Here is a 57,174-nt window from a genome sequence, read left to right as displayed (position 1 = left end):
ATGGTGTGGTCACCGCCAATGCCGATCGGGATCATGTTATGCCTTAAGTGTGCGTCGTAATCCTTTGTAATAATGTCAATTGTTGCCTTCAAATCAAAGGTATTAATCGCCACATCGCCAAGGTCTGCACAGTGCAGGCTATCGAACGGCGCAGCCCCCGTCTGAATGTTATAGGGGCGGATCATCGCGCTTTGTTCGCGCACCTGTTTGGGGCCGAACCGCGTGCCGGACCGCCAGCTTGTGCCGATATCCATCGGCACGCCGATGAACCCCACATCAAGCCCTTCGGCCGTATCCGCAGACGGCAGCCGCATGAAGGTCTGCGGCCCCGAAAACCGCGCCAGATCATTGCCCGATATCGGTTGGTTTGGCATCACGCCCCCCGCTTGTTCCATAGGTAAAGACAGCACAGTTCCATCGCCACATGCGCGCCCGCAACGGCGGTGATATCGCCATGATCAAAGGGCGGTGACACCTCGACCACGTCTCCGCCGACCATATTGATCCCGGCCAGATCGCGCATCATCGCCGCCGCCTGCCAACTGGCCAGCCCGCCCCAGACGGGCGTGCCGGTGCCGGGCGCAAAGGCCGGATCAAGCGCGTCGATATCAAAGGTCACATAGGTGGGCGCATCGCCGACCAGATCGCGTGCCCGCGCCACCGTCGCCGCGATGCCTTTCTCGTGGACCTCGCGCGCCTCGATGTAGTGCATCCCGCAATAATCATCACATTCCGTGCGAATCCCGATCTGGACAGATCGCGCGGGGTCAACCAGCCCCAGTTTCACCGCCTTATACATCATCGTGCCGTGATCGATCCGGTCCATGTCATCGTCGGCCCAGAGATCCGAATGCGCATCGAACTGAATCACCGACAGGGGCCCAAATTTTTCGGCATAGGCCCGCAGGATCGGCAGGGTGATGAAATGGTCACCGCCCAGGGTCACGCTGCCCACATCAGCCGCCAGAATCCCCGCAATATGCGCCTGCACGAGAGCCGGAAAGCCCGCCACATCGGCATAATCAAACGCCATATCGCCATAATCGACGATGCGGAAATCCGAAAGCGGATCAAACCCGCCCCAGCCGGTTGGCGGGTCATAGGGTTGCAGGGTTGATGCCGCACGGATCGCGCGCGGCCCGAACCGTGTGCCGGGGCGGTTGGTGACGGCCTGATCAAACGGCACACCCGTCACGGCCAGATCAACGCCCGCCAGATCCTTGGTGTATTGACGGCGCAGGAAGGATGTCGCCCCGCCGAACGCGTTTTCATAGGCAAGCCCGCGCCGGTCCTTGCGGGTAAATGCCACGTCAACTTGTTTCTTGGCGTCTTCGAGTCCCATGATACGATCCTTCAGGTCAGTGGCAGCGCGCGCTCGACCAGGCGCGCGAAATAGGAGGCGCCAAAGGGCGCGGCGGCATCGTCAAAATCGTAATCGGGCTGGTGCAGGCCCGCGGTGTCGCCATTGCCGATAAAAAGATAGGCTCCGGGGCGCTTTTCCTGAAAGAAGGCAAAATCCTCGGCCCCCATCTCGGGGGTGGCGGCGGCATCGACACCACCCGCACCCGCGATGTCCTGCGCCACCGAGACCGCGAAATCTGTCGCGACGGGATCGTTGACCGTGGGCGGGTAGCCGACCTCGTAGCGCAGGGTGCCCTGCACACCAAAGGACGCCGCCTGCCCCGCCACGATGTCTTCCATCCGGCTCATGACCATCGCCTGCACGGCTTTGTCGAATGTGCGCACGGTGCCGCCCAGATAGGCCGTTTCCGGCACCACGTTATCGGCGGTGCCCGCGTGGATCATCGTGACGGACACCACCAGATCATCAAGCGGGTTGTGATTGCGGCTGACAATCGTCGCCAGGCCTTGGGCAATCGACAGGGAGGCGGGAATTGGATCAATCGTTTCATGCGGATAGGCGGCGTGCCCCCCGACGCCCTTGATGTCGATATGAAAGGTATCAACAGCCGCCATCAACGGCCCCGGTGTCGTGTAAAACTGCCCCAGGGCTGTGCCCGGTGCGGAATGGAGCGCGTAAACTTCGCGGATATCAAAGCGGTCCAGCACCCCTTCCTCTACCATCAGTTCGGCCCCGCCGCCGACTTCTTCGGCAGGCTGAAAGATCAGCGCCACGCGCCCCCTGAAATTGCGCGTTTCCGACAGATAGCGGGCCGCGCCCAGCAGCATCGCCGTATGTCCGTCATGGCCGCAGGCGTGCATTTTTCCTTCGTTGACGCTGGCCCAGTCCGCGCCCGTTGTTTCGCTGATCGGCAAGGCGTCCATATCGGCGCGCAGACCAATCGTCGGGCCGTCGCCCTGCCCGTTGATCACTGCGATCACACCCGACACGGCGACCCCCTCGTGGATTTCATCGACCCCGAATTCGCGCAGACGGCCTACGACAAACGCTGCCGTTTCATGGCATTGCTGGCCCAGTTCGGGATTTTGGTGCAAATGCCGCCGCCACGCGGTCATATCCTCGGCAAAGGCGGCGATACGATTGATGACGGGCATGGGTTGGACTCGCGGCGTTGTGGCAATACCCTAGTCTTGCAGCAAAGGAGCGCCCCCTCAATGGCCGAAAATCCCCTGATCCACGACAGAACCGACGATGGGCCCGTGCAGATGGCGCGCCTGGTGGAAATCATGGCGGCCCTGCGCGACCCAGCGACCGGTTGCCCCTGGGATATCGCGCAGGATTTTGCATCCATCGCGCCCTACACGATCGAGGAGGCCTATGAGGTGGCCGATGCGATTGAACGGGCCGATATGGGCGAACTTGAGGGGGAACTGGGCGATTTACTGCTGCAAACCGTCTATCACACCCAGATGGGCGAGGAAGCCGGACATTTCACCTTTGCATCGGTCGCGCGCAACATCAGTGACAAGATGGTCGCGCGCCATCCGCATGTATTTGGCGATGAATCGCGCGACAAATCCGCCGATCAGCAAACCGCCGACTGGGAAAAGATCAAGGCGGCGGAACGGGCGGGCAAGGATCAGGGGCGCACGTTGGATGCCGTGGCCGTGGGCCTGCCTGCCCTGCTGCGCGCGATGAAGCTGCAAAAACGTGCCGCCCGGGTCGGGTTTGACTGGCCCGATGTGGTGCATGTGATCGACAAGATCGCCGAGGAGGCCCGCGAGGTGGTCGAGGCGCGCGACACCCTGAGCCAGGCAGAAATCACCGAAGAAATCGGCGATCTGCTGTTTGTCATGGCCAATCTTGCACGGCATCTGAATGTCGACCCCGAAGCGGCCCTGCGTGCGGCCAACGCAAAGTTCATCCGCCGGTTCGAGATGGTCGAGGATGCCCTGGCGGCGATGGGCAAGACACCCGCGCAATCCGATCTGGCGGAAATGGACGGGCTGTGGGATGCGGCGAAGCGTCAAGAAAAGGCTGACTAAATAAATCAGGTATTGACCTGACTAAAAGAGTCGGATTTAGAGAGTGCAGTCAAAAAACCGGAGCACCCCATGACACGACGCACCCTTCTGATGGCCACCTGCATCGCGGCAATCGCCGCCCCCGCGCTGGCTGATGTCAACATCTACACCACCCGCCAGCCGGAGCTGATCCAACCGGTGATGGATGCCTTTACCGAACAGACCGGCATCGCTGTGAACATGGCCTTTGTTGACGGCGGCATCGTCGAGCGGCTTCAGGCCGAGGGCAGCCGCTCTCCGGCTGATCTGGTGATGACCGTGGATATCGCCAACCTGCAACAGATCGTCGATGCGGGCGTGGTGCAAGCGGTGGACAGTGACATATTGCAGGCCGCGATCCCTGCCGATCTGCGCAGCCCCGACAATCTGTGGTTTGGCCTCACGACCCGTGCGCGGATCGTTTACGCCAGCCGTGATCGCGTCGCCGACGGCGAAGTGACCACCTATGAAGACCTGGCCGACCCAAGGTGGCAGGGCCGTATTTGCACCCGGTCGGGCACGCACGACTATAATCTTGCGCTGATGTCGGCGGTGATTGCCCATCTGGGTGAGGACGGCGCGCGCGACTGGGCTGCCGGTGTGCGCGACAATCTTGCGCGCAAGCCCCAAGGCAATGATCGCGCGCAGGTCAAGGCGATCTGGGCCGGTGAATGCGATATTTCGTTGGGCAACACCTATTACATGGGCCAGATGCTGGCCGACCCCGAACAGGTGGAATGGGCCAATTCCGTGCGCATCGTTTTCCCTGAATTCGAAGGTGGCGGCACCCATGTCAACGTATCGGGCGTTGCCCTGACCCAAGCCGCGCCAAATCGCGACGAGGCCGTGCAACTGATGGAATTCCTTGTCTCACCGACCGCGCAGGCGATCTATGCCGAGACCAACAGCGAATACCCGGTGCTGGCGGGCGCAGAGCTGTCGGATCTGGTCGCAAGCTGGGGCACGTTCACCGCCGACAATGTCGCGCTCAGCGATCTGGCGGAGCAACGATCAACGGCCTTGCGGATCATGGAAGAAGTTGATTTCGACGGCGAATAACAACCTACGAACATCATTAATGCGGGCCGGCGATTGCTGGCCCGCTTGCATTTTTTGCCGCCCACAACGCCCGCATCGTCTGGTATACACTTGCAATCGCTGTGCTTTTGCTGATCGCGGCTGTTGCAACATGGGGTTTGCCTGCGCGGGTCATCACGGCCGTGGCCCTCGTGCCGCGTTGCATGGTTGCGGTCGTCGTCATGGCTTGGGGTTAGCCCGCCTTTTCTTCCAGCATCAGCCATTCGTCTTCGGCCGCAGCCAGTGCGGCTTGGCGTTCGGCCAAGGCCGCGCTCGCCTTGGCGAATTTGGCCGGCGCGCTAGTGTAGAGGGCCGGATCGGCCAGCAAGGCTTCGAGTTTGCCGATCTCGGCGGTGATCTTGGCCATCACATCGGGCAGCGTTTCAAGGCGGTGCTTTTGCGTAAAGCTCAGGCCCGACTTTTTCGCCGCCGGTTTGGGCTTGTCCTTGGGGGCTTGCACCCTGTCGGTCGGATTGGTTTTTTCGACAAAGTCACCGCCGCGCTGGTCGCGATAATCCGACCAGCCACCGGCGTAGACCACGGCCTGCCCGTCGCCTTCCATTGCGATGGTCGTGGTGGCGACACGGTCCAGAAAGTCGCGGTCGTGGCTGACCAGCAGCACGGTGCCGTCGTAGTCGCCCAGGATATCCTGCAACAGATCAAGCGTTTCGATGTCCAGATCGTTGGTCGGTTCGTCCAGCACCAAAAGGTTGCTTTGACGCGCCATCAAGCGGGCCAGCAACAGTCGCGCCTTCTCCCCACCTGACAGGGATCGCACCGGCGCGCGCGCCTGGGCCTCATCAAACAGGAACTCCTTGAGGTAGCCAACAACATGCTTGGGCTGGCCACGCACCATGATCTGATCGGCCTTGCCACTGACCCCCATCAGCGGATCGCCTGTCAGGTTGTCCCAAAGGGTCTGATCGGGATCAAGCTGGGCGCGGGCCTGATCGAACACCGCGATGTCCAGATTTGTGCCATGTTTCACGCTGCCCGCATCTGGCTGAACCTGACCCAGCAACATCTTGATAAGTGTCGTTTTTCCCACACCGTTGGGGCCAACAAACGCGACCCGGTCACCACGCTGCACGGTCAGGTCAAACCCTTTGACGATGGATTTCCCGTCATAGGTTTTCGCAAGGCCCACGGCCTCGATCACCTTTTTGCCGGATGCGCTGCCGCCCTGAAACGTCATCGCCGCCGTGCCCTGGCGCATGATCTGGCTGGCGCGTTCGGCCCGCAAATCCTGCAAGGCGCGCACCCGGCCCTGATTGCGTTTGCGGCGTGCGGATATACCCTCGACGGCCCAGCGCGCCTCGGCCTTGATCTTGCGGTTCAGCTTGTGGCGCTGGGTGTCTTCGTCTTCCCAGATCTTGTCGCGCCATGCTTCAAACCCGTCGAACCCTTCTTCGGCGCGCCGCACCGCGCCGCGATCAATCCACAGGGTTGCCCGGGTCAGGGCGCGCAAAAAGGCACGGTCGTGGCTGATCAGCACGAAACCGGCGCGGGTCTGTTTGAGCTCGGCCTCGAGCCATGCAATCGCTTCGATATCCAAATGGTTGGTCGGTTCGTCCAGCAGCATCAGCGCAGGCGCTTCGGCCATCAATTTCGCCAGCGCCGCGCGGCGGCGTTCCCCGCCCGAGGCCGTGGCGACATCGCCGGAGGGGTCAAACTTCAGCCCTTCGGCGACCATATCGACCTTATAGGCCTCGCTTGGGTCCAGCCCGCTGGCGGCATAATCGCCCAATGTGGCAAAGCCCGCCATATCGGGGTCTTGCTCCATATAGCCGACGGTCACGCCCGGCGACACGGTAACAGCGCCCTTGTCCGCCTCGACCAGTCCCGCCATGACCTTCATAAGGGTGGATTTGCCCGACCCGTTACGCCCCACAAGGGCCACACGATCACCGGGTTGCACCACCAGCGACAGGTCGTCAAACACCGGATGACCCCCAAAGGTAAGGGATATGTCGGAAAACTGAAGAAGGGGTGCACGTGCCATGCCCGCCAGCTAGAACCTCTGCCACCAAAGCGCAAGATGGCGCGTGCAACAATCCACCACTGTCCACCCAAGAGTCGCGCCCGCCCCCTTGAGAGAATGCCCCATCCGGCCTATCTGTTGTGCAAAGGAGACCGCAAATGTTCGGCATTCCCGGCAAACAGGCCGTCACGATCACCCCGCGCGCAGCGGTGCAGATTGCCAAGCTCATGGGCCGCGATGGCCAGCAGGGGTTGCGCATCGGCGTCAAAAAGGGCGGCTGCGCCGGCATGGAATACACGATGGAATTCGTGGCCGAAGTCGATCCGCTGGACGAGGTCGTGGAACAGGACGGCGCGCGCGTGATGATCGCGCCGATGGCGCAGATGTTCCTGTTTGGCACGGAAATCGACTATGAAATCTCGCTGCTGGAATCCGGTTTCAAGTTCCGCAATCCCAACGTGACCGAGGCTTGCGGCTGCGGTGAATCCATCAAGTTCGACGAAAAACTCACCCAGTGAGCGTCTCGGACGACCAGATCGCTCATGCTCTGGAGCTGTTCGACGGTGTCGCCCCGCTGACCACCCGCAAAATGATGGGCGGCTTGTGCATCTACAGTGACGGCGTGATTTTCGCGATCATCCACGGCGACCACGGCATCATGATCAAGGGCAAGGGTGATTTCGTGACCGAGCTTGAGGGCATGGGCTGCACCCGCTGGACCTATACCCGCGATCGCGGGGCCAAGGCGGGCGGCCCGACCGGCATGCCCTATTGGACCCTTCCCGACAGTGCGCAGGACGACCCCACCGCGGCATCCGCATTGGCCCGCCGCGCCCTGACGTTTCTTTAGTTCGCGCCCTTTTGCAGGTGCACATAGGTTTCGTCGAACCGCCTTTGCAGATGATCCCCCGCCAGAATGACCTTGCCTGATCCGATCGGCGCGACATTGGCATCATGGTTGGGGTTGAAAAACAGCGGCACGGACATGCGCGCGGCATCGGTGCCGACAACGCGGTGTGGCGTGGCGATAACGCGGCGGTCGGTCCACATCTCAAGCATCTCGCCGAAATTGATCACAAATTCACCGACGGGGGCCGTGACCGGACTCCAGCCGCCACCACGCTTGCGCACCTCAAGCCCCGGCGTGCCATCTGTGGCCAGCAGCGTCAGGCAGCCGTAATCGGTATGGGTCGCAATGCCGAAATCGCGCGCGCCGGCCCATGCGGGGCGTTGTGGATAATAATTGCCCCGCAGCAGGGCCATCGGGCGGGTGAACTTGTCAGCGAAATACCCCGCATCCTCGCCAATTGCGCCCGCCAGCCCGGCCAGCAGCTCCAGCGAAAACGCCGTTGCGGCGCGGTAGTAGGCCTGTACAGTTGTGCGAAATCCCGTCGGCTGATCAGGCCAGAGATTGGGGGCATAACAGGCCAGCCCCGCCAGGGGATCATCGCTGGCCAGTTCAAAGCCGCAATCAAACACCTGCTTGTAATCGGGGTTGGCCTCCGGGTCGACCTGTTCCGATCCCGGCGCGCCCCAGCCCCGGTTCGCGCCGGTCTGGGCCATGTCAATCGCGCGCTTGTCCGCCTCGGGCAGGGCAAAGAACGCGGCATAGGCGGCCAACACATCCTGCACCGGCCCGTCCGACAGCGGCGTGTTGTAGATGGTCATGAACCCCACATCAGCCGCCGCCGCACGCACGGCAGCGACTTCGGCCATCTCACCCGCCAAAAACCGCGCCGCATCAATTCTTGGTATCATCACATCCTCCGACTTTGCGCCGACATGGCCGATCATGGCCCCGTGGGCAAGCCCTTCCAGATTGCCCGCCCGCTTGCTAGGGTGACGCGACAGCCATCAGGAGGACACCCATGCGCCGCAAACTCGCCGCCGGAAACTGGAAGATGAATGGCACGCTGACCAGTGTGACCGAAGTGATGACACTTTGCGCCGCACACAAGGACCCGGGCGTTGATCTGCTGATCTGCCCGCCAGCGACAATGATCCGCACGCTTGGCACAGCGACCACCGACCACCCGATGCAGATCGGTGGGCAGGATTGCCACGCCCAGGCCAGCGGCGCACATACCGGCGATATCGCGGCAGGCATGCTGGCGGATGCGGGCGCGACCCATGTGATCCTTGGCCATAGCGAACGGCGCGCCGATCACGGGGAAACCAGCGGCGATGTCCATGCCAAGGCGCTGGCGGCCTATGGTGCCAACCTCACGGCGGTGATCTGTATCGGTGAAACACTGGCCCAGCGCGAGGCGGGTGAAACCCTTGACGTGGTCTCGGCGCAACTGCGCGACAGCACGCCCGACAGCGCCAGCGGTGACACCACGGTAATTGCCTATGAACCGGTCTGGGCGATCGGCACCGGCAAAGTCCCCACCCTCAAACAAATCGGAGAGGTCCACGCCGCCCTGCGGATCGCGCTGACCAACCGCTTTGGCCAGAACGGGAATGCCTTTCGCATCCTTTACGGCGGCTCGGTCAAGGGGGCGAACGCGGCGGAAATCTTCGCGGTGCCCGACGTGGACGGGGCATTGGTGGGTGGTGCCTCTCTCAAGGCCGAAGACTTCTCGCCGATCATCACGGCGCTGGAAAACGCCTGACTTCATCTTGGCAAATACAACTCGATCCAGCGACCACAGCAAAAGGCGACGCCCGTTTCCAAGCGTCGCCTTTCCACATTCCTAATAACAATGCGCGGTAGCGCACCGTTTAGTTCGTGATGATCTCCGGTCCCATGAATGTCGTGGGCAGGTAGGTCGATATGATCGGGATATAGGTGATCATGATCAGGAACACGAACAGCACCAGCAGGAATGGCAGCGCCGCGCGCACGACGGCCATCATCGGCATGCCCGCCACGCCCGAGGTCACAAAGAGGTTCAAACCGACCGGCGGGGTAATCATGCCGATCTCCATGTTCACGACCATGATGATGCCCAGGTGGATCGGGTCCACGCCCAGTTCAATCGCGATCGGGAACACGAGTGGCGCAACGATCACGATCAGGCCCGATGGCTCCATGAACTGACCACCGATCAGCAGGATCACGTTGACGATCACAAGAAACATGATCTTGCCAAATCCGGCTTCCAGCATCGCACCCGCGATCTGCTGCGGGATCTGTTCTTCGGTCAGCACATGCTTGAGGATCAGCGCGTTGGCAATGATGAACATCAGCGTGATCGTCAGCTTGCCTGCGTCAAACAGCGTATCGCGGGTATCGCGATGCACCAGCGACGGCACGAACCAGATCACCGCATTGCCGACCCCCTTGCCGAACGACACCGCCGCACCGCCAAGGGATGCGCGATAGGTTGTCCCTGCCCCGCGCGCCTGCACCGAGGACACGTTGAGCGAGAAAACAAAGATCACCGCAGGCAGTGCCACGAACAGCCCCACCAGCGCGGCGACGATCAGGGCGATCAGCGCGCCCATGAACCCGGCGAAAACCGCGATCCCCGTGGCCTCCATCGCGCTGGCATAGACCCCGCCATAGACGTTTGGCGCGATCATGAAAATGGCGATCACGGCGGGCAGCACGCCCAGCACCGCGATCAGCACCAGGCCGATCTTGCCGCGGGCCTCCTGGAACTGGAACATCGCCCAGCCCGCAAGCGCGCACAGAACGACCCAGCCCAGCGCCACCGGCATACCGATGCTGCGCGGATAGGGCGCGCCCTCGGCCGAACTGGATGCCATGACATGCAGGCTAAAGCCGATCAGCGCAAAGATGATGACGCGGAACCCAAGGCTCAGCATCGGGCGTTCGGCGTCATTCAGCCAGGGCCGCGATTTCAGCGGACCAATGTCGCGATAGACAAAGATCGCCACAAAGAAGGCATAGATCGAGGCAACAGCCGCCGCTTCGGTCGGCGTAAAGATCGCGCCCGTGACACCGGGAATGCCATAGATCCCGACCATGATGATCGCGATCAGCATCAGCCCCCAGAAGGCATCAATCAAGGCACTCGACATTTCACCCCAGCCCAGCCATTCGCCCTTGGGCATGTTGCGGATACGGGCAAAGACATAGATCGTCACCATCAGCATCAGACCGGCCAAAAGGCCCGGAAAAACACCCGCAAGGAACATCCGCCCCACCGACACATCCGTGGCCGAGGCATAGACCACCATCACGATGGAGGGCGGGATCAGAATACCCAGCGTGCCTGCGTTACAGATCACGCCCGCCGCGAATTCCTTGGTGTAGCCCACTTGGGTCATGGCCGCGATCACGATCGACCCGATCGCGACCACCGTGGCGGGCGACGATCCCGACAGCGCCGCAAACATCATGCAGGCCAGGACACCGGCGATGGCCAAACCACCCTGCAAATGCCCGACGCAAGCGATGGCAAAGCGGATGATCCGTTTCGCCACCCCGCCCGTGGACATGAACGACGAAGCCAGCACAAAGAACGGAATGGCCAGCAGCGTGTAATGCCCCGCCATCGACTGATAAAGCGACTGCGCCACCGAGGCGAGCGAGGTATCGGAATACATCAGTAGGAAGATAATTGACGACAGACCAAGCGACACCGCAATCGGCACACCGATCAGCAGCAGACCGATGATCATGCTGAACAGGAAAAGGACTTCCATGATCTAGTTTCCTCCCTTGGCCACAACGGCGGCGGCATCTTCGATGGCGTCTTCGGCCTCGTGGCTGGCAATCAGGCTGTCGGCGCGTCCACGCAGGACCGCGACGCTGGCTTGCAGGATGCGGAACAGCATCAGCGCCACGCCAAAGGGAAGAATGAAATAGGGGATGAAACGCGGCAGTTTTTCGTATTCCTCGCCCATGTTGAAGCGCTCTTCGAGGAAGGTTCGTCCGAACGGGATTGGCACCTGTTCAGTTTCGTACCACCCCTGATCGCGGGTGTCTGCGTCAAATCCGGTCGGGATCACACGGCCCGTGGTCTGCGGATAGCCCGCGAATGGTGCCCAGTAATCCCAGGCGCCCTTCATGACCAGACCGCCATAGGCGATGCAGGCCAGTGCGGACAGGATCACCATCGTGCGGCGCACCGGGGCCGAAACGATGTTGATCACCGCATCCACACCCAGATGGGCGCGCACCTTGAACCCGTAGGACAGGCCAAACAGCACCAGCCATGCAAAAAGGATCAGCACCGTTTCCAGACCCCACAGCAGGGTCGAGGGCAGATCGCCTCCGGTGATCCGTTCGATCCAAAGAATAAAGGATGAATCGCTGCCATAGCGCAGCACCACGTTCACGAAGGTAATCACCGTCATCAGACCCAACAGGATCGCGATGAATGTTTCTTCGAGTGAATTGATAAAGCGGCCAAATGGCCCGCGGGTGTCGCTGTGTGACGTGCTCATCCCCTGCCCCTCCCAAGGTTGTGATTTGGGCACCCCGATCCTCCATCGGGATGCCCAGTTCTTGCTTTAGGTCAAATCACTTACAGCGCGGCGTTGATCGCCTGGGCTGCGTCGATGTTTTCCTGACCGACATCGTCGGTGAACTGCTCCCAGACGGGCTTCATGGCTTCGACCCATGCAGCACGCTGTTCGGCCGTCAGTTCGCGCACAACGCCACCGGCGTCGATGATCGCCTGGCGGGCATCGGCATCAACCTGACCCACGGCGGCGTTCCGCTCGACGGTGACTTCGCTCAGGATCGTCAAAAGCTGATCCCGCACGGCAGGATCAAGACTGTCGAGGAAATCGACCGAGGTGACGACAAGGTAGTCAAGCACACCGTGGTTGGTTTCGGTGGTGCCGTCCTGCACTTCAAAGAACTTCTGGCCATAGACGTTGGACCATGTATTTTCCTGCCCGTCCACAACGCCTGTCTGCAAGGCGCCGTAAACTTCAGAGAACGCCATCGGCTGTGGCGATGCACCCAGCGCTTCCATCTGGGCCACCAGCACGTCGGACGGCTGCACGCGGAACTTGAGGCCCGCGGCGTCGGTTGGCATGATCAGCGGCACGTTGGCCGAAAACTGCTTCATGCCGTTGTGCCAGAATTCCAGACCCTGCAACCCGCGGCGGGTCATGGAATCTTTCATGGCCTCGCCTGCCTCGGATGTCTGGAATGCATCAACGGCTTCGATGTTGGTGAACATGAAGGGCAGATCGAAAATGCGGAACTGCTTGGTGAAGGCTTCGAATTTCGACAGCGACGGCGCGGCCATCTGAACGTCGCCCTGCAGCATCGCCTCGAGAACCTGATCATCGTTGTAAAGCGTCGAGTTGGGGAACACTTCCATGCACATGATGCCTTCCATCTCGGCGTTCACGCGCTCTTGCAGAAGGGTCGCGGCGATGCCTTTGGGGTGGCGGTCGGTGTTGGTGACGTGGCTGAACTTGACGACGATTTCGCCCTCGTCGCAGCCGGTTGGGTCGGCCATAGCAGATCCGGCGGCAAGGCTGAGTGCGGCAACGGATGCGGCAGCTTTGAAGAATGACATAGGTTTCCTCCCTTGGAATCAGTGAGTCAATTCACCCCGGGACGGGGATGAATGAAAATTTGCGCCCTGCCCGACATTTCGGCAAGCAGGATCAGCGCATAGCGCGCCTTACTGAATTTTCGTTTCTACGCCAGATGGTTACGGCAAACGCAGACGCCGCCCAATAATGCGGCGGTGCAGCAACTGGCGGATTCTCACACATCTGTGATCGCTAACTGTGCGAAAATCCGCACAGTTAGCGCTGTGGCACTTGCAGACCCCCGTCGTCAGAGGATCGTCAAATCCGCGGCAAGCGTTGCCGCATTGATGCCGCCAGCGTTTTGCAGTTCAATCACATCGCTGCCAAACGTCAGGGTATAAATTGTCCCCGTACCGTTCAGCGCGCCAAAGGCGTTCAGCACGTCTTGGGTATCAGTGATACCGCTCGTCCCGCTCCAAAGGGATGCGTCAAGCAGCAGCGTGTCGATCCCTTGCTCAAATCCGTTGACACGGTCCTGATCATAGCCCGCCCCAAAGACAAAGCTGTCGGCATGTAGCCCGCCGTTCATCAGGTCGTTGCCCGCGCCGCCGTCCAGGGTATCAAGCCCGATTCCGCCTGTCAGAACATCATCACCGGCACCGCCATACAGCTCGTCCGAGCCGGCGGCACCGCCAAGCGTGTCATTGCCATTGCCACCGTTCAGAGTGTCATTGTTGCCTTGACCAAAAAGTGAATCATCGTCGTCGCCACCATTGATTTCATCGGCACCCGATCCGCCGTAAATGGTGTCGTTGCCCGCATCGCCGTTCAAAATGTCATTCTGACCCTGCCCGCGAATGGTGTCCGCGCCAGCGCCACCAAAGACCAGGTCTTCGCCCGTCCCTGCCGAAATGTCATCGTCGCCGCCATTGCCAAACAGATTGTCGATGTCGGCCTCGCCACGATTGGTATCGCCGTCATCGCCGCCATAGACGGTGTCGGCGCCATTGCCCCCCGACAGAATGTCGGACCCACCACCGCCTGTGAGTATATCATCACCCCCGCGCCCCTGCAGGTTATTGTTCGCGATGGTTCCCTGGATCGTGTTGTCGTCGTTTGATCCGGCCACGTTTTCAAACCCGATGGCGTTGATATTCAGATCAACCTCGTCGGCGATACCGTCCGATTTCAGAATCAACTGATCGATCCCGTCACCGCCGTTCCAGACGTAATCGACCGCTGCACCGTTATTAAAGGTATCGACCGTCACGATGTCGTTGCCGCTGCCAAAGAGGGCTTGCTCTACGCCGGTGAAGGTTTCGCTGATCGCGCCGATCCAGGCCGTTCCCAAAGTGAAATCCGCCATGACTGCTGCGGTCTCGGCCGACCAATCAATGGTGTCCGTGCCCGTGCCACCATCATAGGAATCGGCCCCGGCCCCACCATCAAGGATATCGTCGCCCGCGCCTGCGACAAGGGTATCGCTGCCGCTCTCGGCGCGGATGATATCACCATAGATCGACCCGGCAAGGGTGTTGTCGGCGCCGTTACCAATTAGCACAATTGCGACTTTTTCAAAGCTTGTGACGTTTTCAAGGTTACTGAAACCGCCAAAATCAAACACCGATCCGCCATTCGTCGAAAAACCCTCGTCGATGTCGATCACATAGTCACCCAGTGTCGACACATTAATATAACTTGAGGACAGATCGAGCGTATCGACACCCGCGCCACCATCTATGGTCAGCGTATAGGCATTGGCCCCGGCAATCAGATCATTGCCGGACCCGGCCAGTATCTTTTCGATCGAGTTCATGGCGTATGTCGTGCCACCTGCGGAAAACGCATAGGTCTGGCTTGCGGAATTGAACACCATATCAGCACCGGTGATGGCAGTGAAATCACCGGTGTCGTTGCCGTTGCCGCCATAAAGGTCGTCAGACCCGGTGCCGCCCAGCACCACAAGCGAGTCCTTGCCAGCACCGCCGTAAAGCGAGTCGATGCCATTGCCGCCGGTCAGCGTGTCATTGCCCGCATCGCCAAACAGCATATCGTCGCCGTCGCGGCCCGAAAGCACATCATTACCGTCTTCGCCACGGATCGTGTCGTCGTAAAGGGACGCGACCAGGGTGTTATTGGCCGCGTTGCCAATCATCTCGATGGCCACGTAGTCAAAACTGATAATGTTTTCGAGGTTGCTATAGCTACCATCGCTGAAGGATGCGCCATTGCTGATCGACACGCCCTGATCGATGTCGATAACAAAGGTGCCGGACGCCGAAAAATCCACCGCGCTGTCCGAGAGGTCAAGCGTATCAACACCGTTCCCGCCATCAATGGTGCTTTGGTAAGTCAGTGCGCCGAAAAACGTATCATCACCATCGCCGCCAAACAGCGTGTCGTCGCTTTCGCCGCCAAAAATCGTGTCATTCCCTGCCAGGCCGGAAATCTCGTCGCTTCCGGCGGTTCCAAAAAGCGAGTTATCGTTCGAATTGCCTTGAATCACGACGCGGTTCCCTGTGGTAAAGTCAGTCGCGCCCTGCTTATCCGCGGCACCGGTCACAAAATGCGCACACTTCAAGGTAAAATTATGACCAATTGTCAGGATTGACCCGTGGCCATCGCCACAGCGCCCTTTGGGCGGCTTGATTTTGTCGCCTAGCCCATCAGGGGCGCGGCCCCGCCGGCTGCGCGTTTGTCGGCAACGTAGCGCGCCACGCGCTCGGCTGCTTGGGCGCAACCTGCGGGTTGGCTGTAATCTGCGAGGGTCTGGCGCACGATCTCGGCGGCGCGATCCTCGGCCTTTTGCGCGCCATTGGCTGTCCAGGTGCCAAACGTCGACAGATCCGCATTGATCGGCGCATAGAATGCCGTGTCGAACCGTTCCATCGTATGCGGGCTGGCAAAGAAATGCCCACCGGGATCGACTCCCTTGATCGCCTCGAAGGCCATGCCAGCCGCGCTTGCATCCACGGGCGCGCAAAGCTCGGCCAATGTCTGCACGGCTTCGATATCGCAGATGAATTTTTCAAACCCAAAGGTCAGCCCGCCTTCCAGCCAACCGGCGGCATGCAGCGTCAGTGTCGCGCCCGCGCTTAGTGCGCCCCAAAGGCCCATGATGTTTTCGTGCACCGATTGTGGATCGGCCGTATTGCCGGCGGACCCGGCGGCGGATCGCCACGGCAAGCCGATATGGCGCGCCAACTGCCCCGCCCCAAGCTGCATCTTGATGTGTTCGGGGGTGCCAAAGGCCGGTGCGCCCGATTTCATATCGACGTTCGAGCTGAACCCGCCATAGCTGACCGGTGCGCCTGCTTTGGCCACCTGCGCCAGCACGATCCCCGCCAAAGCCTCGGCGTGTTGCAACACCAGCGCGCCCGCAACCGTCACGGGGGCCATCGCACCGGCCAGACAGAAAGGCGTGATGATTGTCATCTGCCCCGCACGCGCGAAATCAATGATGCCCTGCGCCATCGGGACGTCCAGCATTCGCGGGCTGTTGGAGTTGATCACGGCGCTGACCCATGTGGCACCGGCAAAGTCATCCGCCGAGAGGTTCAACCCGATCTGGATCATCTCGAAGGCCTGTTCCGCCTGCCCGGTGCCACGCGCGAACACCGTCAGCAATTTGTCGGCATAGGACAGCTGCGCCAGCGTGGTTTCAAGGTGGCGCAGGTTGACGGGGATGTCTTGTGCCTCGGGGGCGATGGGCATCTTGTGAATCACATCGAAACTTTGGACGAGCTTGATCGCATCGACAAAGCTGACCAGATCGCCGGGGCGGCGACCACGGGTCGCGTCTGATACATTGGGGCAGCCACCGGCAGCGGAAAAGATCAGCGCGCCATTTTCATAAATCTGGTTGCGGGCGGGGTTGGCCGCGCGCATCGGGATGCTGGCCGGTGCCGTGGCGAGGGCGGCGGCGACCATATCCGCACCGATCCGCACCATATCATCGTCAACCAGCGCCCCTGCGGCCCCCAGCAATTTGCGCGCTTCGGGCAGTAATATCTTGATCCCCAACTCTTGCAACACGCGCAGCGCTGTGGCGTGAAAGGGTTGCGTAACTGCCGATAGTTCACATGACGCGCGGCGGGCGCAGACTGGCGGGCGGCACGGCCACGGCGCTGAGGTGTCGTCATGACGCATCGCCCCTTTTGCGAAAGCTCTCGGCGCGCAGCCCGTGGCGCGCCAGCTTGTCGTAAAAGGTCTTGCGCGGCAGCTTGAGGGTCTGTGCCGTTTGCGTCACTTGCCCGTCGTTTCTGCGCAAGGCTGCGATAATCAGCGATCTCTCGACCTGCGCCATCTGTTCGGCCAGCCCAAGGGTTTCATCGCTTTCGGCGCTGGGTGCTTCGTTGATCCCCATCGCAAACCGCATCGCCGCGTTCATCAGGGAACGCGCATTGCCCGGCCAATCCTGCGCCATCAACCGGCCCAGCACATCGGGTGAAATCATGGGTTCCGGCAGGTTGGCCTGCTCGCAGGCGACACTGACGTAATGGCGAAACAGCACTGGAATGTCTTCGGCCCGTTCGCGCAGGGGGGCGATATGGACGCGCATCAGATCAAGCCGGTAGAACAGATCGGCGTTCAGGCGACCAGTTTCGACGCTGGCGGCAATATCCTGGGTCGTTCCTGAAATCACCCGCGCCGAAGCACCCCCTTCAAGCCTGTCCATCAGTGCGAACTGCGCCGCCGGGGCAAGGCCCGTGATCTCGTCAAGATAAAGGGTGCCCGAGGCCGCATCGTGAAACGCAGCCCCAAGGGTATCGACCGTGAGCGTCGCCGCCGCACATTTCACAAAAGGACGGTTGCCGGCAGAGGACAGCAGGTGGATCACTTCGGCGACCTTGGCGATGCCTGATCCGGGTTCGCCGGTCACTACGACTTCGGCGGCGGCGCGTGCGGCGGCGCGCACCCGTTCGCGCAACTGTTGCGACTGCGCCGAGGTGCCGCGCAACATCCGCGCCGCCGCATCGCCCTGCGCGACCTGCAATTTCAGGCGGCGGTTTTCCAACACAAGGCCACGCCCGTGCAGCGCCTTGCCCACAAGGCCCAACAGATCCTGCGGCCCGCAGGGTTTTTCCAGAAACCCGAACGCGCCCTCGGACATGGCGCGCACGGCCATCGGCACGTCTGCTTCGCCCGTCAGCAAGATCACCGGCAGATCGGGATCGACGCTGCGCGCATGGGTCAGTAAATGGAAGCCATCACGCCCTGGCATGCGAATATCCGTCACGATCACGCCGTCGAAATCGGCGGTGATATGGTCCTTGGCGGCGATGAAGGAGCCCGCAAGAACCGGCGAAAGCTCAGCCAGTTCAAGGGCCTGCGCCAACGCCTCGCGCACCTCGCGATCATCATCGACCAAAAGGACCTGTGTGCTCATGCGGCTTGGGCCTTTCTCGCGGCGTCAAGTTCAACCGTAAAGACCGCGCCGCCCTCGGCGTGATTGCGCCCCTTGATGCTGCCGCCAAAGCTTTGCACCAAACCGTAGGAAATCGACAGACCAAGGCCCATGCCCTCGGCCGCGCCGATCTGTTTGGTTGTATAGAAGGGGTCGAAAATCTTTTCGGGTTCAGACAGGCCCGGGCCGGTGTCGTGCACGCTGAGTTCCACGCGGTCGCCCTGCGTGGCAAGGGCGATTGTCACCTGTTTGGCCGCGCGCCCCTCCATCGCGTCAATCGCGTTGCCGACAAGGTTCAGCAAGACCTGCTGCAAGCGCACCTCGCCACCGCGCACCAGCACGGGGCCAGGTGGCGCCGCCCAGATCAGCGTGACTTCGGCCTGATGCGCGCGCGCCTCGCTCATCTCAAGCACTGTCTCGACAACGGTGCAGATATCGACATCTGACAGGGGCTCGCTTTCGTGGCGGGAAAAGGCGCGCAAATTGCGAATGATGCGCCCCATCCGGCGGGCCAGATCGGAAATGCGCGACAGGTTTTGCGCCGCCACCTCGGGTTTGCCACGCTGCAAGAACCCTTCGGCGTTTTCCGCAAATGACCGGATCGCCATCAGGGGCTGGTTCAATTCGTGGCTGATCCCCGCCGACATCTGCCCCAGCGCCGACAGCTTGCCCGCCTGCACCAGATCGGCCTGTGCCTTTTTCAGACGGGCCTCGGCGGCGGTGCGGTCCTGCACTTCACGGCGCAGATCGGTGTTCACGGCGATCAGTTCAGCGGTGCGATTGGCGACGCGTTCTTCCAAGCGCGCATTGGCACCGGCAAGGGTGCGGCGCCGTTCGGTTGCCAGAAACAGCAACGCGCCAAAGGCGAGGCAAAGGGCCGCTGCAACCGAGGCCTGCAAGAACGCGATCTGGCGCGCAGGCGCGACATCCAACAGCACCTCGCCGGTCATCTCGATCACCGGTAAATCAAGCGTCAGGTGCAGGGCGCGCGCGGGCACATAAGGCCCACCATCAACGCGCCAAACCTCGTGCCCGTTCACGAAACCCGCAGTAAAGGCGACAAAGTCAGTGACCTGCGCCGCCGGATATTCGGGCGATTGCGCAGCGCGCGCAGGGTCACCATCGCGGGCACGAAAGATCAGTTCGGAGCGGTTCGACACAAAGATTACACCCGCCTCATCAGTGAAAAACATCGTCGGGCGATCACCGCGCCATGCCGATTCAACCGCGTCCACATCGGCCACGACCACCACCGCGCCCTGGACCGGCCCCGCCGGCGAAAACATCGGCGCCGCAAAAAGAAAGGCGCGCCGGGAATAGCGCCCGTCAAAGCGATCACTGACCAGATGATGAACACCCAGGGCGCCATCCATCGCCCGCTCGAAATAGGGGGTGCCGGCATGATCCTGGGGCGCCGTTTCGGCGGCTGCAAAACGTTCGCGCCCCGCTGCGTCCAGCACGATCACATCAAGCGATCCGGTCCGGTCAGCGGTTTCGCGCAGCAGGGTGCGCGCGCGCACGGGGTCGGCGTCAATCTGCAGGTCGGGATGGTCCGCCAGCAGGACCGCCAATTCGCGATAGCGCTGCAACTGGCTGGTCAGCCGGTCGGCCGCCAGCGCCAGATCGGCCCGCCCGCGCCGCTCGAGCTGGTCAAGCGCCGCAGCATAGCCAACCCACCAGACGCCGCCCGAAAAAGCTGCGACCAGGGCCAGATAGGCCAGCACCCCAAAGGCGCGATTGCGAAACGATCCTCCCATGTGATGACCTTAGAAAGGGCGGCTTGCAAAGACCAGTGCCAAGGCGCAAACCTGCGCCCATGAAATCACTGCGCCAATCCCCGACCGATCCCGCCTTCGTGCAAAACCCCTACCCGTTTTATGACCGCGCCCGCGCGGCGGGCGATTTGTTTCTATGGGAAGACTACGGCGTGATCTGCTCCACCAGCCACGCCGCTACCATGACGATCCTCAAGGATCGGCGGATGGGGCGCGAAATCCCCGCCGAAGTCGCCCCGATAATCGCCCCCCATGTGCAGCCGTTCTATGACATCGAGGCCCATTCGATGCTCGAACTGGAGCCGCCCCGCCACACTCGGCTGCGCGGGCTGGTCCTGCGGGCCTTTACCTCGCGCCGGATCGCCGCGCTGCAGCCCGAAATCGAAAGCCTGTGTCATGACTTGATCGACCGTTTTCCCGAAGGGGCGTTCGACCTGCTCGATAGCTACGCGCGTATCGTGCCCGTGGTGATTATCGCCCGCCTTCTGGGCGTCCCCGAAGACCGGTCCGACGATCTGCTGAAATGGTCCAATGCGATGGTGGCGATGTATCAGGCCAACCGCACCCGCGTGATCGAAGACGCCGCCGTCGAGGCCACGCTGGCCTTTCGCGCTTTCATCACCGGCTATATCGACGCCCGCCGCAGTAGCCCCGCCGACGATCTGATCAGCGAATTGATCGCCGCCGAGGAAGGGGGGAAACATCTATCGACGGAAGAACTGATCACCACCTGCATCCTGCTGTTGAACGCCGGCCACGAGGCCACGGTGCACACGATGGGAAACGGTGTAAAAACGCTTTTGGAACAGGGTATTCAGACGATTGACGCGCGGGTGATCGAAGAAGTGCTGCGGTTCGACCCGCCGCTGCATATCTTTTCCCGCTGGGCGCAAGAGGACGTGACGCTGCTGGGCCATGATTTCAAGCGCGGCGATCAGGTAAACTGCCTGCTGGCGGCGGCCAATCACGATCCGCTTGCCTACCCTGATCCGGGCAAGTTTGATCCGGCGCGCAAGGGGCCGCAAATGACCAGCTTTGGCGGCGGCATCCACTTTTGCGTCGGCGCACCGCTGGCCCGACTGGAGCTGCTGAACGCGCTGCAAATCCTATGGGCGCGCTGCCCTGATCTGGCCTTGGCCGAACCGCCGATCTACGCCGATGTCTATCATTTCCACGGGTTGGAACGGCTGATGGTGACGCGCTGACGCCCCCCCTTCTTCTGTTCAAAAATAACTCATTTCCAAGGCTATAGCGGCAGTGCCACGGTCGATTTGATTTCCTCCATCGACAAAAGCGCGGTCACATTGTGCACCCGCACTTCGGAAATCAGCGCCTGATAAAACACGTCATAGGCGCGGGCATTTTTGACGCGCACTTTCAGGATGTAATCAATGTCGCCCGCAAGCCGGTGCGCCTCTTGCACTTCGGGGCGGCTTTGCAGGGCTTTCAGGAACCTGCCCTGCCAGCCTGCATCATGTTCAGACGTGCGGATCAGCACAAAGAAACAGGCCTCGAACCCCAATGCTTCGGCATCCAGAATAACCGTTTGCTGGCCGATTACCCCCGCCTCGCGCAGCTTGCGGATGCGATTCCACACAGGCGTCTTGGACGACCCGATTTCGCGGGCAATTTCGTCCAATGACCGGCTTGCATCCGCTTGCAGGGCTGCAAGGATTTTCCGGTCTGTTTCATCTATTCGCACAGTCATTCCGAATTTCCACCTTTGCTGGAACAGCGTGTTCTACCCCGCCACGAAATAGAACATACGTCCTTATCCGCGCCGCACAATAGCAAAATAGCAGGACAATGTTCTATATTGGGGGCAACAAAGGATTGCCCGATGAACCACTTTCCAATCTTCATGGCCCTCGATGGGCGCCGCGTCGTCCTGTCAGGCGGTGGCGCGGCTGCGCTGGCCAAACTGCGGCTGTTGCTGAAGACCACGGCGCGGCTGACCGTGGTGGCCCCGTGGGCTGCGCCGGAAATCCACCGGCTCGCGGCCGCAGGGAAACTGACCCTGATCCTGCGCCCCCAAGAGGCAGGTGACGCGCTTTGCGCCGCGCTGTTTTACGCCGCCAACGAAAATGATGCCGAGGATGCCCGCGTAGCCGCCCTGGCGCGACGCGACGGTGCACTGGTCAATATCGTCGACAACCTTGCAGACAGCCAGTTCATCACCCCGGCGATCGTCGATCGCGATCCGGTGACGGTGGCCATCGGCACCGAAGGGGCAGCGCCCGTGTTGGCCCGCGCGATCAAGGCCGACCTTGAGGCGCGCCTACCGGCCACGCTTGGCCCGCTGGCGCGGATCGGCAAGACCTTTCGCAAAGCCGTCGATGTGTTGCCAATGGGCGGCAAACGGCGCGACTTCTGGTCGGAATTTTACTTTAATACTGGCCCGCAAGCGATTGCGCAGAATGGTGAAACCGCCGTGACGCCGGCATTGGAATCCTTGCTGGATGATCACATACAGACAGGCGCAAAACGCGGCCGTGTTGATCTGGTCGGCGCGGGCCCGGGCGATCCCGAATTGCTGACGCTCAAGGCGCGTCGCGCGCTGGACAAGGCCGATGTGGTGATCCACGATCGGCTCGTGACCCCTGAAATCCTTGAGCTTGCGCGCCGCGAAGCGGTGATCATTGACGCGGGCAAGGAAGGGTTCGGCAGCGCGATGGCGCAGGATGATATCAACGGTCTGATCGTCGCGCAGGCGCAAAAGGGGTTGCATGTCGTGCGCCTCAAGGCGGGCGACCCCACGATATTTGGCCGTCTCGACGAGGAACTTGATGCAATCACCGCTGCGGGCCTTCCCTATGTGATCATCCCCGGAATCACCGCCGCCAGCGCCGCTGTTGCGGGCATCGGCCAAAGCCTGACAAAGCGGCAGCGCAATTCATCCGTGCGGTTCCTGACAGGTCATGACACCCGCGGATTTGCCGATCATGACTGGCGCGCCCTGGCCCGCCCGGGCGAAGTTGCCGCGATCTATATGGGCAAGAAATCGGCACGCTTTATTCAAGGGCGCCTGCTGATGCATGGGGCTGATCCGGCCACGCCGGTGACAATTATCGAAAACGTCAGCCGCGCGGACCAGTTCACGCTGGCCACGACCCTGGGCGACTTGGAGCCCACCCTGAGGCAGGCCGATCTAGGCGGCCCTGCCCTCACCCTTTTTGGGTTGGCCCCGCGCGCCGCCGTGGCTGCCGCCCAGTCCCTTCCCTTACAGGAGATTGCACAATGAACCGCGCTTTCACCGCCAAAGTGATCACAGCCAACCGGCTGCTGGAAGGCGATGCCGTCTGGCTGACGGAGGATGACCGCTGGTCCACCGATATCGCCGAGGCCGAAGTGATCACGGACGAAGCCCATGCCACGATCCGCCTTTTGGACGCCGAAGCACAATCGGGCGTGGTTGTCGGTGTTTATCTGGCCGAGGTAAAACCGGGTGCAGATCGCCCCACCCCGACCCATTTCCGCGAGGTGTTTCGCACCCGCGGCCCATCCAATTACGCCCACGGCAAACAATCCGCCTGACAGAGTTTCAGTGAAACTCTGATCCAAATCCTTGCCGGGATTTGGCCGCAAGAGGAAGAAAAATGTATCAATACAATGACTTTGACCGCAATTTCGTGCGCGCCCGCACCGCCCAGTTCCGCGCGCAGGTCGAACGCCGCATTGACGGATCCTTGACCGAGGACGAATTCAAGCCCTTGCGCCTGATGAATGGTCTGTATTTGCAGTTGCACGCCTATATGCTGCGTGTGGCGATCCCCTATGGCACGCTCAACAGTGCGCAGATGGACCAGTTGGCGATGATCGCTGACCGGTGGGACAAGGGCTATGGCCATTTCACGACCCGTCAGAACATCCAATACAACTGGCCCGCCCTGCGCGATGTGCCCGATATGCTGGATGCGCTGGCCGATGTGGGAATGCACGCGATCCAGACCAGCGGCAACACGATCCGCAACGTTACGGCGGATCATTTCGCCGGGGCTGCGGCGGATGAAATCGAAGACCCGCGCCCCATAGCCGAATTGCTGCGCCAATGGTCGACAGATCACCCCGAATTCCAGTTCCTGCCGCGCAAGTTCAAGATCGCAATCACCGGGTCCGAAAGCGACCGCGCCGTGACCCGCGCCCATGATATCGGGCTGCGGATGGTGACGCGTGATGGCAATCCGGGTTTCGAGGTCATCGTCGGGGGCGGATTGGGCCGCACGCCGATGGTGGGCAAGGTCATTCGCGATTTCCTGCCCAAGGCCGATCTGCTGCCCTATTGCGAGGCAATTGTCAGCGTTTACAACCGCTTGGGCCGTCGCGACAACAAATATAAGGCCCGTATCAAGATCACCGTCCATGAAAACGGGCTTGAGAAGATACAAGAGCTGGTCGAGGCGCGCTTTGCTGAAATCCGTCCCGCGTTCAGCGGTGTGGATCAGGAGGTGTTGGCAGGGATTGAGGCGCAGTTCGCCGCGCCCGCGTTCAAATCTGCCCCCACGGATGGGTTCGACGCTGCCCGCGCCGCCAACCCTGCCTTTCGCAGCTGGAGCGACACGAACCTGCATGCTCACAAGGCCGATGGCTATGCGATCGTTTCTGTGTCGATCAAAAAACATGGCGCGACACCGGGGGATGCGACAAGCGATCAGATGCGCGTGCTGGCGGACCTTGCCCGCCGCTTTGGCCACGACGAATTGCGCATTTCCCACGAGCAGAACGTGATCCTGCCCCATGTCCACAAATCCGACCTGGCGGCGGTTTATTCCGCCCTGCGCGCCGCCGATCTGGCGACGGCCAATATCGGTCTGATCAGCGATATCATCGCCTGCCCCGGCATGGATTACTGCGCCCTGGCCACCGCGCGCAGCATCCCCATCGCGCAGGAGATCGCCACGCGGTTTGACGAGCTCAAGCTCGAACACGAGGTCGGCCCGCTGAAAATCAAGATCAGCGGCTGCATCAACGCCTGTGGCCATCACCACGTTGGCCATATCGGTATCCTTGGCCTTGATCGTGCGGGGGTGGAAAACTACCAGATCACCCTGGGCGGTGACGGAACCGAAGATGCGGCAATTGGAGAGCGCGCCGGACCGGGGTTCAGCGCCGATCAAATCATTCCGGCGATTGAACGGCTTGTGCTGGGCTATCTGGAACTGCGTCAGAACGACGATGAGACCTTCCTGCAGACCTACCGCCGCCTTGGCATGGCCCCCTTCAAGGCCGTGCTTTACCGCGAGGACAAAGCCAATGCCGCTTGATGGAAAAACCCAGACCCTGAACCGCCGTTTTGCCAATCATTCGGCCACATCCGTCATGGAACATGCGCTGACCAAGCTGGGACATGTCGGGTTGGTCAGTTCGTTCGGGGCGGAATCGGTTGTGCTGCTGCATATGGCAGCGGTGATCGACCGCCGTGTGCCGGTGCTGTTCATCGACACGGAAATGCTGTTTGCCGAAACCCTTGTCTATCAGCAGGATGTGGCGGAACGGCTGCATCTGGAAAACGTGCAGGTGATCCGCGCGCCGCGCGCGCAACTCTTTGAGAAAGATAACGAAAACCTGTTGCACCTGCATGATCCCGATGCCTGCTGCGCCCTGCGCAAGACCGCGCCGTTGCAAGATGCCCTGCAAGGCTTTGACGGCTGGGTGACGGGGCGCAAACGCTATCAGGGCGGGCAGCGCGCCAGTCTTGATTTCTTTGAGGTCGAGCGCCCAGTGGGCGCCATGCCCCGCATCAAGATCAACCCGCTGGCCCATTGGGACACGGCCGATTTGCAGGAATATATCGCCCAGAACCGCCTGCCCCGTCACCCGCTGGTGGCGCAAGGGTTCCCGTCGATCGGCTGTGCGCCCTGCACATCGCGCGTCGGCCAGGGCGAAGATCCGCGCGCGGGGCGCTGGCGTGATACCGACAAGGAAGAATGCGGGATCCATTTCGAGGACGGCAAGCTGGTGCGCATCCCGCGCGTCAGCGCCTGAAGCACGCGCCGGATTTTCGCGTTATTTTAAACAGAAGAATTGGGCCTGTGCCCAGAGGATGAGACGATGAGCGTGATAGTAACCGATGCCGGTTTTGGTGTGGATGACTGGCGGGGCGATGTGACGCCTTTGGCTGAAGTGGCGGCAAATGGTCCGGTTGAGGCGGTGGATATCCCGTCAGACGGTGATCCGGCTGGACTGGCCTGTCGTCTGGGTGACCTGCAGTTGATCCGCGTCGATTTTCCCAGCTTTGCGGATGGGCGCGGGTTTACCATTGCCGCGATGCTGCGCCGCATGGGATATCAGGGCCGGTTGCGCGCGCGCGGCCACGTGATTGCCGATCAATATGCGATGGCGCGCCGCAGTGGCTTTGACGAGGTCGAGATCAGCGCCGACCTTGCCGCGCGCCAGCCCGAGGACCAATGGCTGGCCCGCGCCGATCACACCGCCCACGACTATGGCGCCCGCCTGCGCGGATAAGCCCCCCTTTTCTTGCCCCATATCAACGCCTATGACAAAGGACGGCCTTAAGATGCCGCGACAGAAATCATGACCGAGCAAAAACCAGTGACCCAAGCCAATGCCGCCCCCGCCGTGCCGACCCTGCCTGATGCCCAGACCGTCACCGCGGTAGAGCACTATACCGACCGCCTGTTTTCGTTCCGCTGCACGCGCCCTGCGTCGTTGCGGTTTCGTTCGGGCGAATTCGTGATGATCGGGCTGATGGGCGATCCCGACCCCAAGACCGGCCGGATCAAGCCGCTGTTGCGCGCCTATTCCATTGCCTCGCCCAGTTGGGACGAGGAGTTGGAGTTCTATTCGATCAAGGTGCCCGATGGCCCCCTGACCAGCCGCTTGCAGCATATCAATGTCGGGGACGAGATCATCCTGCGCCCCAAGCCCGTGGGCACGCTGGTGCATGATGCGCTGATCCCGGGCAAACGCATCTGGTTCTTTGCCACGGGCACCGGATTTGCGCCCTTTGCATCCCTGCTGCGCGAGCCGCAGACCTACGAGGATTACGACGAGGTGATCATCACCCACACCTGCCGCGAGGCGGGCGAGCTGACCTATGGCCGCGATCTGATTGCAGCGCTCAAGGATGATGAGTTGCTGAATGAGGTGATCGGCGAAGGGTTCTGGAAGAAGATCAGATACTACCCCACGACCACCCGCGAGCAGAGCCCCAAGATGGGCCGGATCACCGATCTGATGCGCTCGGGCGAGGCCTTTGCCGATCTGGGTGTGGCGCCGCTGTGCCGCGAGAATGACCGCGCGATGATCTGCGGCAATCTGGCATTTAACCTTGAGCTGAAAGAGATGCTCGAGGAATACGGACTCGAAGAAGGCGCCAATTCCAAGCCTGCGCAATATGTGGTTGAAAAGGCGTTTCTGGACTGACGCGCACCGCCGTGCAGATATAAAAAGGGCCGCTCGAGCGGCCTTTTTGCTTGATATCGGGTGGCTTGGGGATGGCTGTTGTGCGGGACGAAGTGTGAAGTCGCTGGGACTTCATCAAGGACCGCTTTCGAGAATGGCCTTGAACAGCCGCTTTCACCTTTTGGAGATTCCTATGGATTTGCCCACTTCCTGCGGCGGGGATATTGGCCGCCGGCGTGTTGGACGCGAAAGTTGTGACCGGCAAGGCGCTTATTGCGAAATCACCACTCTGCGGCGCGTTGCAAGCCCAGCACTCCCCTTAGGCCCCGAAAGAGGAAAACACTCTGAGGCTTCGTGGCCTTCATATTCGCGATGAGGGGCAAAGAGAAAAGCTCATGCCTCCTGTAATTCACGCCGAAACTCATTTTTCGTCTGAAGGCAGCTAAGCCGTCATGCTCTCAATTCGAAGGTCATTCTTGGATCGACTCGAGATAGAGAGTCAATGTCATGAGGCGACCTGCGGCAATCGCGACTGCGTCACCCGAGGATACACCTCTATCCACCAACGAGTCTGCAACGAAGTAGTCTCCCCACACGGGCATTTCTGCATCCCCATGACCAGGTTGCTCGATGCCGCGGGCAAGTGTGTAATAGACATCAACAAAGGGAAAACGCCCGCCAGCACGTTCCGCAAGCTTCGTTAGGTCGGTGGGAGGGATCCGAAACAGCTCGGCAACTTCACCACCGCCTTTTCCATCAACCCCATGACATATCGCGCAACGTGCGCCGTAGCTAGACTGGCCCAAAGTCAGGTCATTGTCTTGAGCCAACGCCGGACTTGAAGAAAGCAAGACAACGGTCGTAGTCAAAATCGTACGAATTTGCATTGGAAATCCCCCATCTGATTGACGCGGGAAACCTGCGAATTAAAGAACGTGATCTACCGCGCAAGCCATACTAGCTTGATATTGCGGCGGTGAAATTGATAAAAATCAATGCGGATGGGCACGCCAATACAAGCAGACCCAGTAATCCGTTTTAATCCCCAAGATTAAGCCAAAAGTGACTTGAGATTGGGGCCCAGGAGATTTGAATCGAGAGACACAGCACTGGTCAAAATGGGCTCGATGCAGCCATTGCCGTTCCGGGGGCTGAAACAAAAAGGGCCGCTCGGATGAGCGGCCCTTTGTTTTGCCAAAGCGGGGGGCTTACATGCCCAGCGCTTCTTTGATGGCGGCCAGAACGTCTGGCAGCTTGGATGGATCGGCGGCGACTTCGCTGACCTGGGCCAGAAGCTGTGTCTTGGCGATCGCGCCAAGGTCAGAATTCTGAACCATCTCCATCACTTTGGCCGCGTCAAACCCTTCGGGTGTCAGCAGCGATGTCATGTCGTCCATGCTGTCCATACCGTCCATGCCGTCCATGCCGGTTGTGGCCTCTTCGGTCGCTGCTTCTGTCGCAGCGGCGGCTTCTTCGGCGGCAGCGGCAGCGGCTTCTTCGGCGGCAGCAGCGGCGGCAGCGGCTTCTTCCTCAGCAGCGGCGGCAGCAGCGGCGGCCTCTTCCTCAAGGGCAGCGGCGGCGGCAGCGGCTTCTTCCTCAGCAGCGGCGGCGGCTGCAGCGGCTTCTTCCTCAAGGGCAGCGGCGGCGGCAGCGGCTTCTTCTTCAGCAGCGGCGGCAGCGGCAGCGGCGGCCTCTTCAGCGGCAGCGGCAGCGGCGGCGGCTTCTTCCTCGGCGGCGGCAGCGGCTGCTGCGGCTTCGTCCGTGACATCTTCCGCGGCGTCGGTAACAGCTTCAACAGCGCCTTCGGCGGCATCGCCCGCAGCGTCCATTGCAGCGTCAGATGCGCCCGTGATGCCCTTCCAGAGGCCACCGTCATTCAAGAAGCGGTCGCCCAGGAAAACGGCGACAATGATTGCAACAATGATGAGAACAGCTCTCATGATCTTCGTCCTTCACAAATACGTGGCCCCCAAGTGGACCTCGCGCTGCATATGTCAGATTGTGACAGCTTAGGAAAGCCGGAACAGGTCCAAACCATTCCCCCTGTGCGAAAACTTGCGTGTTTTGCGGGTTGAACCGGCGCGGCGGCACGTTTACCTTGCGGTTGCACCACGCAATCAAAGGATAAAGATCATAGCCCGCAGACCACATAACGCGCCACCCGCGCGTGATACCGGCCCCCGCGTCAACGAACGCATTACTTCCAGTGAAATCCGCCTGATCGGCGCCGAAGGTGAAAACGTCGGCGTTGTTTCGCCTGCCCGCGCCTTGGTGATGGCCGAGGAAGCCGGGCTTGATCTGGTTGAAATCTCGCCAAACGCCAACCCGCCTGTGTGCAAGATCATGGATTTCGGCAAGTTCAAATACGAAACCCAAAAGCGCGAGGCCGAGGCCCGCAAGAAGCAAAAGATCATCGAGATCAAAGAGGTCAAGTTCCGCCCCAACACCGATACCAACGACTATGACGTCAAGATGCGCAACGTCTTCAAGTTTCTGGAAAACGGCGACAAGGTCAAGATCACCCTGCGGTTCCGTGGCCGTGAAATGGCGCACCAGAATCTGGGCCGTGAACTGCTGGAACGGGTGGCCGAGGACACCAAGGAGCATGGCAAGGTGGAGAACTTTCCCAAGATGGAAGGTCGCCAGATGGTCATGCTGATCGGACCACTGCCGAAATAGGCCTGAAAGCGATGAATTGCGTCGGCGGTCTGTGGGATGCAGGCCGCTCTCGTCGTTTGTGCCAAACGTCTGCCGCTTGGGAGTGTGTTTGCAGGCAAACCCACGGGAAGATCGCCAGATGGTCATGCTGATCGGACCACTGCCGAAATAGGCCTGAAAGCGATGAATTGCGTCGGCGGTCTGTGGGATGCAGGCCGCTCTCGTCGTTTGTGCCAAACGTCTGCCGCTTGGGAGTGTGTTTGCAGGCAAACCCACGGGAAGATCGCCAGATGGTCATGCTGATCGGACCACTGCCGAAATAGGCCTGAAAGCGATGAATTGCGCGGGCGGTCTGTGGGATGCAGGCCGCCGTTTTCATTTGGCGATAGCCTGACGATGACACCCCCCAACCGGCGCGCATGCGCCATGCCCGACCTCCCCCATGGGAGGGATTCTTTTGGCAATTGCTGCGCGCGGATCGCAAGTCTTTCACGCAATCCCGTGAGTCGCTTGTCCCAGCCGCCCTCCCGAGGTCAGGCATTGCGCCCATCAATCCTACGGTCTGGCGATGCACGGCGGCTACGCCTTGATTGCAAGCAGGTTATCGTCAGTCTCATCGACAAGAAGGACTTGATCCGTCACTTACGGCGCGTTGCCATGATGTCCAGCTTAGGCTAGCCTTCCCCTCATGAAACATGTCCCCAAAGAAACCACTGATGACGCGCTTATTCAGGAATTCCTGAACAACGGCGGCAAGGTCAGCAAAGGCAAGACGAAACAGCCCCCCGCCGAGCTGGGGCTGAGCAACAACGTCTGGAACAACAAGCTGACCCGCGAGGAAAAAGCCGCCCGCGACAAGAAATGATCAGGCGGCGGCCACCGCCCTGCCCGTCATCACCCTGACCAGATGTGCGCGGTAATCGCCCGATCCGTGGATATCGCTGATCATATCGCCTGTCAGGGCCGTGTCCTTGATCGCACCGGCGCTGAAATCTGCGGTTAGCGCCGTTTCGGCCGCGTGCCAGCGGAACACCCCATCTTCGGATGCGCCCGTGACGGCGACGCGCACCCCAGCTTGAAACCGCGTCACGAACACGCCCACAAGCGCAAAGCGCGAGGCAGGTTGGCGGAACTTCACATAGGCCGCCGCGCGCGGGACGGGAAAGCGGACTTCGGTGATGATCTCGCCCGCGTCCAGCGCGGTCGTGAACATGCCCTGAAAGAAATCATCGGCGGCGATTTCGCGCGCATTGGTGACGATGGTCGCACCGGTCGCCAGCACCGCCGCCGGATAGCAGGCCGACGGGTCGTTATTGGCCAGCGAGCCGCCGATCGTGCCACGATGGCGCACCGCCGGGTCGCCGATTTGCCCCGCAAGTGCGGCCAGCGCGGGAAAGACGCCCGCACCGCGCGCCACATCGTGGTGGGTTGTCGCGCCGCCAATGCAAACCGCCCCGTCCGCGCCGCTGCAAATCCCTTGCATTTCAGGGATCGCGGTGAGGCTGATCAGTCGGTCCGGCATCGCAAGCCGTTGTTTCAATGTGGGAATAAGGGTCTGCCCGCCTCCAAGCGCCTGCGCGTCCTCATCGATCAATGCAGCAACCGCCTGCGCGATGGTCTTGGGTCGCTCGATCTCGAATTGATACATTGCATCGCTCTCGTTGGGCAGGAAAATGGTAAAAGGGTGGACCTGCCTGTGCAAGGCTTTGGCGGTCAATCTCCGCCTTACGCCTATTATTGACGAGAGGCGCGCTTGCGCCAAGCCCGACCTCGGGAGGCCATGCAGCCACGCGTGGCAGATGTTTCGCAAATCAGCCCGCGTTTCACGCCCCACAGCCCTTGCCATAAGCCCTCCCGTGGGGGAGATCGGGCTTGGCGCAAGCGCGCCGGGCTGGGTTTGGTGGTCCATGACGCTTGCCGCGGTGCATCGACAGACCGCCCCGCCGGGCTGGCAATCCACGGCGCGCGTTTCTCTGGTTTGCCCCCTCCCAAAACAAGAACGCCCCCGCAAATCACTGCGAAGGCGTCGTGCTTTGATTGCAAGGCAGCCCGTTACTTCGGGTTTTCAAACAGCCGTGCCAGCGTATCGGCGGTATAGATCCGGTCGTCATCAGTGGTTTCGCCGTGCACGACCATGAAGGCGTTGATCACACCGCCATTGACCACGGGGCACATGATCGTGACGTCCTGATCGCCGGGCCGCAGATCCCAGCCATAGACAACCCAGGTCGTCGGGTCGACGCTGCCGCCGCCGTTGACGTCCACATAGCGGCGCATCGCGCTTTCGCCGGCAGCCATGCAAGCCTCGCGCGAAGGGGTCACGCCAAGGTCTTGGACGGTAAAACCTTCGGCCACGGCCGACGTTGCGCCCAGAGCCGCGAAAAGGCCTGCTGTCAGTGTCATTTTTTTCATAAATACGTCCTCGTTTTAAGTTACTTTACGCCGCTGAAATGGCGTCCATGTCCTGCCCACTGGCAGCCATGATCGCCTTTACAATGTTGTGATAGCCGGTGCAGCGGCAGATGTTGCCCTCAAGATAGCTGCGCACATCTGCCTGGCTTGGCTTGGGGTTCTCTTTCAGCAGCATCGCCGCTGACATCACCATTCCCGGAGTGCAGAACCCGCATTGCAACCCGTGGTGATCCTGAAAGGCCTGTTGAAGTGGCGACAGGGTGCCGTCAGCATTTGCCATGCCTTCGATGGTCAAAACCTCGCCGCCTTCTGCTTCGATGGCGAAGATGGTGCAGGCTTTGACGGACAGGCCGTTCACATGCACGGTGCAGGCCCCGCACTGGCTGGTATCACAGCCGACATGTGTGCCCGTCAGGTGCAGATCGTCACGCAGAAAGTCCACCAGCAAGGTGCGCCCCTCGACCCTGCCCGTCACGGGCACGCCGTTTACATTCATTGCGATCTGCGCCACGTGTCCCCCACTATCTGCGCCGTTTTGAACAGTTAATCACGCCAAACCCGCTCTGAGAACCGCAAAGTTTCCTTGACAGATGGCACGTGCAGCCTAATGGCGCAGGCTTTGCGTGACCTGCGCGATGATGCTTGCGGCGATTTCCGCCGGGCTGCGCGCGCCGATATCAAGCCCGACAGGGGCATTGATGCGCGCAATCTGGGCTGCGTCAAACCCCGCAGCCCGCAACCGTTCAACCCGTTTTGCATGGGTGCGGGTTGACCCCAGCGCCCCGATATAGAACGCATCAGAGTGCAGCGCAGTGATCAGCGCCGGATCATCCAGTTTGGGATCATGGGTCAGGGTGATCACCGCCGTGCGCCGATCAAGCCCAAGCCCGGCCAATACCGCATCGGGCCAGCCGTCGAGCAGGGCCACATCTGGAAAACGCGCCGCGTTGGCAAAGGCTGTGCGTGGATCAACCACCGTCACGTCATAGCCGCAGGCCTGCGCCATCCCCACCAGCGTCTGCGCGATATGCACCCCGCCGACGATCACCATCCGCAGGGGCGGGTTGTGAACGGCGATGAACCTGCGCCCGTCACTTTCGATGCCGGACTTATCGGCGCGAAACCTGTCGGCGTGGCCATCCCTGTCGATCCTTCGATCAGGGCCGTCCAGATCGACGACATAGGCCGCGGGCTGGCGCGCGGCGCGCAAATCCACCAGTTCGGCCAAAAGGTTTTCGGGCATAACAGTCCCGACCGGTTCCACCAGCACACGGATGCGCCCACCGCAGGCAAGGCCCACGGCAAAGGCATCATCGTCCGAGACACCGTAGTCGAGCAGGCGCGCGCGCCCGTCTGCAAGGGCCTCGGCGGCTTCGCTGACCACGGCCCCTTCGACGCAGCCCCCCGACACGGACCCTTCCATCGCACCCGCGGCGTCAATCAGCAACTGGCTGCCAACAGGGCGCGGCGCGGACCCCCATGTGTCCACGACCGTGGCCAGAACAGCGCCCCGCCCCGCGCGGTGCCACGCCAGCGCAAGGGCGGGAATATCGTCTGCTGCGGTCATTGCGCGTCGTCGGGCAGCACGAACACCTGCCCGGGGTAGATCAGATCGGGGTCGCGGATACGGTCGCGGTTGGCCTCGAAGACCTGCACATACATCACCCCCGTGCCATACCGTTCGCGCGCGATCGCCCAAAGTGTCGCGCCCGGCTGGACGGTTTTCACGGCCACGCGGAAGCCCTCGGCACTGGTTTCTTCGGCCATCGCGGCGGCCACTGTAGCAGGTTCTTCGCGCAAGAATGGGGTTTCAATCCGCGAGGTGACGGTGCCCTGCGCATCGACCTCGTCCACACGCAGTGTATAGACGCCGGTGTCAACCTGCGGCAGATCGGTGCGCCAGTCGCCGCTTTCGCTGATCGGCGAGGTCGTGACCGGTTGATTGTCAATATAAACCCGCACGAATCCGCCCGCCTGCGCCCGTCCGCCCAGCAACACGTCGCCGCCGGGATCATAGGTGATCGTATCAAGCGCGACTGTCGCCATGACCTCGGGCGGGGTATCGGGCAGCGCGGCGGGTTGGAGCACACGCACGCCGTCTGCGTCTGCCGACAGAATCGCGGGGGCAATCGGGTCGGCAGGTGCCGGGGTTTCGGGGGTGGGTGTCGCGCCGCCGGTCGGCGCTTGGGCCGGGTCTGTCGGTGTCGGGACCGGATCGCTAGGTGGTGCCGGGATTGCGGCAATCGGGGCTTCGGGGGTGGGGCTTGCGCTATCGGGGGCCGGGTCAGTTGTTTCGGTCGGCGCGGGGCCAACGTCGGCAGGTTGCGGATCGCTGGCGATACCTGACGCGACCTCGGCCACTGGATCAGCCTGCGCGATGATCACAGGGGCCGTGGTAGGCCCGATGATCCGGGTTTCAGCGGCCGCGCGCGGGCTGCTTCCGTCAGGATCGGCCAGCAAATCAAGGGTGCGCGGCTGATCGGAAGGCGCCAGATCAAGCAATACGACAAAGCCGCCCTGCCCGTCCGCGATTGCGCGGTCAATCTCTGCGCCGTCCAGCAGCACCGCGACCGGCTCGCCCGGCGCGGCGCGCCCGGCAAGCGTGCCGGTGCCATCGGGGTTCACATAGATCACGTCAAAGCGGGGCGCGGGCAGCGCGGGCGTTACCGGATCGCCGACGGGATCGGGCGTGCCAGCCGCAACCTCTGCATCGGGTGTGATTTCGGGTGCGGCTTGGGGTGTGGCAACCGCCACATCCGCAGCACCGACCGGATCGGGCGCGTTGACCCGCTGATAGACCAGCAGGGCAGCCACGATCAGCACCGCCGCGCTGACCGCACCTGCGACCAGCCCGCCTGTGCCGTTGAAAAATGATGTCTCTTTTGCCACGTTTTGTCCTTCCCCACAGGCGCAAATCCACGCCCGCCACCGCAATCGGTTGAGCGACCTTAGCAAGCGCGATATGAGCGGTCAAAAGCCCATTCACACCACTGTCAGGGGAACGCCCATGTCCACCACAAAGTCCGTCTGCGTTTACTGCGGGTCGCGCAACGGCGCACGGCCCGTTTACGGCGAGGTCGCGACCGATACCGGCGCGATGCTGGCACGCAACAGCTGGCGGCTGGTTTACGGCGCAGGTGACGTGGGCCTGATGGGGCGGGTCGCCACGGCAACGCAGGCGGCGGGCGGCAAGACCTTTGGCGTCATCCCCGTGCATCTGCTGAAATGGGAGGTCGGCAAGCGCGATCTGGACCAGTTCATCATCACCGAAAACATGCACGAGCGCAAAAAGGTCATGTATATGAACGCCGATGCGGTGGTCGTGCTGCCCGGCGGGGCCGGGTCTTTGGACGAGTTTTTCGAGGTGCTGACATGGCGTCAGCTGGGCCTGCACGCCAAACCGATCATTTTGGTCAATGCTGGCGGCTATTGGGATCCGCTGCTGGCAATGCTGGACCGGATGATTGATCAGGGCTTTGCCGAAGCGACGCTTCTGGGGTTTGTTTCAACGGTGGCGGATGTGGCAGAGCTGGAGGCGGTGCTGAGGGACGCCTTGGTCTGACGATAGCAGTCCGATCGACGGGCCGTGGGTGGGCGACGCAACGTGGTAGACATGGTGCTTTATGGTGACCGCATTCATCTTCCATCGCGATATCGCGTTCGGCTCGCCAAATCGCCGATCCGTGGGGCGGGCCGTCGATCAGACCGGCGCCTACGGCTTGATTCCGGTCAGGTCGATTTTTGCATCAAGGTGTCGTTTGCCACGCATTGTGAATCAAACGCGCGCAGTCATGGCCGCAGGCCGCCGCGCAACGACGGGCCGCACCCTGAAAACGCAAAAGGGCGCCCCGTCTGGAACGCCCCTTTAATCGGTCGCAACGGGCTTACATCCGCGAGGCGACGTTTTCCCAGTTGACCAGATTATCAAGGAAGTTGGTCAGATACACAGGGCGCTTGTTGCGGAAATCGATGTAATAGGAATGTTCCCAAACATCACAGCCCAGCAATGCCGTCTGACCGAAACACAGCGGGTTCACGCCATTTTCGGTCTTGGTCACGGCCAGCCCGCCGTCGGCCTTTTTCACCAGCCAGCACCAGCCCGACCCGAACTGGCCCGCGCCTGCAGCGGCGAATTCTTCCTTGAACTTATCGACGCTGCCGAACGAGTCCTTGAGCGCGCTTTCCAGTTCGGACGGCATGGAGGATGCATTCGGCGTCATCATCTCCCAAAACTGATTGTGGTTCCAAAGCTGTGAGATATTGTTGAAAATCCCGTTCTGCGCCACGGCCGTCGCGTCATAGGTGCCGGTAATGATTTCCTCAAGCGACTTGTCCGCCCACGCGGTGCCTTCGATGGCCTTGTTGCCATTGGTCACATAGGCGTTGTGGTGCAGGTCGTGGTGAAATTCGAGGGTTTCGGCAGACATGCCCTTGGCGGCAAGCGCGTCATGGGCATAGGGAAGGTCGGGAAGGCTAAAAGACATGGGTGGTCCCCCTTTTGGTGTTTCAATATCGCTACCCTTTAACAAAGCTTTCACAGGGGCGGCGTCAAGGTCTAATAGCCCAACAAATCAGTTGCAAAATTGTTCCACGCCCACCTTCGCCGGTGGACTTTGCCCTGTGCATTGTTATGGTATGGGAAACAATCCGGACAAAACCGGCCGCGCCTTACCCCTGCTTAACGGCTGTGTGGCACCCTGGGCGGGAAACAGAGCAGGAGCAGGCCAGATGGCCCCCAAACACACCTACACGATCCTTTCCATGATGAAGGACGAAGGTCACTCGCTTGTCGAATGGGTCGCCTATCACAAACATATCGGTTTCGATAATATCTGCGTCTATACCAACAATTGCAGCGACGGCACCGACGACATGCTGATCCGCCTCGAAGAAATGGGTTGGGTCCAGCATTTCCGCAATGACGTCCCCGAGGGCAAGAAACCCCAGCCCAACGCCCTGACACTGGCCACGCAAAACCCCGAAGTTGTCAATTCCGAGTGGATCCTGACGATGGATGCGGATGAATTCCTGTCGATCAAATGCGGGCGCGGCCACATCGGCGACCTGATCGAACGGATGGATCCGGCGGCCAGCGCGATGGCGATCACCTGGCGGTTTTTCGGCTCCAACGGGATCACTGACTGGAACCCCGGGCTGGTGATCGAAAACTACACCCACGGCGCGCCGGACATGTTCAAAAAGGGCTGGGGCGTCAAAACCATCTTCAAGCCCTACCGCGACATGAAGATGGGCATCCACCGCCCCCACATCAAGAAAGCCAAGCAAGAGCCTGCAAACGCAAAACTTTTGTTCGATCAGCTGTGGCTCAACGGGTCCGGCAAACCGATGCCGGACGAGTTTTCACTATCGGGCTGGCGATCGACCAAACCGACGCTGGGCTACAAGCTGGTGGAGTTGAACCACTACGCCGTCAAATCCTATGAGGCCTATCTGCTGCGTCGCGTGCGGGGCAATGTGAACAACAAGGAAGACAAATATAACGCCGCCTATTTCGCGCTGTTTGACCGCAACGAGGAAGAGGCGAGCAACGCAACCCGCCACGCCAAGGGCACCAAGAAGAAAATGGCGCAGATCCTGTCTGATCCGGTGATGCGCGATTTGCAGGACAAGGCGCTGGATTTTCACGCCGCGCGCGTCGAGATGCTGCGTAGCACCGGCGAATACGACACATGGGTCGCTGAGCTGAAGGCGGCGGGCGAAGTGCCACTGGACAAGCTGGACGAGGTATTGTTCATCCAGCACCTGCCCAAACAGTGGCAGGAAAAGGTCAAGGAAATGCAGGCCCAGGGCGTGCCCGACAAGGTGATCGCCAAGATGATCGCCCAGACCCAGACCGCGAAAAAGGGCGAAACCCGCCAGGCCCTGCTGGAAGCGGCCGGCGAAAAGCCCGAAGACCGTCTGGACGCCCACCAATTGCGCGAACGCGAGAAAAACACCGAAAAGGCGATGAGTCTGGACGACAATCCGTTCCTCAATACGCCCGAGGCTGCGGGGCTGGGCGTGCCCCTGATGAATGAACGCACGCAGAAAATCGCGCTGGCTGCTCAGGCGGCGGGCGATGGCCCGCGCGATGCAAAACTGCGCGACAAGGTGGCACAGGCGGCAAAGCTGCGCGATGCGCAGACCGCGCGGGTCGATCTGAACGAACCGGCCCCGCCGCTGGCCGATATCATCGCCGAAGTGACACCCGAGGCGGCCGCTGCGCTGTCAAGCGACCCCGATACCGTCGCCCCGCCGCCAGTGGCCGAACCCGTGAAACGGGTGCGCAAGACGGCCGCCAAGAAACCGGCAGCAAAGAAAACGACCGCCAAAAAGACAACCACACGCAAGACGACCGCCAAGAAACCCACTACCAGAAAGACCCCGCGCAAGACCGCCGCCAAGGCGGCCACGACCACGCGCAAAACCACCAGAACAGCGGCGAAAACGCCCGCGAAAAAGGACGCCTGATATGGCCAGCCCCACAGTGACCCTCGTCTCGACGATGAAAAACGAAGGGCCGTATCTGCTTGAATGGCTCGCCTATCACAAATCTATCGGCATCACGGATTTCTGCATCTTTTCAAACGATTGCACGGATGGGACAAACCTGATCCTGAACCGTCTTGACCAAATGGGCGTCGTCAAACATTTCGACAATCCGCTGGGGCCGCGCATGGACCCGCAGCGCGCCGCCTACAGCCGTGCAGGTAAAATGGATTGGGTGCGCGCCTCTGACTGGGTGCTGATCGTGGACGCCGATGAATTCCTGAATGTCCACGTGGGTGATCGCAGCGTGCAGGCACTGATTGATGCCTGCCCGACGGATGCGGATTCCATTTCGATCAACTGGCGGCTGATGGGCGGCTGCGGACAGTCAAAAATGTCCGACGATCTGGTCACCGAACGGTTCACCCGCGGGTCATCCTTTGACGATCCCGAAAACGGGTTGGTCTGGGGCTTCAAAACCCTGTTTCGCCCTGCCAGTTTTGATTTTTTCGGCGTCCACCGCCCAAAATTCCACAAGACCAAAGAAATCCTGCCCGACATGGCCGTGATGGTGAATGGTGCCGGCAAACCGATGGGTGAACAGTATCTGAAACGGGGCTGGCGCGGTAACAAGGATAACGTCAGCAATGAGTTTGCCCAAGTGAACCACTATGCCGTGAAATCGCGCGAGGATTTCCTGCTCAAACGTCTGCGCGGCACTGCCAATTCCAAGAACAAAGACCGGATCGATATGGAGTATTGGGACAAATACGACATCAATACCAACGAAGACGCGACGATCCCCACCGACGGCATTCGCGCGCAGATGGATGCTTGGTTGCAGGACGATGATCTGGCCGCACTGTTGCGCGCCTGTGCGGAATGTTCGCGCCGCGTGCTTGATTATCAGCTAACCGTGCCGGAATTTCGCACCTTTATCGACACCGGCATTTTCGAGAAGATGAAGGACGCCGCCGAATGACCGCCCGCTACCTTTGCATTGGCACCCACCACAAGACCGGCACGATCTGGATGCGCAAGGTGTTTCGCGCGATCCAGCGCGATCAGGATATCCCGTTCATGCAGTGCTACCGTGCCAAGCGGCTGGCGGATGCAGCCGAAACCGGCCCGCAGATCATCGTCAACTGGTCCTCGACCTTTCCGCAGGCCTTGCTGGATATGGATCACGCGCGCTTTATCCACATCATCCGTGACCCGCGCGATGTGCTGCTGTCGGGGATGCGCTATCACCGGATCGCGCCGCTGGGGAACGAAAAATTCCTGCGCGAAGTGCGTGATGACTGGGGCGGCCTGTCTTATCAGGACCACCTGAACGCCCTGCCCGACGATCACGCCCGCCTGATGTTCGAGATGGAAAACAAGCACGACAAGACCGTGCAGGAAATGCTGAAATGGCCCTACGGCCACCCGCGCGCAGCCGACATCAAATACGAAGACCTGATCGAGGATACGGACTGCACCCTGTTCCGCAAGACCCTGACCGATTTCAACATCGCCGGTCTGGATATCGACCGCGCCGTGCAAAGCTATTGGGATTTGTCGCTGTTTGGCGGATTGGCGAAAAAGGACGACCGTGAAGATCGCGTGGCCCTGCACGTCAATTCCGGGGCCAAGGCGCAGTGGGTCACGAAACTGCCGCGCGAGATTGCCGAACCCTATGCAGAACGCTATGGCGATGCCCTCAAATCGCTGGGATATGCGGACAACGATGACTGGGTGGCACAGTGCCTGCCCGCGAAAGACATCGCCGCCTAAAGCATCCCCGGCCCATCTGTTGCGGCCGCATTTGCAAGCAAATCAAACACATAACCCGCGACCGAACGGAAACAGATCACATTGAAATCGGTGCCGTCCTGCGTCCAGATTGCGGCGGGCACCTGCGCCAGACGGGTGCGGCGCATTTCGCCAGCCCCCAGCGATTTGGCGCGTAAATCGGCGGGGCAGACCCGCGCCAGAACCTCGCGCGCGCCCGCGCCATGCACAGAAATCACCGCCCGCGCGTCCGATACGTTCACAGCCAAAAAATGCGTGCCTTTCAGCGCCACATCAATCTTTGCGACAATGGCGTCAGCCTCGCTATGGGGCACCAGCAGCAGCAGCTCATCAGGTGACATCCATGCGATGCCGCTCTCGCCTTTGATGCTCACGCCGCGTTTGCCAGGCATCTCGGCGCCCGTCACCGCCTTGCAGGCCTTTTTCAGCCTGGCGGCTGACAGATCGCCGCGCAGGGTGATCATGCCGCGCAGACCCTGTTCAGCCACGGTGGTGGCACCCACAACTTTTTGCCCGTTCAGTGCACTGACAACATTAGACATTCTGCTTTTCCCCCTCTGGGTCAAAGAACACCGGATCGACGATCTTGGCGCTTACGCTGGTGCCGTCCACCTTGGGAAATTCGATCACCTCGCCCATGCGATCGGGCCCGTGCAGCACCAGCCCCATCGCGATCCCGCGCCCTAATGTGGGAGAATGATAGGTCGAGGTCACACGCCCTTGGGTGTTGCGCTGGCCATTGTCGTTCACCCCGTCGGCGACCGCATAGGCGCCATCGGGGATGACCGATCCATCGGTGGTTTCAAGGCCCACCAACTGCCAGCGGTTCGGGTCCGCCATATGGTCGCGTTCCTGCGCACGCTTGCCCAGATAATCCGCTTTCTTCTTGGATATCGCCCAATGCAGCCCCAAATCCTGAGGAATCACCGTGCCGTCGGTTTCGTCACCGATCATGATGAACCCTTTTTCGGCACGCATGATGTGCAGGCATTCGGTGCCATAGGGCATGACGCCAAATTCCGCGCCCGCGTCCAGCAGCGCATCCCAGAACGCGCGACCCTGTGACGCCGGCACGGCAATCTCGAACGACAGTTCGCCGGAAAATGAAATGCGATAAACCCGGCAGTCAAAACCACCAATCGTGCCATCCGCCCAGCCCATGAAGGACAGTGCCTCGGCGCTTACATCCATGCCGCCCAGCTTTTCCAGCACCTTGCGGGCGTTGGGGCCAACCACGGCGACCTGCGCGAACTGTTCGGTGGCGTTGGTCACATAGACCTGCCAGTCCCACCACTCGGTTTGCAGCCATTCTTCCATATGGGCATAAATCCGATCCGCGCCGCCGGTGGTCGTGTGGCAAAGGAACGTGTCCTCGTCGATCCGCGCCACTACGCCATCGTCTGTCAGAAAGCCGTTTTCGGTGCACATCAGCCCGTAACGGCAACGGCCCGGTTTCAGGGTGCTCATCATGTTGGTGTAAAGCATATCGAGGAATTTGCCCGCATCGGGGCCGCGCACGATCAGCTTGCCCAGGGTCGAAGCATCGAGCAGGCCAAGGTTTTCGCGGGTGTTCACGACCTCGCGCTGCACCGCCTGTTCCACGGTTTCGCCGTCGCGCACAAAGGCGTAGGCGCGGCGCCAATGGCCCACCGGTTCCCAATCGGCACCGTTGGAATCGTGCCAGTCGTGCATCGGGGTCTTGTGCAGCGGCTGGAACAAATCGCCCCGCGCCTCGCCCCCGATCGCGCCCATCGAAATGGGGGTATAGGGCGGGCGGAAAGTGGTTGTGCCAACAGCCGGGATCGGCGCATTCAGCGCCCCGGCCAACGTGGCCAGTCCGTTGATATTGCTTAATTTTCCCTGATCCGTGGCCATGCCAAGCGTGGTATAGCGTTTCGTATGCTCGACGCTTTCATAGCCTTCGCGGGCGGCCAGTTGCACATCGCTGACTTTCACGTCGTTCTGATAATCAAGCCACATTTTCATGCGCAATTTGTAACTCGCACCCTGCGGCATCAGCCAGACAGGCGCCATCGGCGCCTCGTCGGGCGCGTCACCTGCGGGGGCTTTTCCGGGCTTGCCCGTGGCGCCGGCGGCCCTGGCAGCGGCGACACCGGATTGAAAGGCATCGGCCAGCACATCAGCGGTGGACATCGCGCCGCTCGCGGCCCCTGCGGGCAGCACGAACCCAAGCCCATCGGCCCCAAGGGCGGGCGCGACATGTCGGGGCGAAAGTGGGATTGCTCCTCGTCCCAGATCAGTTTGCCACCACAGTGCGACCACAGGTGCACAACCGGCGACCAACCGCCCGACATGGCAACAGCGTCGCAGGCGATTTCCTCAAGTTCCGCACCTTCTCCCGCCTGCGCGCAGATCGACACGCCCGTGACACGTTTGGAGCCGTTGACATGGGCGATCCCCTTGCCCGCCTCGACACGGATACCCAGATCGCGGGCCTGCTGTGGCAGCGGGCCATCGACCACGGCGCGCGCATCCAGGATCACCGGCACCTCAAGCCCTGCTTCTTTCAATGCGATTGCGGTGCGGTAGGCATCGTCGTTATTGGTCACGACCACGGTGCGATCGCCAAGGGACACGCCGTAATTCACCACATAATCGCGCAGGGCCCCGGCCAACATCACGCCGGGAATGTCGTTGCCCGCGAATGACAGTGGCCGTTCGATTGACCCTGTGGCAGTGACGATTTGTTTGGCGCGGATACGCCACAGGCGGTGGCGCGGGCCGTCGTGATCGGCGGTGTGATCGGTCAGGCGCTCATAGGCCAACGCATAGCCGTGATCGTAAACGCCTGCCCCCATCGTGCGGCGACGAATCGTGACGTTATCCATTTTTTCAAGGGCTTGCACGGCGTCCTTCACCCAAGCATCTGCGTCCAACCCATCAATCTGCGCCCCGTCCACGGGCGCACGGCCACCCCAATGGGCGGTCTGTTCGATGAGCAGGACATCGGCACCGGCGCGGCCCGCAGCCAGTGCCGCGGCCAATCCCGCAATCCCGCCGCCGGTAATCAGAACATCAACGTGGGCGTAGAAATGCTCGTAGGTGCTGCCATCCATTTCGGTGGGCGCGCGCCCCAGTCCGGCAGCCTTGCGAATGAAGGGTTCATAGACGTGTTTCCACAAGGGCCGCGGATGGATGAACATCTTGTAATAGAAACCGGCGGGCATGAACCGCGACAGTTTCGCATTCACCGCCCCCACATCAAATTCAAGGCTGGGCCAGTGGTTCTGGCTTTCTGCCGCCAGACCGTCGAACAATTCCGTTGTCGTGACGCGCTGGTTGGGTTCGAAAAACGCGCCCTCGCCCATATTCACAAGGCCGTTGGGTTCTTCGGCACCGCTGGCCACAAGACCGCGCGGACGGTGATACTTGAACGAGCGCCCGACCAGCATCTGATCGTTCGCCAAAAGGGCCGAGGCCAGCGTATCGCCCGCGTGGCCCTGCATCCGCTTGCCGTTAAAGGTAAATTCCATTGCCGCGCCGCGATCCAGCAGGCGGCCCCCGGTTGCCAGACGTGTGCTCATTTGAACGCCCTCCATGTCCAGCCCGGTCGTTTGGCGCTGATCTTGTCCGTGATGTCCTTGGGTGGTGCGAGGGTCTGGGCCGGATAGGTGCCAAAAACCTCGAGCGTCATGGTGCAGCGCGCGGCGTGGAACCACTTGCCGCAGCCCGCAACGTGCCGCCAGCGTTCAAAATGCACGCCCTTGGGGTTTTCCCGCATGAACAGGTAGTCCTCGAAGTCATTGTCCGTTGATCCGACGGTTTCGCGTTTCAGGTGCGCTTCGCCGCCCGCGTGAAGTTCGGTTTCATCGGCCTGCACACCACAATAGGGGCATTGAAGGGTCAGCATGGGAATACCTTTGCGCGGGGGCTGGACATACCAAAGGCGGACGCATCGCTGCGCCCGCCCAAGGTTGGTGAGTGGTCGGTGGAGTTATTGTGCGGGTACGACCGGCGTGGTCTCTTCGATCGCTGCCGGGGCTGCGCCGTCTGGGGTCGTGTTGTCGATGCTGGCACCGCCCCCGGCGAGGATCGCCCAGAGCAGGACAAGAACGACAACGCCCGCGATGACAAGCAGGCCAATGCCGCCGCCACTGCCGGTTTTCGCATTGGTGGAGTAGTCATAGTCAGCCATGATGTGTCCTCCTGTGTTGCAGACAGGGACATCATGCGCGGGTTTGCCTGCAAGGGAAGATCGGCAAAAATCCCCGCAGGGTTTGGGCGGGAGGTGGCCGGAACACGGCGGCGGGATCGGCTAAAACTTGCGCCCTCCACGCGGTAAGGGGCGAAAAAATGCACATTTTCTCGGTCATTTTCTGCGCAAAAAATGGGGCGGAGCGGGGCGATCATCAATGCGCCACCCCTGCCGCGACGCTTTCATCAATGAATTTGCCCGCACGAAAGCGGTTCATGGAAAACTCCTCGGTCAGCGGGGAATGCCCTTTGGCCATCAGTTCCGCCATCGCCCAGCCAGAGCCGGGGATTGCCTTGAACCCGCCCGTGCCCCAGCCGCAGTTCATGAACATCCCTTCAACCGGTGTTTTCGACAGGATCGGCGAGCGATCCCCCGTCACATCGACGATCCCGCCCCACTGACGCAGCATTTTCAGCCGTGAAATCATCGGGAAGGTTTCGATCAGCGCACGCACGGTTTCCTCGATATGGTGAAACGATCCGCGCTGGGTGTAGTTGTTATAGCCGTCCGTGCCGCCGCCGATCACCATCTCGCCCTTGTCGGACTGCGACATGTAGCCGTGCACGGTGTTGGCCATGACAACCACATCCATGCAGGGTTTGATCGGCTCACTCACCAGCGCTTGCAGCGCCACGGATTCGATGGGCAGTTGGAACCCCGCCATCTGCGCCAGGGCACCGGAATGCCCTGCAACGACACCGCCCAGTTTGTCACACAGGATCCTGCCCTTGCTGGTTTCAACACCGGTGACCTTGCCGCCTTCGGTCAGGACATTGGTGACTTCGCACTGCTGGATGATGTCCATGCCCATGTCCGAACAGGCCCGCGCATAGCCCCAGGCAACCGCATCGTGGCGCGCCGTGCCGCCACGGGCCTGCCACAAGCCGCCCAGCACCGGATAGCGCGGCCCGTCGATATTCATGATCGGCACCAGTTCCTTGACCCGCTTGGGGCTGATGAACTCGGTCGTGACGCCTTGCAGGGCGTTGGCATGGGCCGTGCGCTGATAGCCGCGGACTTCGTGATGGGTTTGCGCCAGCATGATCACGCCGCGCGGGCTGAACATGACGTTATAGTTCAGGTCTTGCGACATGGTTTCATAAAGGGAGCGCGATTTCTCATAAATCGCGGCGGACGGGTCTTGCAGGTAATTGCTGCGGATGATCGTCGTATTGCGGCCCGTGTTGCCGCCGCCCAGCCAGCCCTTTTCGATCACCGCCACATTGGTGATCCCGAAATTTTTGCCCAGATAATAGGCGGTCGCAAGGCCATGCCCGCCCGCCCCGACAATCACCACATCGTATTTCGCCTTGGGGGTCGGCGACCGCCAGGCGCGTGTCCAACCGCTGTGCTGGCGCATTGCCTCGCGCGCGATCGCAAATGCAGAATAGCGTTTCATCGGCAGTCCCCGTGCTGGATTCGAACCTGTGGCAGGCCTCCCCTTGGTTCTGGGGCAGGCCGCAAAAAAGAGGATACTCTTTGCGGCACAAATGCACAATTTTGCGACATGACCAAGGGGGCGCGGTGATTGGGCGCATCACAATCAGGATTCGGCCCTTTTTTTCGCGCTGCGCACAGGCTACATGTCACCAAAACCGCGAGGAAATCATGCTGTTCTGGATCATCATCTTTGTCATTGCGCTGCTGTCTGGCCTTGCGCTGATTGCGCCGATGTGGCGGCCTGCCGAACCCGGGGAAACCGGGTCCGAGGATGTCGCGCTTTATCGTGCACAACTAAGCGAAGTCGAGCGCGACCTTGCCCGCGGTGTCTTGAACGCGGACGAGGCCGAGCGCACTCGCACCGAAATCGCGCGCCGTTTGCTGGCCGCGGATCAGGCAGCGGGCGAAGAGATGGGCAGCGGGCCTTTGACCCTGAGCCGCGGCGCGAGTGTGGCGGTGCTGGCGGTGACGATCGCCCTCGCCTTTGGGGTCTATTTCTCGCTTGGCGCATTTGACAGCTCTGGCCCCTACCCCGATTTGTCGCGCGCCGAACGGATCGCGGCCGGCAATGACATGCGCGCCAACCGCATGTCCCAGCTTGACGCCGAAGCCACCTATGGCACAGAAGGGGCGATTTTGACCCAAATCCCCCCCGACTACCTTGAGATGATCGACCAGTTGCGTGCCGTGGTCCCCGAAAACCCCGAAGAACTGCAAGGCTGGGAGTTGCTGGCGCTGCACGAGGCACGGATCGGCAACTATGCCGCCGCCACGCGCGCGCAGGAACAGGTGCTGCGCCTCAAGGGGGATGCGGCAACCCTGGAAGACCGGATCGGCCTGCTGGACCGGATGGTCGCGGCGACAAACGGTTTCGTCTCGCCCGAGGCCGAGCAAGTCATGCTGCAGGTGCTGGACGTTGATCCGGGCAACGTGCCTGCGCGTTACTATGCGGGCCTGCTCTATGCGCAGACCGACCGGCCCGATCTGGCCTACCGTCTGTGGCGCGGCGTTTTGGAAAACAGCGACCCCGAAGGGCTTTATGCAGGCCTTGCCAACGCGCAGATTGCCGAAGTGGCCTTTGCCGCGGGCGAAGAATTCGACCCCAACAGCATCACGCCGCGTGGCCCAAGGCCGGCACCGCTCAGCGGTCCATCCCAGGATGATATCGCTGCCGCCGCCGAAATGAACGATGAAGATCGCGCCCAGATGATCGCCGGTATGGTCGCCCAGCTTTCCGAACGCTTGGCAAACGAAGGCGGCACGGCAAGCGAATGGGCCCGCCTGATCACCGCTCTGACTGTGCTGAATGAAACCGACCGCGCGCAGATGATCCTCGAGGAGGCACGCACAGCCTTTGCCGGGCAAGAGGCCGATCTCGAGGTGATCAACGCTGCCGCCGCCCAGGCAGGCCTTGGCGAATGATCCTTGCGGATGCCGCGGCGTTTGCCACCAGCCTCAAGGCACAGGGGGCGCTTGCGGGTCTGGATCTGGGCACGGTGACGATCGGCGTGGCCGTGTCGGACGGAATGCGCGCGGTCGCCAGCCCGCTGGAGACCATCAAGCGCAAGAAGTTCACCCTGGACGCCAACCGCTTGCTGGACATCATCGCCGCGCGTGACATCCAGGGCATCGTGCTTGGCTTGCCGCGCAATATGGACGGCTCCGAAGGGCCGCGCGCCCAGGCGACCCGCGCCTTTGCCCGCAACCTTGAACGGCTGACACCGCTGCCGATCACATTTTGGGATGAACGCCTCTCGACCGTCGCCGCCGAACGCGCCCTGCTCGAGGCAGATACTTCGCGCAGGCGGCGCGCAGAAGTGATCGACAGTGTTGCCGCCGCCTATATCCTGCAAGGCCTGCTTGACCGGCTGGCGCATATCAAGGCCGCCTCATGAGCGACGACATCTGGACACGCGCCGAAATCGACAGCCCGTGTATCAAGGTCTGCGTGATCCATCCCGCCACGCGGCTGTGCACCGGCTGCCTGCGCAGCATCGACGAAATCGGCGCGTGGTCACAGCTCACACCCGAGGCGCGCAAAGCCGTGATGGACGATCTGCCCGCGCGCGCGCCACTGCTGCGCCAACGCCGTGGTGGACGGGCAGCGCGTATCAAGAACGCCCTCTAACACCTTCATCTTGGTAAAAAAACTCCCGCCGGAGGCTCCGGCCCTAGCCGCGCAGCCAATCGGCCGGATCGGGGCATATGGGGCGAAAATAGGCCATCATCCGCCCCTCGGGCGGGGCCGTATCACCTGCTTGCCAGGGTGCGATACCGTGCAGCAGATGACGATCCAGCAGCACCGACGCACCGGCCCGCAACGGCAGCGCCACAGGCGTGCTGGCTGAAAATACGGCCTTTCGCGCGGCCACGTAGGCCTCGGTCACATCGATCGTGCGGGGGTCACGCGCGCCGATGACACCCGCAAGGGCCGCGCGCATCGCCAGATGGCTGCCCGGCCAGACCATCAGTGGACAGGCCGCGCTGTCATTCAAGGCAATCCCAAGGATAAAGGCATGCGGTTCACGCGGGTATCGCCGCCCATCTTCAAGCAGCAATCCATCCACATGGGCCGCGCAGCGCCCTGTGCGATAGCGGAACGCCGCATCGCTTTCGCTGTCCTGGCGCGGATAGCCCGGATAAATCACGGAAAGCTGCGCGCGGTGCCAGTACTGTGGCACATCGATCACGCCCTCCCACGGGCCCGAAAGGGGCACTGCATCAATGCTGCCGTCGCGCCCATTGGGCAGGGCATCCACGCCGACAAACCAGGTGCCCCCGTGGCGCAACCACTGCGCACGCATCGCCGGATCCATTGCGACATCGGTTCCGACCCGATGCGCCGCCTGCGCCCAGGCCGCAACGCGGGCCTCTGGCGCAAATGTCATATAGCCGTGCGTGGCCAGCCCCATGTCAAAACCCCGCCGCCTTGCGCAGCATGTTTAGCGCCACAAGCACCAAAAACACGCCAAACACCCGTTTCAGGGGCTTGGGGTTCATCCGGTGTGCCAGTGCGGCGCCCAGCGGCGCGGTGATCAGCGTCATCGCAATCACCAGACCAAAGGCGATCAGGTTGACGGCGCCGATGCTATAGGGCGGCGCAACGGCAATATCGACGAACATGAACCCAATCACCGATGGCAGCGCGATAATCACGCCAATCCCTGCCGCCGTGGCCACCGCGCGGTGGATCGGCACGCCATAAAGCGTCATCACGGGCACGCCGAACGATCCGCCCCCAATCCCCATCAACACGGACAAGAACCCGATCACGGGCGAGACCACATAGCGCACAGGCCCCTGCGGCATCTGATCACCCAAGCGCCAATCATTGCGCCCGAACACCATGTATAGCCCGACCAGAATTGCCAGCCCGCCAAAGATCGCCTGCAACACCCCCGAGCGCAGCGCGCTTGCCACCGCCACGCCAATCACGGCGCCGACAATGATGCCGGGTGCCCAGCCGCGCAGGATCGTCCAGTCCACCGCGCCCTTCTTGTGATGCGACAGGACCGACCGCGTCGAGGTCACGATGATCGTAGCAAGGGACGTGGCCAGGCACATCTGCATCAACTGCGGGCTGTCATAGCCCATCGCCGAAAACACATAATAAAACGCGGGCACCAGGACGATACCACCCCGACGCCCAAAAGACCGGCCAGCAGCCCTGCAAAGGCCCCGATCGCCAGCAACATGGCGGCCAGGGCCAGCATCAAACTCGGGTCGGTCATGGTGTTCTCCTAGCTGGCGCTGTTGTGGCGTGGGGCAGCGACGGGGGCAAGCCCGGCCTGCGTCACGGCATCAAGCGCGCGCAGGACAACCTCGGGTCCGGCCCCGTCGCGGTGGGCGCCTTCAGAGAGGATGCGCCGCCAGTGGCGCGCACCGGGGCGGCCCGCGAACAGGCCCAGCATATGGCGCGTGATCTGGTGCAAGCGCCCGCCCCCGCGCAGATGCGCGTCAATATAGGGCAACATGTCATGGACCACGTCAGTCGCGCGACGGACGGTGCCTGTGTCGAAAATCACCCGATCAGCCGGCAGCAGAATTGCCGCAGGGTTGTGATAGGCCGCCCGCCCGATCATCACCCCATCCAGGCCGCCGTCCAGAAAGGCGCGCGCCTGCTCCAGCGTATCGATGCCGCCGTTGACAGAGATATGCAGTGCGGGAAACTGCTGTTTCATGGCAAGCACCAGATCGTAGTCAAGCGGCGGAATATCGCGGTTTTCCTTGGGCGACAGCCCTTGCAGCCAGGCCTTGCGGGCATGGATAATAAAGCGCGTGACGCCCGCTGCGGCAACCGTTTCGATAAACTGCGGCAAGACTTCGGCGGGGTTCTGGTCATCCACCCCGATGCGGCATTTCACCGTAACTTCAACATCTTGCGCGGCGATCATCGCAGCGCAGCACCGGGCCACCAGCGCGGGGCGTTCCATCAGCACAGCCCCGAAACTGCCCGATTGCACGCGGTCGCTGGGGCAACCGACATTGAGGTTGATCTCATCATATCCGTGATCCGCGCCGATCCGCGCCGCCTGCGCCAGCTCCTTTGCGTCAGACCCGCCAAGCTGCAACGCGACAGGATGTTCCGACACGTCATGAGCCAACAAATGCACCGCCCCGCCACGCACCAATGCGGGGGCGGTCACCATCTCGGTATAAAGCAGCGCCTCGCGCGTCATCAGCCGATGGAAATACCGGCAATGACGATCCGTCCAATCCATCATGGGGGCAATAGACAATCTAGCGTGTTGATTTATTTGCATTTTGTATCTTCAAACTCTTGGCGGCGGATACTGCTACGCTGGAATACGCCCCAATATCCCCCGATTTACCCCGTTTCGATGACTTCTTGCACACTTAGCGCACACGATATGGCCCGCATAAACAAAGTTCCCCCGGTGGATGACCCATGTCCCGTTCAGACGCAAGGCTGGCTCGGCCCCTGCTCTGGATACAAAGTTATCGTGCCGCAGCCCGATCAGTGAACCATTTGCGAAAAACAACGCTGAACGCCAACGCCACCTGTCCCAGCAATAGCGGGATCAAACTTGCGCTCGTCGCTAATATCAGGCCGTCTTTGCCGGGCGAGACCAGATTCAGCACTGTCGATAGCCCGGGCACCCAAAGCGCGGCACCGATCAGGACCAGACAGAGCGCCAGCGCACCCCAGACAAACGGGTTCCGTGTCACGTCATTGGCAATGATCCGCGTGTCGGCGGCACGGGTGTTAAAGACGTTCCAGAGTTGCCCGAGTGCCAGCGTAAGGAAAGCGACAGTCACGGCCTGGTCGACGGTAAGCTGCATCTGAAACAGCGCTATCACGAAAGCCGTCAGCGTCGCGATGGTTTGCGCCGCGCCCAGTCCCGAAATCCGTAGCCACTCGGCTCGACCGATAATGGGATCAGACGGGTCCCGCGGCGCGCGGTGCATCTCGCGCCCATCGCCTTGCCCCCACCCCAAAGCGAAGGCAGGAAAAACATCCGTGACAAGGTTAAGGTAAAGGATTTGCAGCGGCAGGAGCGGCGCGGGCAGCCCACTGCCCACCGCCACCGTCACGACCAGCACCTCGCTGAGATTGCATGACATCAAGTAGACGATGAACTTGCGAATATTCCCGAAGATAACCCTGCCCTGCCGAATTGCCTCGACGATCGTGGCGAAATCGTCGTCCTTAAGGACCATGTCTGCGGCCTCGCGCGCCACCTGCGTGCCGCGCAGCCCCATTGCCACCCCGATATCCGCCTGTTTCAGCGCCGGGGCGTCGTTGACGCCATCGCCGGTCATCGCGACGATCTGCCCGTCCCGCTGGTGGAATGAGACGAGCGTCAGTTTCGTTTCGGGCGCGACGCGGGCAAAAACATCCGTCGTGCGCAACCGCTCCTGCATCTCTTCGCCGGCGTTGCTCAGATTAAGGTCCGCCAGGTCACGCCCTTCAATCACCGCGGAGCCATCATTTCCGATTCCGGCGTCAGACGCGATCCGCGCTGCGGTGGCGACATGGTCGCCGGTCATCATTACAACGCGGACCCCGGCCGCGCGGCACGCCGCGATGGCAGGCGGCACATCGGCGCGAAGCGGATCAGCCAAACAGACCAGCCCAATCAGTGTCAGCCCCTCGTAAGGCTCTGCCCGTGCGTTGCGCGCGGTCTTCATCGCCAGTCCAAGCGTGCGCAACCCCTTGCCCGCCACCCGTGCGTTGCGGCGCATCCATTCCAACTTCGCGGCGTCGGTAAGTGCGTGCGGTCCGTCGCGCCCGAGGACTTGACTGCAGGCATCGATGACCGCCTCGGGTGCTCCCTTGACCGCGTAGAAGGCGTGATCGGACTCCGCGTGAACGGTCGCCATCATGCGGCGCTCGGGATCAAACGCGTGCTGTTGAAGCCGCCTGTCCCGAAGCGAAACACCAACACGGTCAGCGGCTTCAAGCAGCGCGAGTTCCATTGGATCGCCCGTGCCCTTCTGGTTCCCAAGCCCCAGCTCGGCCGTTGTGCAGGCCGCACCGGTCCGTAAAGCGAGTTCCACAGAAGGATCTTTTGCCTCGGGCTCAAATTCGCCATTCTCCAGCACGACGCGGACGACGGACATTCGGTTTTCCGTGAGCGTGCCGGTCTTGTCCGTCAAAATTAAAGTCGTTGCACCCAGCGTTTCGACGGCCGACAGGCGCCGGATAAGTGCATTACGACGAGCCATTCGCCACATGCCGCGCGCCAGTGACATGGTCGCAACCACCGGTAATCCTTCCGGGATCGCTGCCACGGCCAGGGCAACCGCGGTCTGCATCATGAGGGCCAGTTCCTGTCCGCGCAGGACGCCCGCCAAGGCAGTGCCCGCAGCAAGGATCAAGGTCAACCAGATCAGGGTGCGACCCAGCCGTTCCAGACGAACCTCCAAAGGCGAGGCCTCCCCCTGCGCCGCTTCGACCAGTTGGCTGATCCGCCCCAGTTCGGTGGCCATGCCCGTCGCGGTGACCATAGCTTCGCCAGCCCCACGCGTTATCGCGGTGCCCTTAAAGACCATCGATGTGCGTTCCGCGAGGATCGTATCTTCGGCAACGGGCTCCGGGGATTTGGCCACCGGTGCCGCCTCGCCGGTCAGAATGGATTCGTCGGCCTGAAGGGAAGACGCCTCGCTCAGACGCAGGTCCGCTGTCACCATGTCGCCGCCTTCAAGAACCACCACATCGCCGGGAACCACGTCGCGGGCATCGATCATCTGGACGCGTCCATCCCGGCGAACACGGGTGCGAACCTCGGCGATGCGAAACAATGCTTCCATGGAACGGGCAGCGCGCAACTCGGTAGCGAAACCGATCGCGCCGTTGAGCAAGAGCACAACGATTATCGCACCGCCTTCGGCAATGTCGCCCATGATCAGCGAGATGATGGCAGCCGCTGCAAGCAACCAGACGATCACGCTCCGAAACTGGTGAAACAGCATCGCCATCGCGCTTCTTGGCTTCTGGCGGCGCAGGCGATTGGGACCGTAAGATCCGAGCCGTTGCATGGCCTCGGCCTGCGACAGCCCCGTTTCGGGCTGCACAGCCAGCAATTGGGCGAGCTTCCCGGACGAGCGCGCATGCGGCGCATCGCAGAGTGCCGGTTTCACGGGCTGTCCCATCTGGTCCAAACCCGGAGGCTTGACCGTCCGCGACCCAAGTCCCTGGTCCTTTCTCGACAAAGGTGATTCTCCCGCATGTCCAAGTGGCTTGTCCTACCTATCATTTTCCCAATTGCGACCAAACCGATGTTGGCGGTCATCAATGGATCGTGCTGTGAATGCGACAAACGGCGTGTGCGGTTGAGAGAGTCCGGCAGATCGCGACGGATCAGATGGCTTGCACGCACCTGCCCTAGGGATGCTAATGCGACCGCGCGGAGCATTGACCGCTCGCAACGCCGGTCTGCGATCCAATTGAAAGCCGTCACTGCCGCCGGTTTGAAGTGATCAAGGGGCGAGTGATGAAAATCCACGTCCCCTGGGCCTTGACCGATTGTCAAACCCGCAGGATTTTCCGCGTGGCAGCGGATTGGCTTGCGGATGCGGGTCATATGGCCGAACGCGCATGCCGATCACATCGACCTGACACGCTTGGATGCAGTGTTGCTGGCAGCGCCGGTTCATGGCGAACACGACGGCGATTGACCCGTTGGGTGTATTGATCGCCGTCAATGCGGCCTCGCCCGCCCCACCCCAGTCTACGCAATGAGGAGGACCTTCCGTTGATGACCAACTGGGCAGAAAGCAATGATCTGGACCCGTGGGCCGAGGCCCGCGCGATGCTCGACATGCCCAGCGGTATGCTCAACATCGCCCATGAGGCGGCGGACCGGCATGTAATGCACGGACACGGGGATGAGATTGCCATGCTCTGGCTCGGCAAAGGCCGAGATCGGCAAGAGCTGAGCTATGCCGACATGGCCCGTCAATCCTCGCGTTTTGCAAACGTCCTTGCCGCGCACGGGCTGTCGTCTGGCGACAGCGTTTTCGCGTTGGTGGGTCGCATCCCCGAGCTCTACATAGCCGCGCTTGGCACGTTGAAGGCGGGCATGGTTTTCACACCGCTCTTCTCTGCCTTCGGACCGGAACCCATCCGCACCCGGATGGAGATCGGCGCCGCGAAGGTGCTGATTACAACGCCCGAACTTTACAAACGCAAGGTCGCGGCTTGGCGCGACGAGATCGCGACGCTGAAGCTGGTCCTTGTGACCGGCGAGAATGCGGCCGAGGGCTGCGTCGCTCTCGGCCCCGCGATGGCCGCTGCATCGCCCGATTTCGACACCGTCCCCACCCGGCCCGAGGATCCGGCACTGATCCATTTCACGTCCGGCACGACGGGGCGGCCAAAAGGTGCTGTCCATGTCCACGCGGCGGTGCTTTACCACGCATTCTCGGGGCGGCACGCGCTGGATTTGACGCCCGGAACGACCTATTGGTGCACGGCCGATCCCGGCTGGGTCACCGGCACGTCCTACGGGATCATCGCCCCGCTCGTTCAACGGGTGAAGATGATCGTGGACGAGGCAGAGTTCGACCTGGATCGCTGGTATGCCACGATCGAGCGGGAAAAAATCGAAGTCTGGTATTCCGCGCCAACCGCGATCCGAATGATGATGCGCTCGGGCGCGGACGTGGCAAAGCCATACGACTTTTCCTCGCTCAGGTTCCTTGCCAGTGTTGGAGAGCCGCTGAACCCCGAAGCGGTCGTCTGGTCGGAAAAAGTGTTCGGCCAGCCGTTTCACGACAATTGGTGGCAAACCGAGACCGGCGGGATCATGATCGCCAACCTGCCCGGTATGACGGTCAAGCCCGGCTCGATGGGCAAGCCCATGCCGGGGATCGAGGCCGGTATCGTGGAACGCGGGAACGGTTCGCTAAAGGAACTGGGCACCGGCGAAGTCGGCGAACTGGCGCTCCGACCTGGCTGGCCGTCAATGATGCGGGCCTACCTGAACGAGCAGGCGCGCTACGACAAGTGCTTCGTGGGCGGATGGTATCTGTCGGGCGACCTCGCCATGCGGGACGAGGATGGGTATTTCTGGTTTGTCGGACGGGCCGACGACCTGATCAAGACCTCGGGCCACCTGGTTGGGCCCTTCGAGGTGGAAAGCACGTTGATCGAGCACCCTGCGGTTGCCGAAGCGGGCGTTATTGGCTTGCCCGACCAAACCGCAGGCGAGATCGTGAAGGCCTATGTCACGCTGAACCCGGGTTTCACGGCTGGCGAGGCGCTGGAGCGCGAATTGCGCGGCCATGCCCGCAAAAGGCTTGGCCCGGCAGTTTCTCCGCGCGCGGTGGTTTTCCGCGAAACCCTGCCCAAGACCCGTTCTGGCAAGATCATGCGACGGCTGCTCAAGGCGCGCGAACTGGGCCTTCCGGAGGGCGACATTTCCACGCTGGAGACCGATGAGACATGAGTGCACCAGACAAGCCCAAACTTGACCGAAATCATGTTCTTGCGCTGCTCCGCGACATGATCCGCGTGCGCCGTTTCGAGGACAAGTGTGCCGAGTTATATACCCAAGAAAAAATCCGTGGCTTCCTGCATCTCTATAACGGGGAAGAGGCAATTGCCGCCGGGGTCATCCCGGTTCTGGGACCGCTGGATCGCGTCGTCGCCACTTACCGCGAGCACGGGCACGCATTGATCCGCGGCGTAGCCATGACGAAAATCATGGCCGAGATGTATGGCAAGGCCGAAGGGTGCTCGGGGGGGCGCGGCGGATCGATGCATCTTTTCGATGCCGACACCAATTTCTATGGCGGCAACGCGATCGTGGGCGGCGGTCTGCCGCTGGCGACTGGCCTCGCGCTAGGGGACAGGATGCAGGGTGCGGACAGGGTGACGACCTGTTTCTTTGGCGAGGGCGCCGTTGCGGAAGGCGAATTTCACGAGGCGATGAACTTGGCTGCGCTCTGGTCCCTGCCGGTTCTGTTCGTCTGCGAGAACAACGGCTACGCGATGGGTTCGGCGCTGACACGGACCGAGTCGGAAATCGATATCCGCGAAAAGGCAGCCTCATACGGGCTGGAGGCGCACCAGGTCGACGGCATGGACGTCGTCGCAGTCGAGGTTGCCGCGCGCAAGGCCATCGCGAAAATCCGCGAGACCGGCAAACCGATGTTCATCGAGTGCAAGACCTACCGGTTCCGCGCGCATTCCATGTTCGACGCGCAACTCTATCGCGACAAGGCCGAGATCGATGAGTGGCGCAAGCACGGCCCGATC

The 57,174-nt window shown here is 61.5% G+C and carries 51 protein-coding genes and 2 pseudogenes (2 of these 53 running past the window's edge); 23 read left to right on the top strand and 30 right to left on the bottom strand.

The window, feature by feature from the left end; all coding sequences use genetic code 11:
- The 3 genes in view from speB (FTO60_RS06465) to FTO60_RS06455 are tightly spaced (at most 11 nt apart) and all read right to left on the bottom strand, a layout consistent with a single transcriptional unit that may run on beyond the window.
- Window positions 1-374 carry the beginning of an agmatinase gene (speB, locus tag FTO60_RS06465; RefSeq protein WP_148055188.1) on the bottom strand. Its footprint begins 568 nt before the window's first position, so the window shows 374 of its 942 coding nt (coding positions 1-374); its start codon is at window positions 372-374; its stop codon lies off the left edge, out of view.
- Complete coding sequence (gene speB, locus FTO60_RS06460; protein WP_148055187.1) at window positions 374-1,342, bottom strand: agmatinase; 969 nt, start codon at window positions 1,340-1,342, stop codon at window positions 374-376. The genes speB (FTO60_RS06465) and speB (FTO60_RS06460) overlap by 1 nt, the downstream gene beginning before the upstream one ends.
- A gap of 11 nt (window positions 1,343-1,353) precedes the next feature.
- A complete protein-coding gene (locus tag FTO60_RS06455) occupies window positions 1,354-2,517 on the bottom strand; it encodes a M20 aminoacylase family protein (protein ID WP_148055186.1) in 1,164 nt (387 codons plus the stop codon).
- A 60-nt stretch (window positions 2,518-2,577) separates the two neighbouring features.
- Between FTO60_RS06455 and mazG the strand changes: the two genes are divergently transcribed.
- Together mazG and FTO60_RS06445 are read left to right on the top strand one after the other, a co-directional pair.
- A complete protein-coding gene (mazG, locus tag FTO60_RS06450; protein WP_148055185.1) occupies window positions 2,578-3,408 on the top strand; it encodes a nucleoside triphosphate pyrophosphohydrolase in 831 nt (276 codons plus the stop codon).
- Between the two features lie 69 nt (window positions 3,409-3,477).
- On the top strand, window positions 3,478-4,485 hold the full coding sequence (locus FTO60_RS06445; RefSeq protein WP_148055184.1) for a Fe(3+) ABC transporter substrate-binding protein: 1,008 nt from the start codon (window positions 3,478-3,480) through the stop codon (window positions 4,483-4,485).
- Window positions 4,486-4,696: 211 nt separating this feature from the next.
- Here FTO60_RS06445 and FTO60_RS06440 read toward each other — a convergent pair whose 3' ends face one another.
- Entirely contained in the window at window positions 4,697-6,505 is a 1,809-nt protein-coding gene (locus tag FTO60_RS06440) for an ABC-F family ATP-binding cassette domain-containing protein (protein WP_148055183.1), read from the bottom strand.
- A gap of 137 nt (window positions 6,506-6,642) precedes the next feature.
- Here FTO60_RS06440 and FTO60_RS06435 point away from each other — a divergent pair, with 137 nt between their 5' ends.
- Entirely contained in the window at window positions 6,643-7,002 is a 360-nt protein-coding gene (locus FTO60_RS06435; RefSeq protein ID WP_148055182.1) for an iron-sulfur cluster assembly accessory protein, read from the top strand.
- A complete protein-coding gene (locus FTO60_RS06430) occupies window positions 6,999-7,334 on the top strand; it encodes a TfoX/Sxy family protein (protein ID WP_148055181.1) in 336 nt (111 codons plus the stop codon). The genes FTO60_RS06435 and FTO60_RS06430 overlap by 4 nt, the downstream gene beginning before the upstream one ends.
- Here FTO60_RS06430 and FTO60_RS06425 read toward each other — a convergent pair.
- On the bottom strand, window positions 7,331-8,242 hold the full coding sequence (locus FTO60_RS06425) for an isopenicillin N synthase family oxygenase (protein WP_148055180.1): 912 nt from the start codon (window positions 8,240-8,242) through the stop codon (window positions 7,331-7,333). The two genes, FTO60_RS06430 and FTO60_RS06425, sit on opposite strands and share 4 nt — an antisense overlap.
- Before the next feature lie 110 nt (window positions 8,243-8,352).
- On the opposite strand from FTO60_RS06425, the gene tpiA reads away from it, so the two are divergent.
- On the top strand, window positions 8,353-9,099 hold the full coding sequence (tpiA, locus tag FTO60_RS06420; RefSeq protein WP_148055179.1) for a triose-phosphate isomerase: 747 nt from the start codon (window positions 8,353-8,355) through the stop codon (window positions 9,097-9,099).
- A gap of 109 nt (window positions 9,100-9,208) precedes the next feature.
- Here tpiA and FTO60_RS06415 read toward each other — a convergent pair whose 3' ends face one another.
- From FTO60_RS06415 to FTO60_RS06385, 7 genes are all read right to left on the bottom strand, one after another.
- Window positions 9,209-11,101, bottom strand: coding sequence for a TRAP transporter large permease (locus FTO60_RS06415; RefSeq protein WP_148055178.1), 1,893 nt, complete (start codon window positions 11,099-11,101; stop codon window positions 9,209-9,211).
- A gap of 3 nt (window positions 11,102-11,104) precedes the next feature.
- Complete coding sequence (locus FTO60_RS06410; protein WP_148055177.1) at window positions 11,105-11,845, bottom strand: TRAP transporter small permease; 741 nt, start codon at window positions 11,843-11,845, stop codon at window positions 11,105-11,107.
- 80 nt (window positions 11,846-11,925) lie between these two features.
- Window positions 11,926-12,936, bottom strand: coding sequence for a DctP family TRAP transporter solute-binding subunit (locus FTO60_RS06405; RefSeq protein WP_148055176.1), 1,011 nt, complete (start codon window positions 12,934-12,936; stop codon window positions 11,926-11,928).
- Between the two features lie 266 nt (window positions 12,937-13,202).
- Window positions 13,203-15,458, bottom strand: a complete 2,256-nt coding sequence (locus FTO60_RS06400) for a calcium-binding protein (RefSeq protein ID WP_172623825.1) — start codon at window positions 15,456-15,458, stop codon at window positions 13,203-13,205.
- 95 nt (window positions 15,459-15,553) lie between these two features.
- Window positions 15,554-16,930, bottom strand: coding sequence for a trimethylamine methyltransferase family protein (locus tag FTO60_RS06395; RefSeq protein WP_197738516.1), 1,377 nt, complete (start codon window positions 16,928-16,930; stop codon window positions 15,554-15,556).
- A gap of 103 nt (window positions 16,931-17,033) precedes the next feature.
- Complete coding sequence (locus tag FTO60_RS06390; RefSeq protein WP_148055174.1) at window positions 17,034-18,284, bottom strand: sigma-54 dependent transcriptional regulator; 1,251 nt, start codon at window positions 18,282-18,284, stop codon at window positions 17,034-17,036.
- Entirely contained in the window at window positions 18,281-20,059 is a 1,779-nt protein-coding gene (locus FTO60_RS06385) for an ATP-binding protein (protein WP_148055173.1), read from the bottom strand. The genes FTO60_RS06390 and FTO60_RS06385 overlap by 4 nt, the downstream gene beginning before the upstream one ends.
- A gap of 59 nt (window positions 20,060-20,118) precedes the next feature.
- On the opposite strand from FTO60_RS06385, the gene FTO60_RS06380 reads away from it, so the two are divergent.
- Window positions 20,119-21,282, top strand: a complete 1,164-nt coding sequence (locus FTO60_RS06380; protein ID WP_148055172.1) for a cytochrome P450 — start codon at window positions 20,119-20,121, stop codon at window positions 21,280-21,282.
- A 41-nt stretch (window positions 21,283-21,323) separates the two neighbouring features.
- On the opposite strand, the gene FTO60_RS06375 is transcribed toward FTO60_RS06380, so the two are convergent.
- On the bottom strand, window positions 21,324-21,785 hold the full coding sequence (locus FTO60_RS06375) for an Lrp/AsnC family transcriptional regulator (protein WP_148055171.1): 462 nt from the start codon (window positions 21,783-21,785) through the stop codon (window positions 21,324-21,326).
- Window positions 21,786-21,917: 132 nt separating this feature from the next.
- On the opposite strand from FTO60_RS06375, the gene cysG reads away from it, so the two are divergent.
- The 6 genes from cysG to FTO60_RS06345 all read left to right on the top strand — a co-directional run bounded on the left by cysG (window position 21,918) and on the right by FTO60_RS06345 (window position 27,460).
- Entirely contained in the window at window positions 21,918-23,318 is a 1,401-nt protein-coding gene (gene cysG / locus FTO60_RS06370; RefSeq protein ID WP_148055170.1) for a siroheme synthase CysG, read from the top strand.
- Complete coding sequence (locus FTO60_RS06365; RefSeq protein WP_148055169.1) at window positions 23,315-23,611, top strand: DUF2849 domain-containing protein; 297 nt, start codon at window positions 23,315-23,317, stop codon at window positions 23,609-23,611. The genes cysG and FTO60_RS06365 overlap by 4 nt, the downstream gene beginning before the upstream one ends.
- A gap of 62 nt (window positions 23,612-23,673) precedes the next feature.
- Window positions 23,674-25,338: a nitrite/sulfite reductase gene (locus tag FTO60_RS06360; RefSeq protein WP_148055168.1), complete on the top strand. Its 1,665-nt coding sequence runs from the start codon at window positions 23,674-23,676 to the stop codon at window positions 25,336-25,338.
- Window positions 25,328-26,059: a phosphoadenylyl-sulfate reductase gene (locus FTO60_RS06355; protein WP_148055167.1), complete on the top strand. Its 732-nt coding sequence runs from the start codon at window positions 25,328-25,330 to the stop codon at window positions 26,057-26,059. Before FTO60_RS06360 ends, FTO60_RS06355 begins: the two co-directional genes overlap by 11 nt.
- A gap of 66 nt (window positions 26,060-26,125) precedes the next feature.
- On the top strand, window positions 26,126-26,539 hold the full coding sequence (locus FTO60_RS06350) for a DUF934 domain-containing protein (protein ID WP_148055166.1): 414 nt from the start codon (window positions 26,126-26,128) through the stop codon (window positions 26,537-26,539).
- Window positions 26,540-26,608: 69 nt separating this feature from the next.
- Window positions 26,609-27,460, top strand: a complete 852-nt coding sequence (locus FTO60_RS06345) for a ferredoxin--NADP reductase (RefSeq protein ID WP_148055165.1) — start codon at window positions 26,609-26,611, stop codon at window positions 27,458-27,460.
- 449 nt (window positions 27,461-27,909) lie between these two features.
- Here the strand turns inward: FTO60_RS06345 and FTO60_RS06340 are convergent, their stop codons facing one another.
- Together FTO60_RS06340 and FTO60_RS06335 are read right to left on the bottom strand one after the other, a co-directional pair.
- Window positions 27,910-28,326, bottom strand: a complete 417-nt coding sequence (locus tag FTO60_RS06340; protein ID WP_148055164.1) for a c-type cytochrome — start codon at window positions 28,324-28,326, stop codon at window positions 27,910-27,912.
- Between the two features lie 321 nt (window positions 28,327-28,647).
- On the bottom strand, window positions 28,648-29,379 hold the full coding sequence (locus tag FTO60_RS06335; protein ID WP_148055163.1) for a hypothetical protein: 732 nt from the start codon (window positions 29,377-29,379) through the stop codon (window positions 28,648-28,650).
- 193 nt (window positions 29,380-29,572) lie between these two features.
- On the opposite strand from FTO60_RS06335, the gene infC reads away from it, so the two are divergent.
- Both infC and FTO60_RS17630 read left to right on the top strand, forming a co-directional pair.
- Entirely contained in the window at window positions 29,573-30,118 is a 546-nt protein-coding gene (gene infC / locus FTO60_RS06330; protein ID WP_148057077.1) for a translation initiation factor IF-3, read from the top strand.
- Window positions 30,119-30,785: 667 nt separating this feature from the next.
- Entirely contained in the window at window positions 30,786-30,962 is a 177-nt protein-coding gene (locus tag FTO60_RS17630) for a hypothetical protein (RefSeq protein ID WP_172623824.1), read from the top strand.
- Here the strand turns inward: FTO60_RS17630 and FTO60_RS06325 are convergent, their stop codons facing one another.
- The 5 genes from FTO60_RS06325 to FTO60_RS06305 form a co-directional block, all read right to left on the bottom strand.
- On the bottom strand, window positions 30,963-31,745 hold the full coding sequence (locus tag FTO60_RS06325; protein ID WP_148057076.1) for a xanthine dehydrogenase family protein subunit M: 783 nt from the start codon (window positions 31,743-31,745) through the stop codon (window positions 30,963-30,965). It lies immediately after the preceding gene.
- A gap of 404 nt (window positions 31,746-32,149) precedes the next feature.
- The gene (locus FTO60_RS06320; protein WP_148055162.1) at window positions 32,150-32,509 is read right to left on the bottom strand and encodes a hypothetical protein; all 360 of its coding nucleotides are present in this window, start codon (window positions 32,507-32,509) and stop codon (window positions 32,150-32,152) included.
- Window positions 32,510-32,534: 25 nt separating this feature from the next.
- Window positions 32,535-33,020: a (2Fe-2S)-binding protein gene (locus FTO60_RS06315; RefSeq protein ID WP_148055161.1), complete on the bottom strand. Its 486-nt coding sequence runs from the start codon at window positions 33,018-33,020 to the stop codon at window positions 32,535-32,537.
- Between the two features lie 93 nt (window positions 33,021-33,113).
- On the bottom strand, window positions 33,114-34,076 hold the full coding sequence (locus tag FTO60_RS06310) for an XdhC family protein (protein WP_148055160.1): 963 nt from the start codon (window positions 34,074-34,076) through the stop codon (window positions 33,114-33,116).
- Window positions 34,073-35,398 carry a LysM peptidoglycan-binding domain-containing protein gene (locus tag FTO60_RS06305; protein ID WP_254696915.1) on the bottom strand — a complete coding sequence of 442 codons (1,326 nt, stop codon included), beginning with the start codon at window positions 35,396-35,398 and terminating at the stop codon, window positions 34,073-34,075. Before FTO60_RS06305 ends, FTO60_RS06310 begins: the two co-directional genes overlap by 4 nt.
- A gap of 118 nt (window positions 35,399-35,516) precedes the next feature.
- Between FTO60_RS06305 and FTO60_RS06300 the strand changes: the two genes are divergently transcribed.
- Window positions 35,517-36,071: a TIGR00730 family Rossman fold protein gene (locus FTO60_RS06300; RefSeq protein WP_148055159.1), complete on the top strand. Its 555-nt coding sequence runs from the start codon at window positions 35,517-35,519 to the stop codon at window positions 36,069-36,071.
- A 322-nt stretch (window positions 36,072-36,393) separates the two neighbouring features.
- Here the strand turns inward: FTO60_RS06300 and FTO60_RS06295 are convergent, their stop codons facing one another.
- Window positions 36,394-36,993, bottom strand: a complete 600-nt coding sequence (locus FTO60_RS06295; RefSeq protein WP_148055158.1) for a superoxide dismutase — start codon at window positions 36,991-36,993, stop codon at window positions 36,394-36,396.
- Window positions 36,994-37,237: 244 nt separating this feature from the next.
- On the opposite strand from FTO60_RS06295, the gene FTO60_RS06290 reads away from it, so the two are divergent.
- From FTO60_RS06290 to FTO60_RS06280, 3 genes are read left to right on the top strand one after another with little or no spacing between them, the layout of a single operon-like run.
- A complete protein-coding gene (locus FTO60_RS06290) occupies window positions 37,238-38,980 on the top strand; it encodes a glycosyltransferase family 2 protein (RefSeq protein WP_254696914.1) in 1,743 nt (580 codons plus the stop codon).
- Window position 38,981: 1 nt separating this feature from the next.
- Window positions 38,982-39,980: a glycosyltransferase family 2 protein gene (locus FTO60_RS06285; protein WP_148055157.1), complete on the top strand. Its 999-nt coding sequence runs from the start codon at window positions 38,982-38,984 to the stop codon at window positions 39,978-39,980.
- Window positions 39,977-40,774 carry a sulfotransferase domain-containing protein gene (locus FTO60_RS06280; RefSeq protein WP_148055156.1) on the top strand — a complete coding sequence of 266 codons (798 nt, stop codon included), beginning with the start codon at window positions 39,977-39,979 and terminating at the stop codon, window positions 40,772-40,774. Before FTO60_RS06285 ends, FTO60_RS06280 begins: the two co-directional genes overlap by 4 nt.
- On the opposite strand, the gene FTO60_RS06275 is transcribed toward FTO60_RS06280, so the two are convergent.
- From FTO60_RS06275 to FTO60_RS06255, 5 genes and pseudogenes are all read right to left on the bottom strand, one after another.
- On the bottom strand, window positions 40,771-41,334 hold the full coding sequence (locus FTO60_RS06275; RefSeq protein ID WP_148055155.1) for a sarcosine oxidase subunit gamma: 564 nt from the start codon (window positions 41,332-41,334) through the stop codon (window positions 40,771-40,773). The genes FTO60_RS06280 and FTO60_RS06275 overlap by 4 nt on opposite strands.
- A pseudogene (locus tag FTO60_RS06270) lies at window positions 41,327-44,337 on the bottom strand (sarcosine oxidase subunit alpha family protein). Before FTO60_RS06270 ends, FTO60_RS06275 begins: the two are co-directional and overlap by 8 nt.
- Window positions 44,334-44,663 (bottom strand): sarcosine oxidase subunit delta, encoded by a 330-nt coding sequence (locus FTO60_RS06265; protein WP_148055154.1) that lies wholly within the window; start codon window positions 44,661-44,663, stop codon window positions 44,334-44,336. The pseudogene FTO60_RS06270 and the gene FTO60_RS06265 overlap by 4 nt, the downstream one beginning before the upstream one ends.
- Before the next feature lie 84 nt (window positions 44,664-44,747).
- Window positions 44,748-44,948, bottom strand: a complete 201-nt coding sequence (locus tag FTO60_RS06260; RefSeq protein ID WP_148055153.1) for a hypothetical protein — start codon at window positions 44,946-44,948, stop codon at window positions 44,748-44,750.
- 214 nt (window positions 44,949-45,162) lie between these two features.
- Window positions 45,163-46,407, bottom strand: coding sequence for a sarcosine oxidase subunit beta family protein (locus FTO60_RS06255; protein ID WP_148055152.1), 1,245 nt, complete (start codon window positions 46,405-46,407; stop codon window positions 45,163-45,165).
- Between the two features lie 209 nt (window positions 46,408-46,616).
- On the opposite strand from FTO60_RS06255, the gene ccmI reads away from it, so the two are divergent.
- Genes ccmI through FTO60_RS06240 form a run of 3 tightly spaced genes read left to right on the top strand, consistent with a single transcriptional unit; the run spans window position 46,617 to window position 48,576 of the window.
- Window positions 46,617-47,870: a c-type cytochrome biogenesis protein CcmI gene (ccmI, locus tag FTO60_RS06250; protein WP_172623823.1), complete on the top strand. Its 1,254-nt coding sequence runs from the start codon at window positions 46,617-46,619 to the stop codon at window positions 47,868-47,870.
- Window positions 47,867-48,343, top strand: a complete 477-nt coding sequence (gene ruvX, locus FTO60_RS06245; RefSeq protein ID WP_148055150.1) for a Holliday junction resolvase RuvX — start codon at window positions 47,867-47,869, stop codon at window positions 48,341-48,343. The genes ccmI and ruvX overlap by 4 nt, the downstream gene beginning before the upstream one ends.
- The gene (locus FTO60_RS06240) at window positions 48,340-48,576 is read left to right on the top strand and encodes a DUF1289 domain-containing protein (RefSeq protein ID WP_148055149.1); all 237 of its coding nucleotides are present in this window, start codon (window positions 48,340-48,342) and stop codon (window positions 48,574-48,576) included. The genes ruvX and FTO60_RS06240 overlap by 4 nt, the downstream gene beginning before the upstream one ends.
- Window positions 48,577-48,619: 43 nt before the next feature.
- On the opposite strand, the gene FTO60_RS06235 is transcribed toward FTO60_RS06240, so the two are convergent.
- The 4 genes and pseudogenes from FTO60_RS06235 to FTO60_RS06220 form a co-directional block, all read right to left on the bottom strand.
- Window positions 48,620-49,360 carry a hypothetical protein gene (locus tag FTO60_RS06235; RefSeq protein ID WP_148055148.1) on the bottom strand — a complete coding sequence of 247 codons (741 nt, stop codon included), beginning with the start codon at window positions 49,358-49,360 and terminating at the stop codon, window positions 48,620-48,622.
- Between the two features lies 1 nt (window position 49,361).
- Window positions 49,362-50,179 (bottom strand): annotated as a pseudogene (locus tag FTO60_RS06230) (sulfite exporter TauE/SafE family protein).
- 9 nt (window positions 50,180-50,188) lie between these two features.
- Complete coding sequence (dusA, locus tag FTO60_RS06225) at window positions 50,189-51,211, bottom strand: tRNA dihydrouridine(20/20a) synthase DusA (RefSeq protein ID WP_148055147.1); 1,023 nt, start codon at window positions 51,209-51,211, stop codon at window positions 50,189-50,191.
- Window positions 51,212-51,407: 196 nt separating this feature from the next.
- Complete coding sequence (locus tag FTO60_RS06220) at window positions 51,408-54,053, bottom strand: cation-translocating P-type ATPase (protein WP_254696913.1); 2,646 nt, start codon at window positions 54,051-54,053, stop codon at window positions 51,408-51,410.
- 617 nt (window positions 54,054-54,670) lie between these two features.
- Here FTO60_RS06220 and acsA point away from each other — a divergent pair.
- Both acsA and pdhA read left to right on the top strand, forming a co-directional pair.
- Window positions 54,671-56,362: an acetate--CoA ligase gene (gene acsA / locus FTO60_RS06215; RefSeq protein ID WP_148055145.1), complete on the top strand. Its 1,692-nt coding sequence runs from the start codon at window positions 54,671-54,673 to the stop codon at window positions 56,360-56,362.
- Window positions 56,359-57,174, top strand: the 5' portion of a protein-coding gene (gene pdhA, locus FTO60_RS06210; RefSeq protein WP_148055144.1) for a pyruvate dehydrogenase (acetyl-transferring) E1 component subunit alpha. The gene runs 1,182 nt beyond the window's last position; the window shows 816 of its 1,998 coding nt (coding positions 1-816); the start codon lies at window positions 56,359-56,361; its stop codon lies off the right edge, out of view. The genes acsA and pdhA overlap by 4 nt, the downstream gene beginning before the upstream one ends.

The organism is Octadecabacter sp. SW4 (assembly GCF_008065155.1).
Classification (GTDB): domain Bacteria; phylum Pseudomonadota; class Alphaproteobacteria; order Rhodobacterales; family Rhodobacteraceae; genus SW4.
Note: the sequence above shows the minus strand (reverse complement) of the source record. Positions and strands in the feature narration are given on the sequence as shown.

Bases quoted from the DNA above. Each gene is read 5' to 3' on its own strand.
- mazG (WP_148055185.1), top strand. From the start codon at position 2,578: ATGGCCGAAAATCCCCTGATCCACGACAGAACCGACGATGGGCCCGTG.
- FTO60_RS06280 (WP_148055156.1), top strand. From the start codon at position 39,977: ATGACCGCCCGCTACCTTTGCATTGGCACCCACCACAAGACCGGCACG.
- FTO60_RS06355 (WP_148055167.1), top strand. From the start codon at position 25,328: ATGCCGCTTGATGGAAAAACCCAGACCCTGAACCGCCGTTTTGCCAAT.
- FTO60_RS06335 (WP_148055163.1), bottom strand. From the start codon at position 29,379: ATGAGAGCTGTTCTCATCATTGTTGCAATCATTGTCGCCGTTTTCCTG.
- FTO60_RS06385 (WP_148055173.1), bottom strand. From the start codon at position 20,059: ATGGGAGGATCGTTTCGCAATCGCGCCTTTGGGGTGCTGGCCTATCTG.
- FTO60_RS06235 (WP_148055148.1), bottom strand. From the start codon at position 49,360: ATGGGGCTGGCCACGCACGGCTATATGACATTTGCGCCAGAGGCCCGC.
- FTO60_RS06365 (WP_148055169.1), top strand. From the start codon at position 23,315: ATGAACCGCGCTTTCACCGCCAAAGTGATCACAGCCAACCGGCTGCTG.
- FTO60_RS17630 (WP_172623824.1), top strand. From the start codon at position 30,786: ATGAAACATGTCCCCAAAGAAACCACTGATGACGCGCTTATTCAGGAA.
- FTO60_RS06275 (WP_148055155.1), bottom strand. From the start codon at position 41,334: ATGTCTAATGTTGTCAGTGCACTGAACGGGCAAAAAGTTGTGGGTGCC.
- dusA (WP_148055147.1), bottom strand. From the start codon at position 51,211: ATGCAAATAAATCAACACGCTAGATTGTCTATTGCCCCCATGATGGAT.
- FTO60_RS06380 (WP_148055172.1), top strand. From the start codon at position 20,119: ATGAAATCACTGCGCCAATCCCCGACCGATCCCGCCTTCGTGCAAAAC.
- speB (WP_148055187.1), bottom strand. From the start codon at position 1,342: ATGGGACTCGAAGACGCCAAGAAACAAGTTGACGTGGCATTTACCCGC.
- FTO60_RS06255 (WP_148055152.1), bottom strand. From the start codon at position 46,407: ATGAAACGCTATTCTGCATTTGCGATCGCGCGCGAGGCAATGCGCCAG.
- FTO60_RS06445 (WP_148055184.1), top strand. From the start codon at position 3,478: ATGACACGACGCACCCTTCTGATGGCCACCTGCATCGCGGCAATCGCC.
- FTO60_RS06260 (WP_148055153.1), bottom strand. From the start codon at position 44,948: ATGGCTGACTATGACTACTCCACCAATGCGAAAACCGGCAGTGGCGGC.
- FTO60_RS06405 (WP_148055176.1), bottom strand. From the start codon at position 12,936: ATGTCATTCTTCAAAGCTGCCGCATCCGTTGCCGCACTCAGCCTTGCC.
- FTO60_RS06310 (WP_148055160.1), bottom strand. From the start codon at position 34,076: ATGACCGCAGCAGACGATATTCCCGCCCTTGCGCTGGCGTGGCACCGC.
- FTO60_RS06455 (WP_148055186.1), bottom strand. From the start codon at position 2,517: ATGCCCGTCATCAATCGTATCGCCGCCTTTGCCGAGGATATGACCGCG.
- FTO60_RS06375 (WP_148055171.1), bottom strand. From the start codon at position 21,785: ATGACTGTGCGAATAGATGAAACAGACCGGAAAATCCTTGCAGCCCTG.
- FTO60_RS06325 (WP_148057076.1), bottom strand. From the start codon at position 31,745: ATGTATCAATTCGAGATCGAGCGACCCAAGACCATCGCGCAGGCGGTT.
- FTO60_RS06440 (WP_148055183.1), bottom strand. From the start codon at position 6,505: ATGGCACGTGCACCCCTTCTTCAGTTTTCCGACATATCCCTTACCTTT.
- FTO60_RS06340 (WP_148055164.1), bottom strand. From the start codon at position 28,326: ATGCAAATTCGTACGATTTTGACTACGACCGTTGTCTTGCTTTCTTCA.
- FTO60_RS06350 (WP_148055166.1), top strand. From the start codon at position 26,126: ATGAGCGTGATAGTAACCGATGCCGGTTTTGGTGTGGATGACTGGCGG.
- FTO60_RS06295 (WP_148055158.1), bottom strand. From the start codon at position 36,993: ATGTCTTTTAGCCTTCCCGACCTTCCCTATGCCCATGACGCGCTTGCC.
- ruvX (WP_148055150.1), top strand. From the start codon at position 47,867: ATGATCCTTGCGGATGCCGCGGCGTTTGCCACCAGCCTCAAGGCACAG.
- FTO60_RS06320 (WP_148055162.1), bottom strand. From the start codon at position 32,509: ATGAAAAAAATGACACTGACAGCAGGCCTTTTCGCGGCTCTGGGCGCA.
- FTO60_RS06345 (WP_148055165.1), top strand. From the start codon at position 26,609: ATGACCGAGCAAAAACCAGTGACCCAAGCCAATGCCGCCCCCGCCGTG.
- FTO60_RS06415 (WP_148055178.1), bottom strand. From the start codon at position 11,101: ATGGAAGTCCTTTTCCTGTTCAGCATGATCATCGGTCTGCTGCTGATC.
- tpiA (WP_148055179.1), top strand. From the start codon at position 8,353: ATGCGCCGCAAACTCGCCGCCGGAAACTGGAAGATGAATGGCACGCTG.
- FTO60_RS06360 (WP_148055168.1), top strand. From the start codon at position 23,674: ATGTATCAATACAATGACTTTGACCGCAATTTCGTGCGCGCCCGCACC.
- FTO60_RS06410 (WP_148055177.1), bottom strand. From the start codon at position 11,845: ATGAGCACGTCACACAGCGACACCCGCGGGCCATTTGGCCGCTTTATC.
- acsA (WP_148055145.1), top strand. From the start codon at position 54,671: ATGACCAACTGGGCAGAAAGCAATGATCTGGACCCGTGGGCCGAGGCC.
- FTO60_RS06390 (WP_148055174.1), bottom strand. From the start codon at position 18,284: ATGAGCACACAGGTCCTTTTGGTCGATGATGATCGCGAGGTGCGCGAG.
- FTO60_RS06300 (WP_148055159.1), top strand. From the start codon at position 35,517: ATGTCCACCACAAAGTCCGTCTGCGTTTACTGCGGGTCGCGCAACGGC.
- FTO60_RS06285 (WP_148055157.1), top strand. From the start codon at position 38,982: ATGGCCAGCCCCACAGTGACCCTCGTCTCGACGATGAAAAACGAAGGG.
- FTO60_RS06435 (WP_148055182.1), top strand. From the start codon at position 6,643: ATGTTCGGCATTCCCGGCAAACAGGCCGTCACGATCACCCCGCGCGCA.
- FTO60_RS06265 (WP_148055154.1), bottom strand. From the start codon at position 44,663: ATGCTGACCCTTCAATGCCCCTATTGTGGTGTGCAGGCCGATGAAACC.
- ccmI (WP_172623823.1), top strand. From the start codon at position 46,617: ATGCTGTTCTGGATCATCATCTTTGTCATTGCGCTGCTGTCTGGCCTT.
- FTO60_RS06425 (WP_148055180.1), bottom strand. From the start codon at position 8,242: ATGATACCAAGAATTGATGCGGCGCGGTTTTTGGCGGGTGAGATGGCC.
- cysG (WP_148055170.1), top strand. From the start codon at position 21,918: ATGAACCACTTTCCAATCTTCATGGCCCTCGATGGGCGCCGCGTCGTC.
- FTO60_RS06240 (WP_148055149.1), top strand. From the start codon at position 48,340: ATGAGCGACGACATCTGGACACGCGCCGAAATCGACAGCCCGTGTATC.
- FTO60_RS06290 (WP_254696914.1), top strand. From the start codon at position 37,238: ATGGCCCCCAAACACACCTACACGATCCTTTCCATGATGAAGGACGAA.